Here is a 55,051-nt window from a genome sequence, read left to right on the forward strand (position 1 = left end):
CGATCTGGAGGCCCTGCAGGAGGCGTTCCTGGCGTCGGACTGGGCGGAACGGTCGCCGACGGACGTCGAGGTGTCGTTCACCTGCGACGTCGACGGCATGACGTTGCGCGGGCGGCTCGACGCGGTGTTCGCCGACACCGACGGCGGGTGGACCGTGGTCGACTGGAAGACCGGCGCGGTGCCGTCCGAGGAGGAGCTGCCCGCGTTGTCGGTGCAGCTCGCCGCGTACCGGCTGGCGTGGGCGAGCCTGTCCGGTGTGCCGGTGTCCCAGGTGCGTGCGGCGTTCCACTACGTGCGCTCCAACGTGACGTTGCGGCCGGTGGACCTGATGGACGCGCCCGCGCTGCGGACGTTGTTGCGGGGGATCCCGACCACCTGACCGCTTCCGGGGGCGACGAGTTCGCTCATGCCGCGCCATGTCGCGGTCGCGACGTAGATGGTCGTGCCGGTGACGACGCAGTCGAAGGCGCCGCGGTCGAGTGCTGTGCTGCTGAGGACCTCGCCGCCCTCGGCGACCTGCACGCAGGCTTGGTTGGGGACGTCGGCGTACCAGACCGTGCCGTTGTCCGCGCTGATGCCGTCCGGCGCGGCGTGGTCGTCGAGTTCGGCCCAGGTGCGTCTGTTGGTGAGGCCGTCGTCAGTGATGTCGAACGCGGTGAGGCGGTGGGCGTACGACTCGGCGACGATCAGGGTGCGGTCGACGACCGTCATGCCGTTGGGGAAGGCGAGGTCGTCGGCGACCTGTGTCGTCGTGCTGCCCCGGACGCGGTGGATCGTGCCTCCCGGACCGTTGACGTAGACGTCGCCGTCGGGGTCGACCGTGATGTCGTTCCACGTGCCGTCGCCGAGGACCGCCGCGGTGGTGAGGGTGCCGTCCGGGGCGCGGTGGAGCAGTTTCCCTTCCGTCGACTGGACGATCACCATGCCGTTGTCGGGGAGCCAGTCGAAGCAGAGGGGAAAGGAGCGGGTGGCGACCAGGGTTTCGTTCGCGGTCACGTCGAGGATCTCGCCCGAGGACCAGTCGGAGACGTAGAGGTGGTCGTCGTGCCAGCGGATGGACTCGAGCAGTCCTCGGCCGGAAAGCAGCAGTTCAGTCATGCCGCGTATACGAACAGACAGGTCCGACAGCGACAGGTCGGCGAGGACGAGTTGTCCACAGGTGCTTCGGTTGTCCACAGGTACGTGCGCGCGACCCGAATTCGTCGCCCCCCACCGGTAGACTGGCAAGGCGGGTGGCCCCCGGGATCGGGTGGGGCTTGAGGTTACGTTCTGGGCGCGGTGTTTTCGCAGCTCAGAGGGGATGCGGGCGGTTGGCGCCGGGTGTTGCGCCGGGCAGGCCGCCACGTCGATCGCGAGTCAGGCGGGCACTGCGCCAAGCCGTACCGCACCACGTTCGGGAAGACCAGCCACTGCGGCGGGAAGTGGCGGTCCATTGCCGGCAACGTCTGCGTCAACGAGGGCAACCACTTATTACTGAGGAATCGGCGGGCCGCCACGCGCGTGGCGGCCCCCACGGCTAATCTCCCCACCGTGACCAGCCCTGACGAGCCCGGACACCGGCGTCTGCGCAAGCTCCGCTTCGCCGACCGGCTCACCGACCGGCCGGACCACTCCCTGGTCGGCGTGATCCGCATGCCGGAAACCACGACCAGCCCGATCACGTCCATCGTGCGGCGGGTCATCTGGGCGTTCATCGCGCTGATGGCGGCGGTGTTGATCGTGTACCTCGACCGGGACGGCTACCGCGACGGCAACGGCGACGGGTTGTCGTTCCTCGACTGCGTCTACTACGCCACCGTCTCGCTGTCGACCACCGGCTACGGTGACATCACGCCGGTCAGCGCGTCGGCGCGCCTGATCAACGTCCTGGTCATCACCCCGCTGCGGGTCCTCTTCCTGATCGTCCTGGTCGGTACCACCCTGGCGGTGCTCACCGAGCGCTCCCGCCAGGCATTCAAGCTGCAACGATGGAGGTCGAAGGTGCGCGATCACGTGGTGGTCGTCGGATATGGCACCAAGGGCCGGTCCGCGGTGCGTTCCGTGCTGTCCGACGGTGTGGACCCCGAGCAGATCGTCGTGGTGGACACCGACCACACGATGCTGGAGGCCGCGTCCGCGCTCGGCCTCGTCACGGTGCACGGGTCCGGCACGCGTTCCGACGTGCTGCGGGTCGCCGGTGTGCCGAGGGCACGGGCCGTGGTCGTGGCCGCGAACCGCGACGACTCGGCCGTGCTGGTCACCCTCACCGCCCGCGAACTGGCGCCCAAGGCGCAGATCGTGGCCGCTGTGCGGGAGGCGGAGAACGTGCACCTGCTGCGCCAGTCCGGCGCCAACCAGGTCGTCGTGTCGAGTGAGACCGCGGGCCGGCTGCTCGGCATGGCCACCCACACGCCGACGGTCGTGGACATGGTCGAGGACCTGATCACTCCGGAGTCCGGGCTCGCGATCGCCGAGCGGGACGTCGAGGAGAGCGAGATCGGCGGGTCGCCCCGGCACCTGCCGGACATCGTGCTCGGCGTGGTGCGCAACGGAAAGCTGTACCGCGTGGACCACCCGGAGGCGGACGCGGTGGAGTCCGGTGACCGGCTGCTGTACGTCAAGAAGGTCACGCGCGCGGACGACGACTGACCTGTCGGATCGCCGCGGTCGTCTGACACGATCTGCGGGTGCGGATCTGGGGCGTGCTCATCCCGCGGGGCTACCTGCGGTGGGCGGCGGCGGGCACCGGGGTCGTGGTGCTCGGTGTGCTGATCGCCGTCCTCGTCAACACGGTCGGTCTGTTCGACGCGTCCCAGGAGGACCAGGGACAGAAGACGCGCGCATCCGTGGTGGCGGGCGTGCCCTGCGCTCGTGCCGGGGCGATGGAGACGGTGACGTTCACGGCGGGTGGGAAGGAACACCGGGCCCGGTTCGACGGCTGTGGCCACGCCAAGGGGGAGCCGGTCGAGGTCACCGTGCCCACCGGGCCGCTCGCCGGTGACCTGGTGGTGCACGCCGCCGACGCGGCGGTGGGCGACAGCAGGGACGGCGAAGGACTCGGCCTGTTGCTGATCGTGGTCAGCGGGATGGCAGGCGCGGCGTACGCGTTCCTCCTGCGCCGAGGCCCCCGGAACACCCCGCTACCCACCCCCCTCCGCCTGGCGTGAAACCTCGCGAGTCGCGCGCCCAGACAGCGCGAGTCGCGTTGTCGAACACATCGAGTTGTCGGTTTCGTGCACACACCCAATCCGCGGGGACATGCACGAAATCGACAACTCGATATGCCTGGGAACGCGACTCGCGGTGTTCTGGCGCGCGACTCGCGGTGTTTTGGGGCGCGACTCGCGGGGTTAGCTGACGTCTTCTGGTGGGGACAGCCAGGTGTTGCACTGGTAGGTGCGGTTCATTTGTGCGCCCTGTTCCCACCAGGCGATGGCGTGTGCGTCGCTGCCGTGGTCGCGGGGTGCGCCCGGGGTGTGGTCGCCGCGGTCCTGGGTGGTGCGGGCCTCGGTGAGGATGTTGTCGTCCACGGAGCCGCGGCCGTACGTGGCGGCCAGGAACATCCCGGAGAAGCACTGCGCCTGCAGTTCGAAGCGGCGGGACAGCTCCAGCCCGGGTTCGGTGTCGGCGCCCGCGTTGTACCTGGCGTCCCAGTAGGTGTCCATGACGCCGCTCATGGCCTGCACGTGGTGCCCGTACTCGTGCGCGAGCACCGCCAGGTACACGCCGGGACGCGCGCCGTACATCTCTGTCTGCAGACCGGCGAACGGCATGTACAACGTGTTGTCGGAGCTGCAGTAGAACGCCGCGACCGCGCCGTTGCCCGCGGACACGTCACCGCACGGGCTCGACCACTCCGTGCCCTCCGGGAATGCGATGCCCGGCGTGAAGAACGGCAGGCCCTGGTACTCCATGACCGGCTGCCACGCCGCGTCCAGGCACGGCAGCGCGCTCTTGAAGAACGCCTCCGCGCCCGCGGGGCTGGTCTCCCAGCGGGCCAGGGTGCACGTCACGGCCGGGGTGCCGACGTCGCCGGCGAACAGCGGGTTGTCCTCCAGCGCGTACACCGGTTGCGGCCCGGCCTGCGTGGTCTCCGTCGGCGTGTCCCGCGTGGTCTCCTCGGTCGTGGTCGTCGTCTCCGACGTGGTCGTGGTGGTCTCGTAGGTGGTGGTCGTCGTGGTCGTGGTCGACGTGGTGGCCGGGTCGTCGCCGTAGCCGGTGTCGGCGACGCTGTCCCCCTTGTCGTTCATGGAGATCACGCCGACCATGGCGACGACGCCGAGCAGCACGACCACGATCATCGTGCCGACAAGAGCGGCCGTGTTGGACTTCTTGCTGGGCTGCAGCAGATGCTGGTGACCCGGGTACTGCAGCCACGGCGGTGTCGTCGGCCGAGGCGGGTACATGCCGGGCGGTGGGTACTGCGGTGGTGGGTACTGTGGCGCGTACTGCCCGGTGGGGTACTGCGGTGGCACCGGGTACGGCCGGGTGGGCGGTGGGAGATAGCCGGGAGGCAACGGTCTCGCGTGCGGCGGCGGCAGCGGCCCGGTCGGTCGCCACGGACCCTGCGGCGGCTGCGTCATCCCCGTCTCCCCCTACTTGTCTCAGACAGCGGGTGAGCATATGGGCACTCGACTATCCTCCGCAGGCGTGTTGGCGAAGTGGGGGATTCCCGCGGCGGCGTTGGCCGCGTGTGCGCTGGTAGGACTGGCTCATCCGGCCGTGGCGGAGCAGCCGACCGTGCCGGTGGTGCCGTCGCCGCCGTCGACGGTGCCCACGCTGAAGTGGCCGGGACAGCCCTTGCCGAGCAACGACTTCGACGACCTGAACCCCACGAAGCCGTCCGGACCCGCCGACGAGGACACGCCACCGACCGGCCCGCGCCCGCTGCTCCCGGAGAGCGTCAACATCGCGCTGAAGGTGGAGCGCGACGGCAGCCTGTCGGTGACCGAACAGGTCTTCGTGCAGGCACGCAAGACGATGACGCGCCGCGCGCCGCTGCGCATCCAGGCCGGGGACGACCGCGACCGCGTGTTCACGATCCGGGACGTGCGGGTCACCGGCAACGGCAGGACCGAGGTCACCGGCGACCAGTTCGTCATGGCGCTCGGCGAGGGCGCCACCACGGTCTCGTACAAGGTGGACGGTGCGGTCACCGACGTCGCCGGGCACCAGGAGGTGCGGTGGCAGGTCGCGAGCGGCTGGGACACGAAGGTCCGGCTGCTGCGTGCCTCGTTCATCGCGCCCGCCCGGCCGGAGGCGGTCGTCTGCCTGGCCGGGGCGTTCGGCACCGACTCGCCGTGCGGGTCGGCACTGGCTGACTCGTCGCAGGTTCTGCGTGTGGTGCAAGAAGGTCTGCCCGCCGGGCAGCGGGTCGACCTGACCGTGAACCTGCCCGCGGGCACGGTCGGGGCCAACGCCAGGTTCGACGACGTCGGCACGGCGGGCGCGTTCGCGCTCACCGCGGCGAGCGGGGTCGGTCTCGGCGCGCTGGTACTGCTGCTGATCGGCGGGTTCCTGCTGTTGTGGCTGGCCAGGGGCCGGGACGCGCGTGCGCTCGCCGGTGACGTCGCGCCGGTGGAGTTGCTGATGACCGGCGACGGTGGCCGTGTCGCGTTCGCCTCGCCGGACGGGGTGCTGCCCGGGCAGGTCGGCACGGTCGTCGACGAGCGGGTGGACGTCGCGGACGTGACCGCCACCGTGGTCGACCTTGCCGTGCGCAACTACCTGTCGGTGCGCGAGACGGGGCCGAACACGTGGGCGCTGATGCGCCGCAACCCGCCGGACGCCTCGCTCACCGACTACGAACGGGCCGTCTACCGGCAGGTTCTCGGTGACGCCCCCGAGGTCTCCCTCGCGGCGCTCCGCGTCGACATCGGTGCGGTCCGTGAGGCGATGTACACCGACGTCGTGAAGCGGGAGTGGTTCGCGCGCAGGCCCGACCACGACCGGTCCCTGTGGTCGCTGGTCGGGGTGCTGCTCGCGGTGGTCGGCATCGCCGCGACCGTGGTGCTGGCACTGACCGCCGGGCACGCACTCCTGGGCCTGGTCCTCGTGGTCGGCGGGCTCGGCCTCGCCTTCGGCGCTCGGATGATGCCCGCGCGGACCAGGCGCGGTTCCGTGCTGGTGCAGCAGATCCGCGGTTTGCTGAACTACCTGCGCACCACGGAGGCCGGGACGATCCCCGCCGCCGACCGGGAGATGGTGCTGTCGCGGTCGTTGCCGTACGCCGTGGTGCTGGGCGAGGTGGAGGGGTGGGTGCGCCGGTTCGCCGACCTCGACGCGGCGGCGGACGGGACACCCGGGATCTACTGGTACGAGACGGACACACCCGCCGAGTTCCCCGCCCGGTTCGCCGCGTTCCTGCTCGCACTCGACGCGGCGCTGGGCCGGTGACGGACCCGGCGGAGACCGCGCTCGTCCACGCCCGCGTGACCGGCGAGTGGCTGCGGGGCGACGTCGTCCAGGCGCTCGTGGTCGCGACCGAGCTGGACCGCGAGGTGTACCGGGTGCGCGGGCTCGACGAGGACGGGCACCCCGCCGGCCGGGTGGAGAAGGCGCTCGACGCGTTGTTCTCCGAGTCGGCGGGCGAGTACGTGGCGGTCCGCGGCGACCACCCGGCGTGCGCGGCGGTCGGGCTGTACCAGGCCCTGTCGACCGAGCACACGTGGTTGGTGGTCACGTCGCACCGGGTCGCCGTGCTGCGGTTGCGCGACCTGGCGAAGGGCACGGCGGCCGAGGACGCGCTCGCCGCGGCGAAGGAGGAGAAGTCGTTCGGCGGTGTGCTGCGCGGGCTGGGGAAGATCGTGTCCGCGTCGGCCGCCGAGTTCGCCAGGAGCGTACGCCGCCCACCGCTCTCCGAGCGGCCGGACGACGCCGTGCTGGAGTGCCCGTTCGAGCTGCCGAGGCCCGCGCTCGCGCGGGTGGAGAAGTGGAAACAGCCTCTGGTCCCGCAGTTCCGCGGCGGTCCGCGCTGGCTGCAGGTGCACTTCACCGACGGTTCGTGGGCGCGGGTGAAGACCGACGAGGCGGGCCAGACGGCGCTCACCGGCTCCGCTGAGTGATCAACTCGGGACGGCTCGGACGCCGGGTGTCGGTGCTTGCACGTAGGCTGCGGGCATGCCAGGAAATGAGCTGACCCGGTTCACGCTTCCCAACGGACTGCGCGTGGTGCTCGCCCCGGACCCGACCGCGCCGGTGGTGGGTGTCAGCGTGCACTACGACGTGGGTTTCCGCTCCGAGCCGGAGGGCCGCACAGGCTTCGCGCACCTGTTCGAGCACCTCATGTTCCAGGGCAGCGAGAGTTTGGAGAAGCTCGCCCACTTCCGGCACGTCCAGTCCTCCGGCGGCTCGTTCAACGGCTCCACCCACCCGGACTACACGGACTACTTCGAGGTGTTGCCGTCCGCCGGGCTCGAGCGGGCGCTGTTCCTCGAGGCCGACCGCATGCGGGCGCCCAAGATCACCGAGGAGAACCTGCGCAACCAGGTCGACGTGGTCAAGGAAGAGATCCGCCTGAACGTGCTCAACCGGCCCTACGGCGGGTTCCCGTGGATCCTGCTGCCGCCGGTGCTGTACTCCACGTTCCCGAACGCCCACAACGGTTACGGCGACTTCACCGAGCTGGAGTCGGCGAACCTGGACGACTGCGCGCAGTTCTTCGACACCTACTACGCGCCCGCCAACGCGGTGCTCACGGTCGCCGGTGACCTCGAGATCGCGCGGGCCAGGGACCTGATCGAGAAGCACTTCGGCGACGTGCCCGCGCGCCCGGCACCGGACCGGCCGTCGTTCGGCGAGCCGCCGCCCGCGGGTCAGCTGGAGGCCGAGCACGTCGACCCGCACGCGCCGCTGCCCGCACTCGCCATCGGCTACCGCATGCCAGACCCGATCGCCGAGCTGGACGGCTACCTCGCCAACCTCGTGCTGGCCTCGGTGCTCGCGGAGGGCGACGGGTCCCGGCTGCAGCAGCGGCTGGTGCTGCGCGAGCCGCTGGTCACCGACATCAACGCGGCCTGCGGCCTGTTCGGCCCGTTCGAGGCACGCGACCCGGACACGTTCACCGTCACCGCGGTGCACTCGCCGGACGTCACGCAGGCCAGGGTGCTCGCCGCCGTCGACGAGGAGCTGGAGAAGCTCGCCACCACCGCGCCGTCCGACCAGGAGATGGCGAAGGTGACCGCCCGCTGGGTCGCGGGCCTGCACCGCGAGCACGACCGGCTGGTGTCGCGCACGCTGGCGCTCGGCTCGTTCGAGCTGCTCTACGGCGACCCCGAGCTCGTCTACCAGCTCACCGACCGGCTGTCGGCGGTCACACCGGACGCCGTGTCCTCGGCCGCCAAGGCGTTGCGCCCCGACTCGCGCGCGGTTCTCACCGTGTCGCCCGCAGGAGGAGAGAAGTGACCAGTATCGATGCCGCCTCCGCGGGAGGACGTACGCCGGCGGGTTTCCGCACGGCTGCCGAGATCGGCCGCACCGAGCTGGGACCCCGGCCGCTGCCGGCGCTCGGCGAGCAGCGTTCCGCGGCCGGGCTGACGTCCGTCGACACCGTGCTGGACAACGGTTTGCGGGTCATCGCGGTGCACCAGCCGACCGTGCCGATGGCGGAGGTGCGGCTGCGGATCCCGTTCGCGGGCACCGACCGGCGGCACGCGGCGATCGCCGAGGTGTTGTCGGCCACGATCCTCACCGGCACGCAGCGGCGCGACCGCGTCGCCATGGACACCGATCTCGCGCTCGTCGGCGGCGAGCTGGGCGCCGGGGTCGACCCGGAACGGCTCGCGATCGGCGGCAACGCGCTCGCGAGCGGGCTGGACACGTTGCTGGACGTGCTGGCCGACGCGCTGACCGGTGCCGCGTACCGCGACGAGGAGGTCGAGGGTGAGCGGGCCCGGCTGGTCGAGCGGATCGCCGTCGCGCGGTCGCAGCCCAGCGTGATCGCGCGGGAGGCGTTGCAGCGGCACCGCTACGGCGACCACCCGTTCACGCGGGAGACCCCGGAGGCGGCGGACGTCGAGACGGTCACCGCGGACGAGGTGCGCGCCATGCACCGCGCGTCGGTGCTGCCGCGCGGTTCCGTGCTGGTGTTCGTCGGTGACGTCGACCCGGACACGGTGATCGCGAAGATCGGTACGGCGCTTTCGGGCTGGTCGTCCGACCGCGGTGCCGTCGAGCTGCCGGCACTGCCGGACGTGGTGGGCGGCGACGTGCTGTTCGTGCCGCGGCCGGGTGCGGTGCAGTCGCAGCTGCGGCTGTCCGCCCAGGCAATCCCGCGCACCGATCCGCGCTACCCGGCGCTGCAGCTCGCGAACCTGGCCTACGGTGGGTTCTTCTCGTCGCGCCTGGTGGAGAACATCCGCGAGGACAAGGGCTACACCTACCACGCCCGGTCGTCGTTCGAGTTCACCGTGCGCGGCGCGACGCTGCTGATCGACGCGGACACGGCGAGCGAGGTCACCGCACCCGCGCTGCTCGAGATGCGGTACGAGCTGGGCAGGCTCGGTGTGGTGCCGCCGAGTGCCGAGGAGGTCGAGACGGTCCGGCAGTACGCGATCGGCTCGCTGTTGATCTCGACCGCGTCGCAGACCGGTCTGGCGTCGCAGCTCGCCGCGCTGGCGCCGCTCGGGCTCGGCGTCGAGTGGCTGGTCGCGCACCCGGAGCGCCTGGCCCAGGTCACCGCGGAGCAGATCGCGGAGGCGGCGCGCGAGTTCTTCGCGCCGGCCAGGTTCACCGGTGTGGTCGTCGGTGACGCGGCACAGTTCGCCGCGCTGCGTTCCCTGGGTGGCGTAGTCGAGTGACCGTTCCGTTCCAGCTGGCGGAGGTGCCCCGGCTCTCGCGGTCCACTGTGGACCGCAACGAGCCGGTGCGCACCGACCCGGAGCGCCTGGCGAAGCTGTGGGCCACCGGCCGGGTGATCGTCGTCGACCGCAAGGGCCGCACCCCGGTCCGTGCGGGCGCGACCGAACTGGCGCCCCGGCCGACCGTCGGTGCGTTGCCCGCGGACGCGATGCTGCTCGGCGAGGCGGACGGCGTCGGCTACTGGGCGATGCGGACCGACGAGGAACTGCAGGAGGGTGCGCCGTCGCCGGACTCGGCGTGGGGCGTGTGGACCGGCGCGTCGAAGGACGGCGAGGAGTGGCACGACTTACGCACGACCGGCGCGCTGTTGTCCGACACGGCGGCCGGTCTGTTCACGACCGCGGTCGCGCTGCTGAGCTGGCACGCGAAGGCGAAGTTCTGCGCGAACTGCGGCACCGCGGTGGAGCGGCGGAACGCGGGCTGGGCCACGCACTGCCCGAACTGCGGCCGTGAGGAGTACCCGCGCACGGATCCGGCGGTGATCTGCCTGGTGCACGACGGGGTGGGCGTCAACGGTTCGCACGTGCTGCTGGCGCGGCAGCCGATCTGGCCGCCGGGCCGGTTCTCGGTGCTCGCCGGGTTCGTGGAGGCAGGCGAGTCCCTGGAGGCGTGCGTCGCGCGGGAGATCGAGGAGGAGGTCGGCGTCGACGTGTCGGACATCCGGTACCTGGGCAGCCAGCCGTGGCCGTTCCCGCGTTCGATCATGGTCGGCTTCGCGGCGGTCGCCGACGGCACGGTCCCGCTGTTTCCGGCGGACGGCGAGATCGAGTCGGCGCAGTGGGTGTCGCGGGCGACCGTGCGCGAGGCGCTGACGACGGAGCTGCCGGACCTGAAGCTGCCCGGCCCGACGTCGATCGCCTACCAGATGATCAGAGGCTGGGCCCAGGCCAGCTAGAACCAGAGGATGAACCCGGCGTCGGTGATGATCACGACGTAGAAGGCGAACACCCGCAGGGGCAGCGGCAGGTCGTCGGGCAGGTCGGTCCGCGCGCCGAACACCGACAGGGTGAAGGTGCCGGCGACCTGCCCGTCCCGGTACAGCTCCCACCTGCGCCCGAACCGGCCAGCCCGCCGCAGGTACAGCTCGTGCGGGGTGGCGGACACGAGCACCTCGCCGCGTCCGGTCCGGTACGCGAAGGCGGCGGTCCCGGTCGGCCCTTCGAGCCAGAACCGGCCCCTGTCCTCGTGGGTGAGCCCGTAGCCGACGCCGTCGATCTCGCACGGTGTCCGGGAGAAGGTCGTGAACGAGGTGACTGGGCGGCCGTCTTCGGAGATCAGGTAGGTGACCCCGCCCTGCCGTTCCATGACGAGCACGGTCTACCCCGCCGCTGCCGCGTTGGCGGCACGCTCGAACTGCAGCAGGACGATGTAGAAGGCGAACACCCCGAGCGGCACCGGCACGTCCGCGGGCACCTCGGCGGCGAAGGCGCGGCCGAACATCCCTTCGTGGGCGACGGTGCCGCGTGCCGAGCCGCGCTGGTGGATCTCCCATCGCGACCGCCACAGCGAGGGCCGGACCAGTTTCATGTGCGCGTCCATGCCCTTGACCGTCCACTCGCGACCGGTGGCGCGGTCGGCCGTGGCGAGCCCGCGGTCCGGGCCGTGCAGCACGAACCGCCGCCGGGTGTCCCGCTCGACGCGGTACTCGACGCCGTCCACCGTGAACGTGCACCCTTCACGGCGTGCGCCGTCGATGGTGGTGACGGCGACGTCGTCCGAGGTGATCTCGTACGCGCGGCGGAAGAATCCCCGCCTGCGGGCTCGCAACATGCCCGACATTGAACCAGTGGGCGCTGCGCTACGGTGTCGTTCGCACGGGACAGGGGTGAATCGGTGTGGTCGGTGTTGCGCGCGCGGTGGGGCTTCTGCTGGGGGTGGCCGCGGACGGGGCGTTCGGCGACCCGCGCAGACGGCACCCGGTGGCGGGGTTCGGCAAGATCGCGGAACGGGTCGAGAAGACGCTCTACCGCGACGACAGGCTCGCGGGTGTCGCACACGCGGCCGTGCTGAGCGGCGGGGTCGTGGCGCTCGGCGTCGCGGCCGAGCGGGTGGGCAGGCGCAGCCCGGTACTGCGGGCACTCACCACGGCGGCGGCCACGTGGGTGGTGCTCGGCGGGCGCTCCCTGGCCGTGCAGGGCGCGGCGATCGGCCGTGAGCTGGACGCGGGCGACCTGGCCGCGGCCCGGGACCGGCTCCCGCACCTGTGCGGCCGCGACCCGAGCACGCTGGACGCGGAAGGTCTCGCCCGAGCGGCGGTCGAGTCGGTGGCGGAGAACACGTCGGACGCGGTGGTGGCGCCGCTGTTCTGGGGCGCGCTGGGTGGCGTGCCCGCCCTGCTGGGCTACCGCGCGGTCAACACCCTGGACGCGATGGTCGGTTACCGCTCGCCGAGGTACCGCAAGTTCGGCTGGGCGTCGGCGCGGCTGGACGACGTGCTGAACCTGGCCCCGGCCCGCCTGGCGGCGGCGCTGACGGTCGCGGGCGCCCCGGTGGTCGGCGGTTCGTGGCGGGGCGCGTGGCAGGCGTGGAACCGCGACGCGGCCGCGCACCCGAGCCCGAACGCGGGGCCCGTGGAGGCGGCGTTCGCGGGTGCGCTGGAGGTCCGCCTCGGCGGCCGGACGGTGTACCGCCACGGCGTGGAGGAACGGCCCATCCTGGGCGAAGGCCGCACCCCGGACTCGGGTCACGTCACCCGCGCGGTCGAACTGTCCCGGGTGGTGGGCGGCCTGACAGCGGCCATCGCGACGCTGATAGCCCTGATCCGCGGCCGCCGCTGAGTTGTCCACAGGTCACCGAGTTGTCCACAGTTCCGCGGCGCGCCCCGAAATTGTCGGTACCCACCGGTAGACTGGCATGGCGGGTGGCCCCCGGGATCGGGTGGGGGTTGAGGTTACGTACTGGGGGCGGGCCTTTCGCGGTTTTCGCTGGTCGGCGGGCCTTTGGTGCTGTGGTGTTGATGTGTCGAGCCGCGCACCTCAGTTGAGCGTGGCGCGTTCGCGGGCCTCTTCCTCCGCGATCTGCTGCGCCACCGACACGCGGCGAGGGCGGTCCGCCTTCGGGGCAGCCAGCACGCCGCCCGGCTTGATCTCGCGCCACGTGAAGTACAGCCACGCCAGCAGCGCCATCGTGCCGAAGGCGATCCACTGGAGCGCGTACGACAGGAACGGGCCCGCGTCGAGGTCCGGCAGCGGCAGCGCGCCCAGCACGCCTGGGGCGCCCTCTTCGACCTGCAGGTAGCCGGGCCGGATGTCCAGACCGGTGGCCCGCGCCACGACACCCGAACCCACCGCGTACACCTGCGGCCGCCCGGCCTCGGACTCCGCGCGCCGGTCTCGCGGATCGCGTTCGTCGGCGCGCACCCGGGCGGTCACGGTGACCGTGCCGGACGGCGGCGCCGCGTAGTCGGGCAGGGTGACCGACTTGCTGCCCTGTACCGGGCGCACGTAGCCGCGGTCGACCAGCACGATCGAGCCGTCGGTCAGGCGGAACGGGGTGAGCACCTCGAACGCGGGCTGGCCCAGCACCGTGCGGAGCCGGGCGACGACCTCCTCGTCCGCCAGGTACTCGCCGGTGACCCGGACCGTGCGCCACTCGGTTGTCGCGTCGGGGCGCTGACCTGCGGGAATCAGGGTGTTCAGGTCGGCCGGGGTGGCGTTCGCGGCGTTGGTGACGGCGTCGTTGGTCGTGGACCGTTCCTCGTGGCGGGCGAACTGCCACGGAGCGAGCAGCGTGAAGCAGACGCCGGCGAAGATGAGCACCAGCGCCGTCAGTGCCAACCATCCCGGGCGAAGCAGCAACCGCAACCGCACACACCCATGCTAGAGACCGGCCAGTGCCGCCCTGGCCGCCGCCACCGCCTGGGTCCCGTACCCGCCACCGAACAGCACGGTGTGCACCAGCAGCGGGAACAGCTGGTGCAGCGGGATCCGGGCCCGCCACCCGTCCGCGAGCGGGTCGGCCTCGTCGTACGCGGCGACGATCCGGTCCAGGTGGGGGCACCCGAACAGGTGCAGCATGGCGAGGTCGGTCTCGCGGTGGCCGCCGTGCGCCGCCGGGTCGATCAGCCACACGTGGCCGTCGGCACCCCACAGGACGTTGCCGCTCCACAGGTCGCCGTGCAGGCGGGCGGGTGGCTCGGCGGGGCCGGCCAGCTCGCCGACCCGTTCGCACACCGCCTCCACGGGACCGGGGTCGGGGAGCACGCCCTGGTCGACGGCGTCGCGCAGGTACGGCTGGACGCGGTGCGCCACGTACCACTCGGGCCAGCTCGGGCCCGGCACGTTCGGCATGGGCGCGAGGCCGATCCACGCGTCGCCGGGGCCGCCGGGTGGGGCCACGCCGAAGGCGGACGCGCCGGTGCGGTGCTGTGCGGCCAGCTCGCGGCCGAATGTCTCGGCTCCGGACCCGGTGGCCGAGCCGATCGTGACGGCCTCGATGACCAGCCATCGCTCGTCGTGGGCGAGCACCTGTGGGCACCGGACTCCGCCTGCGGCGAGCCACCGCAGGCCGGCGGCCTCGGCCGCCGCGCCGCGTGGGCGGTCGTGCCGCTTCGCGACCACCTCGGTGCCGTCGGCGAGACGGAGCCGGTACGCGCCGCCCAGCGGCATCGTCGCGGTGACCGGCTGACCGAGCAGCGCGCTCAGTCGAGGTTCGCGCGGATCCACTCGACCAGCCCCGGCATCGCGGCCTCCACCAGGCCGAGCACCTCGACGAAACCGGCGAAGTCGCCGTAGTACGGGTCCGGCACGTCCGACTCGGTGGCCTGCGGGTCGAACGAGCGGAACATCACGAGCCGTTCGTCGGTGTCGCCCTGGTGCTTGAGCAGGTCCCGCAGCGCGCCCTCGTGCCCGGCGTCCATGGCGAGCAGCAGGTCGGCGGACAGGTGGTCCTCGTTCACCTGCGTGGCCACGTGGTTCGTCGGGTAGCCGTGTTCGGCCAGCACCCGTTGTGCTCTGGGGTCGGCGGGCTCACCGACGTGCCACGGGCCGATGCCCGCGCTCGTCACCCGCACCCGGTCGGCGAGGCCGGCCCGGCGCAGGTGCTCGGTCAGGACCAGCGCCGCGATGGGCGAGCGGCAGATGTTGCCTGAGCAGACGAAGCAGACGGCCAAGCACATTTAGGCGGCTCCTAATGCATCTCGAAATCTACGCCAACACCCTGGCAGACCAGTTCGACGAACACCGAGACCGGTACCGCGAGTACGGCGACCGTCGAGACCACGGCATGGCTGCGGCCTACCGCGTCGCACTCGCGCAGCTGCACGCCTGCACTGGCGGGCAGTTCGGGGCGCCCCTGGAAGACCTGGAAGACCCGCACCAGGTCAAGCAGAGCGCATCGGCGCTGTGATGCCACGAAACGGCACCAACGCTCATCCCGACTCTTTCCGCAGGACCACCCCCACAGGAGACATGACCATGGAAATCGTCATCAAGATCAACCGCGAGACCGGCGAGTGGTCGATGACTACGCCAACCGAGATCGAGTCGGGTGAGGAATTCGCCGAGTACGGCAAGATCACCGGCGCCGTGAAGGCGTACGCCGAGTGGCTCAAAGCCAACTAGCGCTACGCACGCGACAGCCCCGGTCACCCACGGCCGGGGCTGTTTGCTGCGTCAGTCCTCTACGTCTCGTGGGATCGCGTTGATCTGGTCCCGGAGCCTGTCCACGTTCCAGCGGTAGCGCCCAGAGGGCAGCGTGAGGTCAGGTTTGATCAGGCCCGCGGCTACGTAGCGTTGCAACGTACGCGCCGAGATGCCCAGCCGCTTGGCAGCCACCGTCGTGGTCACCAGCTCCTCGTCACCTGCCATGACCAGCACCTTAAGGCGTCAGAGTACGCCAAACGGGTGGCTTGTCGTGACAGTCACGCATTGTCGTGCTAAGTCGCTTGTTGTCGCCTCTGTCGCCAAAGTCGTCTACAGTCGTCGTATGGCGCAGGCGACTCGTGAACCCAGACCTGGGGAGAAGTGCGTGTGCGGGCAGCCGGCCGTCGTCGTCTACATCCGGCAACTGGGGGACGTGCCGTCCTGCCAGAGGTCGTGGCCGCTGACCGGTGGTCAGCACGGCGTGCGCACTTCGCGCGGGCCTCGATGAGACCTGGGGGTTCCATGTCCACTGTCCGCACGACTCTGGTCGTGATCGTTGTCGCCGTGCTCGCGCTGCTTGGGCCTGCGTTCACGCCGATGCCCGCCACCGGTGCAGGTGCGGTCATGGCTGCCCGCGCCTACCAGTTCCCGGAGTCCGAGCAGAGCGCCGCGAGAGCCTGCTACCGCGCAGAGCGGGAGCGCCGTGGTATCCCCGGTGACCGGGCCGGGTACATCGTGTGGTGGAACGCGCACGCGGGCACCCAGGCACGCGCCGACTGGACTGCGGCCTACCAGCGGTGCCAGGACCGGCACCTGTGGACGCAGGGCAAATGGAACTGGGACGCGATGGTGCGGGTGCGCTGACGCAAGTCAGCTACGCGCGGAACAGTGCCCGCCAGTCCATGCCCACCCAGAGGAAGTGCTGACCGATCCATAGCCACAGCCCTAGCCCGATGAACCACACGGGCGGGGCTGACTGGATCACGGGCCGCAGGTGGGCAGTCAGTTCGTTGTGCGAGCGCGTCACGAGCGTGACGGTCTCCAGCACGAAGAACGCCACGATCCACACTGCCCATGCGACGGTCCAGCCGTCGACTCGCCACGCGTCCCAGCTGGGCATCTAGGACGCCCCCTTGGTGGCCGCGTAGAGCGCCACAGGCAGGCTCACGAGCGGCCCAAGCACTGCCAGCCAGACATGCCAGGTGCGGTCGGCGCGTGCCTCCACGTGCGTCAGGCGCACCTGCGCCTCGGCGGTGAACGCGGCCACCTCCCGGTCAAGCTTCACCAGCAGGTCATAGAATTCGTCGGTGCTTCTAGCCATGGCGATCTCCCCTTACGGGACCGGCTGGACGACCAGCTTCTTCCACTGGAACGTGGCGGTGGTCCCGGCGCTGGCCTTGAACAGCTGTTGGCAGTTGTAGGTCGCGCCTGCCGTGAGGCCTTCGACCATCACCGCCCGGCCGAACGAGGCATCGTCAGCGCCCAGCACCGAAACCGCGTTGTCGTCGACCGCGGCGACCACGTCGGTGCCCGAGCCGATGGTGCCGCCGGTGCGGATCCGGAACGTCATGTAGGAGCGACCTGAGGTGCTGTTGTCGACGAACGAACTGTTGTGGACGAGCACCGTTCCGGATGCCGGGGCGACGAACGCGACCCCGCACGCCGTCCCACCCGTGAGGGTCGCGGTGTACGTCGTCGAGGTGGTGGAGCCGGATGCGGTCTCGGCGCTCGACTCGGCTACGCCGAGCACGTTCGCGGTGAGCCTCTGGCCTGCGAAAGCCATCGGGGTTCCTCCTATCGAGCCAGGTAGACGGGATCGGCCAGCACGATCGGGGTGCCGGCCGGGATGGTCTTCACGACCCCGTTGACCGGGGCCGCGGTGATCGTGAACGTCTGCGTGATCCCGAACGCCGCCGAGCTGCCCGCGATCGCGGTGACCTCGAGGACCACCCCGGCCGCCCGGATCTCCAACGGGAACTCGGCAGGGTCGACCGTCCAGCGGGGACCGGTGGTGGTGACGGTCATGGCGGTGTCGGTGCCCGCGACGAACGCCACGTCCAGCGTCGAGGAGTCGCTGTCCAGCCGTGCGATCCCGTCGTCGAGGACCGCGATGTGCCACGGCTCCTCCGGGGCGCACGCGAACGTGATGGTGTGCTGGTAGGCGGTGTCGAGCTTCTCGGTGTAGCCGCGGGCCAGTAGCGAGGTGTCGTCGTAGATGCGGGCCGCGGTCATGCCGGTGATCACGATCCGGTCGTCGACGTCGGCGGCGAGCACGTCCGCCGCGACGAGTGTCGCGCCGAGCTGGCCGAGCGCCGCGAGGTCCACGGTGACTGACGGGAACCGGTAGGCGTCGTTGGTGCCCAGGTGCACCAGCCACCCGGCCACGTCGGTGAGGTGCCCGTCCGCCTCGACGTTGACCGTGACGGCCTTCTGGTACAGGCCGACTCCGTTCGGGTCGGTGGCGGGGTCGTTGACGTTCAGCGGCCCGGAGGTCTGGGTGACGCGGGCTTCGCCGCCGTCGACGCGTTTGGCGGTCACGTCGTTGACGGTGTTCTTGTCGTCGGCCACCGGCGCCAGCGGCGGCGCGACGTGCCCAGCCGCGTAGTCGAGGGTGACCGTCGGGTCCTGGCTGTAGGACAGGTAGCGGGGCTTGTAGACGAGCGTGAGGCTGTCGCGGGCCTCGTAGAGGGTGCCGCCGTCCACCTCGGCGCATTCCTTCACCAGGTCCAGCGCCGGGGACAGGCCCTGCGGGCCCATGCGCGCGGTCCACAGGTGCGGGTCGATGCCCTCAACGGTGACCGGCAGGGCCTCCTCGTCGGCGATCCGCTGGATGCGGGTGCTGGCCGCTTCGCCGGTGAACGCCTGCAACGCGTCGGTGATCTGGACGTTCATGGACACGTTGGTGTGCCACACCGCGAGGTGTCCCACCGAGCAGCCGTCGAGGCCCTGGTTGACGATGCCGATTTGCAGCATGTCCAGGGTGCCGACTGTCAGGCCGGTGGCGGTGCCGCTGATGAACCCGGCCGCGCCCGTGTCGACGTCGTAGGTGGTCATGGCCCAGTCGACGTCGGCGCCGTTCTGGTCCAGTTCCAGCACCAGGTAGAAGCGGCGGCCGGCAGTGTTGAACCCGATCTGCCCGGAGTCGAACAGCAGCGTGCCGCCGCCGGCCTCGGACAGCGCGAACAGCTGCAGGGTGCCGTTGATGTCCTGCTGGATCAGCCACGACCCCACGGAGCCGCCGACGCCCTCGACGTAGATGGGGGTGCCGTTGTCGGCCGCGATCGGGTCGGGCACGTCGACGAACACGGCGATCTTGTAGTGGCCGGTCGAGGTGTGCGCGGGGATGCGGGTGCGCAGGATGCCCGCGTTCGTGATGGTCGGGATGGGCTCCGACGACGCAAGGTCAGCGTAGGCCGCCGAGTCGGTCTCGCCCTGCAACTGCACCAGCGGCGCGACGTCCGTGCCCACCACGGAGGTGTAGGCGACCGCGTCCTTGCCCTCTTCCATCGGCCAGTACGCGATCGGGGTATCCACGCTTGGGCCGGACAGGTAGCGGCGCAGCGGCGACTTGAGCGGCGCCACGCTCTGCTCCAGCCGGCGCAGCACCCCCGCGGCGTCGACCGGGATGGTCCAGATGCTGTGCGTGAGGTCCCACACCGGCTCCAACCGGGCGGCTTCCATCACGCACCGCACGTTGCCGTCCACCGTGACCCGCACCGGCTGGTTGCGGCCGATCAGCCCGAAGTACGGGCCCAGCGGGTTCAGCGGGTTGAAGTCGCCGTCACCGCCGTCAGGGCCGTCGTCGATGGTGAACCGCAGCTGCCCGGGCTGGATCTTCGCGCCCTCGCCGGACGCGCCACGCTTGATGGTGATCGGGGAGGTCTGCCGGACGCTGGTGGTCACGTCGACCCACACTCCGTCGATCTGGAGTTCGACGGTGACGTTGCGCGGCACGGTCGGGAAGGTCATGTGCCCAGCACCACCTGGACGTTGCCGCCCTGCCGCTGGATCGCCGCACGCAGCACCTCAACCAACGCATCGTCGAGCGCGGTGCCACCCGAGTTGATGGTGATGTCAGCGCCACCGCTCGCCCCGGCGGGCAGCACCCGTTCGCCGGCCTGAAGGATGGCCATCTGCTCGGTGCCCGGCGCACCCGGCACCACACCGCCGGTGTGCATGCGCGGGATGTGCGGGATCGGCGGGATGTCGCTGAACGGGTTCACCAGGTTGATGCCGTAGATCAGGTCGTTCGCGCGGTCGATAAACCAGTTCAGCCGGTCGATCACCCAGTTGATGGCGGACTTGAATGCGCCGGAGATGGCGTCGCCGATGCCGCCGAAGATCCGGCCGAACCAGTCCGGGATCCCGCCGAACCAGGACATGAGGCCGTTCCACCGGTCGCGGATCCAGCCGATGACGTTGCCGACGACTTCCTTCACGGTGTCCCAGTGCTTCACCAGCAGCACGATGATCGCGATCAGCGCGGCGATGCCAAGCACGACCCACGTGATCGGGTTGGCGAGCAGCGCCGACGTGAAGGCCCAGATCGAGGGGATCACGCTCGTGGTCAGGGTCGTCCACATCGTCTTCAGGGCAGGCACCAGGAACCCGGTGAGGCCACCGGCGAGGTCAGCGCCCGCCATGCCCAGCGCCTGCAGCCGCTCCGTGGTGGACAGCGACTCGTCATTCCACGCCATCAGCCCCTCGGTGACACCGCCGATGGTGTCGGAGAACCCGGTGAACCGGGTCTCGGCGGTGTCGGTGGACTCGGCGAGGGAATCGAACCGGTCGCCCGCCGACCGCATATCCGACGAAGCAGAGTCAACCTTGTCGGCCATGGACTTCGATGCCGCACCGACCTTGTCGAACGCGTCGGTCAGCTTCGACTCGTCACCAGCGAGGGTCATGGTGACTGTCGGCTTGCTTGCCATTAGTCACCCCCAGCGAAGCGTGAGGGTGACCCCGCGATGCCATCTCCGATGAATCGCATTAGTCCACCCCGATCCCTGCTTGACGAGCTACTTCGATCAACTTCTGTTCCAGGAGGACAACGAACTTGTCGTAGTTCGCGCCCAGGGCCGGGTATAGGTAGCGGCCCTGCTTGATGAATGGCCGGCGCACCGAACGGCTCCGGCCGACACGGCCACCGAAGTCCAGCCACGGGTAGTAGGGCGCCCGCTTGGAACCGCCCTGTACGCGCGTCTCCGTGCGCGTCGAGCGGGTCTTGATGGTGCCCGCAGCACGCCCGGTCCTGCGGGGTACGCGAGGCTTGGCGTAGTCAACGATTAGCTGTCCAGCCTCGTTGTGCGCCAGCCGCAACGCCTTCGGCAGTTCCGAGTCCAGCTTGCGGAGGTTCCGGCTGAACTCGGCAAGCCCCTTGATCTTGACTGGCTCGATCACCGGTTCACCTCCTCCGCACCTTCTTCGCCTTCTTCGCTTCGATCTCCTGCCGCTGCGCCTTCCGTGCGAAGTAGACGCCCCACCGCACGAACTCCTCGTTCGTCATGCCGTCCAACTCGGCGACCGTGCGGCCCAGCTTCTCCGCCAGGAAGAACGTGAACTCAGCGTCGGGATCGCTTTCGAGCTCCAGATACGCCGCTTTTCTGGGCACCCTCCGCGAGCCCGGACAGCTGCTGGATCGCGGTCAGCACAGCGACGCTGTCACCGGCCGGCGCGCTCTCCAGCCACTCAGCTACCTCCGCCACGGTCATCTCCGGCTCAACCAGCCCAGCCGCGATGAAGTGGTTGTCCAGCGTCGTAACCTGGTCGGCCTTGTCGGCACGCGAGGCTGCGGCACGCGCACGGGTGATCTCGCCCCGCGTCAGGCCGCGCACAGTCACGGTGCCGTCGCCAAGGTCGACTTCATCGGTGCGGTCGGTGCGCTTCCGCGCGAGCAGTGCCGCCTTGTCCAGTGTGGCCACAACGTCCCCTTACACCTGGCTCGTGACGACGCAGTCGCCCGTGTACTGAAGTTCGGCCGACCACCGGATCATGTCGCCCACCGGCGCCGACTCGGTGTAGCCGGTGATCACCACCGACACCGTCTTCATCGGCTTGCCCGTGCCGGTGCCCTCCGGCCGGTACACGAACACCACGGTCTCGCCGAGCTGGTCCTCGATCACGATCCGCGGCGTGTCCACCGTGCCCGACTCGTAGACCCCGCCGACCGTGCAGGTGCCGTCCTTCAGGCCACCCGAGTACCGCTTGGAGTTGAGACCGTAGGTGGTGGTCTCGTGCGAGTCCGCCGTCCGCTCCGGGTCGGTCGCGTCGCCGTACGCGGCCAGCTCAACCCCGTCCAGGGACCATGTGACGCCCTTGCCGTGTACTTGTGCCATGGGTCAGGCACCTCCTCGTCCTGCGATGTCCACTGTGAACTCTGCGCCGTACACGTCTTTGTTGTTGTAGGTGTAGGACCCGGTTACGGCCCTGGTCACCGTCACTTCGTCGCACGACGTGTAGGTGTTGCTGTCGGTGGAGTCCACCGCAGCCTTGATTGACTTGGCGCCGGAACCGCTGAGGTAGGCGGCCAACGCGTCGGCCGCAACACGATCGGGACTGCGTGGCACGAACACGAACAGCGGCACAGTCATCCTGTCGCTACCACGGCCATATGTCTGGTCGTAGGTAACCTCATCCGGCAGAACCACCACCGCGCACGGCAACGGCGGGTGGTCGATTGGGTAGCCGAATGCCCGCAGTCCGTCGATAGCATCGGCTTTGCCAGCGATCTCTTCCGCCACTGCTTGCACGTCCATCAGACCGCACCCCACTGTCGGACGTAGGGCCCGAGGACCACGGCGGCATCCGGATCCACCTTCGCCAAGATCCGCATCTCGCTGCCCTGGTCAGGGGATCCTGCGATGCCGAACGGAGCGTCCCGCCGTTCGAGGATCCGGTTGGCCTGCAACAGCGTTGCCTGCTTGACCGGGTCCGGAACTGTCGTCCAACCCCAGCGCCCTGAGACCTCCACCGCGTCGGTGTCGGCCGGAGCCGAGTCCAGGTAGAGCCGAGTCCACGGGCGCCCCTTCTGGGCCGCGTTGCGCGGGTGCATCGTGTACGTGGTCTCCACCACCAACCCCGTCTCGGTCATCAGGTCATCGATCTGGACCGCCCACTTGCACACGTTCCGGTCCCAGTACGCCGTGTAGGTCCGCGCTTCCGGTGCTGCCACAAGACCGAACTGGCGGTTGGCGTACCGGTCCACGGACCTGGAAGCGGCAGAGATGGCAAGGGCGATCTGCGCGTCGTCGATGGTGTCTCCAACGCGCAGGTACGCCTTCAGGTCTGCACTTGCGCAGTAGTCGGGTGCCCAAGCCATCTCCGCCCGCCTCCGCCTAGACCGCGTTCTTCAGCAGCGAGAACGACCACGGGTTCTGAACCACGCCGTCAGCGCGAGCCCACATCGTGTACTCGACCTGCCCTTCGTTCGCCCGGCTGTACGGGTTCACGATCAGCGTCACGTCCTGGACGCGACGGATCACGTAGCCCTCACGCAGGTCACCGAACGCGCCCCACGTCTGCGCCACACCATCGGTGTAGGTGGGGAACGCCTGGTCGATCACGATCGGGTGACCCAGCAGCATGAACTGGGGTGCACCCTCGATGCCGTCCGTCGACTGCTGGAGCAGCGGCCGGCCGTTGCCATCAACGAGGCCCTCCAGCAGCGCCATCGTGGCATCGTTGAACAGCCACTTGGCGCCGGTGCGGTAGTCCGGATCCACCGTGTGCTTCGCCGTCACTAGCTCCGCATAGGTCAGCGACGCGCCGGTGAACGTGGACGACGCGCCCGACGAGGTGGTGATACCGAACGGCTCGGTGGTGCCAGCGCCGTTCACCCAGTCCACGGCCTGGACACGCGCGATGCGCTCGCCCAGCTTGCGCCGAACCAGGCCCTCCACGTCGAACGCGCTGTCCTGCAACAGCTCGTAGCTCACACGCAGCGGAAGCTGCGACGCGCCCGGCGCCACGTACTTGTACGCGTTGAGTTCCTTCTCACCGAACACGAGGTCCGCGCCACCGGAAGCCGGGGCCGTGTTCTCGGCCGCGATCACACCAGTGTTGGCGGTGTCGTCGAGCGTCGGCCACGGCAGCCGCTCACCCTTCGAGGTGGTGATGGTCTCCGCCTCGTTCGCGAGACCACCGAACGCCTTCAGCCGCTCGGTGAGCTTCTGCCGGAAGCCCTCCGGGACGGTGTAGCCGCCAGCCGAATCGGTGCCCACGCTCTGCGCACGAAGCTCCGCGATGTCCTGGTTGGCCTGCCCGGTACGCAGGTACGCGTCGAACGCACGCTCCAGGGTGTCATCCTTCTTGGCCGCGCCGGTGTGCAGGCTGGTGGCCTGGACGGAGGTGTACGCCTTGTGGCGCTTCAGAACCTCGTCCTTCTGGCGGGCACGCTCCAGCTTGCCCTCAAGCTCCTCGTAGCGCTCAACCTGCTCTTCGGTCAGGTCCCCACCAGCAGCGTCCGCCTCATCGATGATCGCCTGGAGTGCGGCGAGGATTTCCTCAATCGTCATTTCACGCCCTCCCAAGGCGTACACGCGCGCGAGCGCGAATGAGTTGTTCCCTCTGCCGGGAGGTCCCGGAGAAGTCGTAGGACCGCAGCGACACGCCCGCACCCTCGTAGGCGGGGAAGGTCACGACGGACACGTCCAGCAGTTGGCTGACGCTGGTGTGGGTGCGGAGCTGACGGCCGTCGGGAGCGCGGTCCCAACGGTCCTTGCCGGGCAGGAACGCGAACGAGGCGCCGTTGATATCGCCTCGCTCCAGCAACTCCCGCAGGTCGTTGGCGTAGCTGGTGTTCGGCAAGTCCAGGTCGAACGGAAGCCCTTCGCTGTCCTGACTGATGCGCAGGGTGCCGGCCGACTGGCGAGCCAGCAGAAGATTCGCGTCATGGTTCACCAGCGCCCGGACGTCCGTGTCCGGGTTCTTCAGCACGTCGGTGAACGCGCCACGCTCCAGGGCCTCGTAGTGGCCTGGAACGGTCGCGATCTGACCGAAGACCGCCGCGTGACCCTCAACCTTGTTGCCGGTGATCTGGGCCCGCAGCTGGACATGGAAGCGGCTAAACGTCGCCGTTGCCATTGGGCTCCCCTTCCTGGGTTGGCTCTGGGGTGGCCGTAGGCGCAACCGAGCCAGGCGGGACGCGCGGGAGATCGGCCGAAGGGTCGGAGAGCGGAGGCATGTTGCGGATGCGCCTGGCCTCGTTCAGCGTGAGCAGGCCCGCGTTCACCTGAGCGATGAGCAGGTTGATTTCGTCCTCAGGAGACGGGCGCTCCAGAGAGGCAAAGTCGAACTCCGCGATCTGTCCGCCAGGAAGCAGGCGAGACAACCGCTGCTCAATCCGCCGAGTCCAGCCAAGGAGAGTGAACTGACGCAACCCTCGGTTCTGCTCTCCGATTCCGGTACCCCAGCTAGTGGCCTTTTCAGTCTGCATGAGGAGATGCGGCGGAACACCTGTCCAGCGGCTGATCTCCTCAATCTGAAACTGGCGGGACTCCAGGAACTGAGCGTCCACGGCCGACAGCGACCACTTCTCGAACTTCAGCTTGCGGTTGATGAATGCAATGGTGCCCGCATTCTCGGCACCCAAGACCTTGACCTGAAGGTCATCCTTCATCTCCTGGGCCTCGTCAGGCGTGACATCCTCATCGGGAGTCACCAGGCCCGAAATCAGCGCACCGTCCCGGAACATCCGGGCCGCAGACTCGTCACCGGCCAGGCCGGTCCCGATACCATTCCGGGCCCGCTCGACAAGCGACATTCCGCGCAGTCCGTCAAGCGACGGACCCATGATCTGAGTCATGGTGCTGGCGTCGTATTCGCGCGTGGAACCGTCGTCCAGGGTGACGGTGAACTTCTTACCTCCGGGTCGCTCCTCGTCCCATTCGACCGTGACCGCATTCGGATGCACCGGGAATGCGCCGGCAAGCGCACCGGCACCGTTGTAGAGGTGCAGAAGGAAGGCGTTGCCCTGGAGCACGAGATGCCAGACGACGGTTTCGACCCATTCGAACTGGGTCATTCCCTCCGGCCCGTTAGGCGTGTCCAGCCACGACTTGACCTGCTCACGCATGTCGTCGGAGGTGGTCCGCAGCGAGCGTAGGGAGAGGCTGGCGACGGTGCCCGCGATGAGTGAGCATGCCCGATACAACGCAGAAAGGGTGAGGGCAGTGTTCTCATTGACGGGCACACCAGCAGCCGACCTGACAAGGCCGAGGTACTCAGCCAGTCGCGGGTCGGAAATCGAGTACTGAGGGGCTGACCGCTTTTGCGAGCGGCGCCAGAAAGACCATCCCATCAGTTACAGCATATAGCACGGGTTAGACCCTATCGCGACGTGCGATGATTCCTCAGCGTAATGTCATGACTACAAGTTCTGGACGGGGTTTCGGCGGAGGCGGAAGGGTGCGCGCCAAATGCGTGGCGCCAGCCATCGAGTACGCCCCATCGATCGGGTTAGCGCCCTTGCGGGCAAACCGCCACGTGTCACCCATTCGCAGCTTCTGCGCTGCCTTCCCGTGGGCGTTCAGGATCTCGTCATCCGAATGCGCGATCAATTCATCCGTCACCAGCGCGGAGAACCCCATACACACCGCGGGCACGTCCGCCCGGATCTCCTGCACCTCGACACCTTCCGGCGCCGTGATATCCACAGCCACGGCCGCAGCCGGACCACTCGGGAACCAGCCGAACACCTTCGGCTTGACCCTCTCCACATGCCCAGGAAGCTCCAGGCGGAGCCTCTCCGTGCAGTCCTTCCCAGACCATGCCGCCACCGTCTCGACACGCACACGGCCATCTGGGAGGCAGGCAGCCGCCACCAACGTGGCGTGCTTGCCGTCCGGCGACAAGTCCAGGCACAAGGCCACCCGGTCCCGGTAGTCGGTCAGGGTGCCGGGGTTCTTGCACGCGTCCCAGCGGTCAGGGTCGATCGCCGGATCCAGCATCGGGACGGCCATGCACATGGCCTCTGTCTTGAAGCCTGCCAGTTCCTCGCCGCCGTTCTCCTCCGCCCGGACAGCGGCACCCAACAGGTTGTCCAGCTCCAGGCGCCGGCCAAGGTTCGGGTTGGCCTTCGCCAGCTGGCGCACGTCGGTTGGGCTGGCGCCGTCCTCAGCCGAGTACTCGAAGATGCCCAGACGCGGATCCCCCTCGCCCGTCTCCAGGTACTTGATGGCCGCCTCCCGCAGCGACTTCAGCACCACCGCCCGCGTGTCGCCCTGGTTGCTGATCAGGAAGGCTTGCGCGTCCGGCACCGCGTTCATGGCAGGGATAGCCGCGTTGTACGCATCCCACGAGTCGTGCTCACGCAACTCGTCCATCACCAGGCGGTGCACCGTCAGGGACCGGCCGCCACGGCGGTTCGAGGCAGCGATGCGGTACCGGCACTTGTCGGTGGTCGTGATCGTCTGCTCACCGTTCACCCGGCGCACACCGCCCTTGGCGGGGATGCGGTCGCCCAGCTCCGGCGTGTCCTCTGCCAGGGCTAGCGCCTTCTCCCAAGACTCCAGCGCATACGACACGTTGGTGGACGTGCCGAGCACCAGCGGACGCATCTCCTCGAACAGCCAGAACAGCGTCAGCACCACGAGTAGTTCAGTTTTTCCGTTCTGTCTCGCTACTAGGACAAGAACTATCCGGAACCGTGGACGACCATCCGGCAACAGCTCGCCAGCGTGAATGGTCAACCATTCCTGCCACGGATCCAACGGGCGCCCGATGCGCTTAGCGAACTCGCAGGCACGGAAACCGTACGAAGTTTCCGGGGTTAACTCCACCAGCGGCGGAGTCCAAATCCGCGGCTCGACAGAACCGAGAATGCCCAGGTCAGGAGCAGGATCGAGGGCAGCCGACACGGCAGGCTCCAAGCGGGGGAGAAAAAACGGACAGGTACAAGCGGGTGTCCAGTGGGCGGGGGTTTTCAACTTTTGACCCGCCCGCGGGTCACCAGTCGGTCATGACTCGCGGTTGCGGTTTGTGTTTGGTTGGGTCACCGATGTGCAGGTTGCAGGCAGCGCAGGATGCGACCAGATATCTGGGGTCGTCGCCTGTGGCTTTTCTGCCCAACGTGTGGTGCACGTGGGTAGCGTGCTGGGTGCACACCCCCGGCACCCGCACCCTGCACCGGTACCCGTCCCGGGCCAGTACCGCCGCTCTGATGCGGCGCCATCGGCGGGTGGACCCGCCCCGCCAAGACTGGCTCATGCGGGCTTCCTGAACGGCAGCACGTTGTCCACGTGCTCGACGGGCACCAGCCAACCTCTGTGGTCCAGCTCTGCCGGCACCTCAGTCGAGTGCAGGCAGTAACCCAGCCTCGCTGGGTCTCCGGTACAGGGGCAGTCCTGAGGGCTGCCACACACCCACGTGGTCCACTGGTGCGAGGCTTCAGCGGTTGCCTCGCACACAGGTGAGGTCCGGGACGGAAGGGGAGTGGAGTCCGGCACCGAACGCTGGGCAAGGCGGGCCGCTTCCGGCCCCGCCCAGTCAGGTATCTGGTCAGGCGACGAATCCGCATACGGCGGGTATTCGTCGATCTGCTCCCAGGTGAGTCCTCCGATGGTGTCGGACTCACACTGTGTGTCGCCGATGAGCGAAGGCGACACCTGGTCGTCGTGGCCAGCAATCTGGTCGGAGGCCAGATTCTGGCTTCTAGTAGGAGTATGGGTATTAGTGTCTCGTTTCGAGACGTCTGGATTCTGGCTATCCCAGTCTCGGACCCGTGAGAGTGCCCGCAGGGCCTCCACGTTCAACGACATCAGGTTTGAGTCGTTGTAGCGCTGCGTCTTGCTGAGTAGGCCGCGCTCTGCGGCCGTCGCGGTGTGCTTCTTGACCGTCGACTGGCCTTGCCCCGTGAGGGCGGCCAGGGTCGGTACCGTCACCCAGGTCTGCGGCTTGTCGCCCTGAATGTGGGCGATCTCCAGGAGGACATGCTTCAACCCGGAGGGCTTGATTTCCGCGTGTCGGACAAGGTCCCTCAGAGCCCAGGCGCTCATGTGTACGGCCCCACAATGTGCCTGGCGTACTCACGCGCCAGGGTCGTCACCTTCACCATGCGGCCAGCTTTGGCCCCACGCCGAGCCAGCAAGCCTTCAACGGCGCATCGGTCAATCTGGCCCTGACACGTGCGCTCTTGGAGGTCGGAGGCTGCCAGCATCACGGCTACCACGTCCGACCGCGTGTGCCACTGGTCATCGGCCAGGAGGTCCATTGCTGCCCGCCAGGCCGGCGCGATGCGCTCTCCCACGAGCGGATTCCAGACATCGCTCATGCCGCACCTGTCTCGGTGACTGGAGCAAGCAGGGCCGCGATCTTGGCGCGCTGTTCCTCGGTGAGCGGCGGGGCTTTCGCCACGATCGCCGACACGTACTCGTCAAGCGCCATGTATGCCCAGTCCTGGGCAGCCTTCTGGGTGTCCGGGTGGTCCGCGCCAAGGTGGCGGGTGAGGATGGCTTTGCGTCTAGCCGCGCTGGTCTTCTGCTGAGACATCTGCAACCTGCGTTCCGTATGTGCTCGCGTTACGTGCGTTGCTGGTTCCGATCACGGCCAGATAACAACCGCGATGTGAGAGAAGATAAGAACCGACCCCATATGGTGCGAGTTGACACGCGCCCGCACCGGTACATAACCAGAGTACCCAGCGCCTTTTGCCTACCCTGACCTGCGCAAACAGAAAGCCCCGGATGCTCCGGGGCTCTGGTAGTAGGTGTGGTTGGCCGTGCACGGTTACCCCGGCGGATGGCACCGGAGGCATCCGCATTCCCCGCCCTCAGCCTTCCAGCCGAAATGCACCGTCCGATGGTCGAAGTAGCCGCCACCCGACTTGCGACCGTGAGGAGCCTCCAGAATCTCAACCGTCAACAGCGCGTCCAGGATCGCGCGCTGACGATCCATGTCTGCATCCCGGAACGCCTCGCCGGGGTCCTCGGCATCGGCCACACCGGCCAAGGCGCTACCCGCCTGCACGTGGCCAAGTTGCGCCTTCACTTCGCTCATAGCGTCCTGGATTGGCTTGTTGGAAGCCTTGAACTGCTCGGCCGTCATGCCGCTGTCCGGGTCGCCGAAAGCTGCCGCGACCTGTTCGGCGCGTGCCTGGAGCACGTTCAGCCGCTTCAGCAGCGGTCCCGCGTCATCGCGCGGCGTGAGCAGACCTGTCCCGTGCTCGCGCAAGTAGCTCTCGACGATTGCGAGTATGAAGCTGTCGATGGGTTCCGCCACGCGCCACTGGCACCTGTCCGTCTTGCACCGGTAGCGCGCCTTACCAGCCGCGGATTGCCCCCCGCCCTGCATCAGGGCGCCGCACTTGCCGCACCGGTACAGGTGCGTACCCAGCAGCACCTTGGACACGCCACGGTGTGTCAGGCGTGCCGGATCACGCAGCTTCGCTGCCAAGGCCCGCCATGTCTCTTCCGGAACGATCGGTTCCCAGTTCGCCTTGCCGACGATCCGGTCACCGTTGCCGATCAGGCCCGCGTTGCGGGGACGCAACAGCATCTGGCGGACCTTCGAGCCGTTCCACTCCGTCCCGGTAGAGGTGGTCAACCCGCGCTCGTTCCACGCCTGGAATACGGACCGGATGGAGTCGCCAGCGAGGATGCGTGTCGCAGCGTCCCGGATGGCGTCGGCTTCGCTCGCCCGATGGGTCACGCCGTCAGGCTCGAAACCGAACGGCCGGGGCCCGCCGATCCAGCGCCCGTCAGCTTGTGCCTGCGCCCGCTGTCGTCGCAACCGTTCGCCCTTCTGCTCTGACTCGTGCCGCGCCACGGCCCCGATGATCCTCGCCGTCATCCTGCCGGATGCGGTGGTCAAGTCCAGTTCCCCCGCGCGCACCGTGTGTGTCGGCACGTCGCGCGGCTCGCACAGAGTGATGTAGCGCTCCAGTTCGGCTTGTGAACGGTGCAGCCGGTCCGCGTGCCAGGCGACCACGGCCGTGATCCTGCCCGCTCCGATATCGGCTAGGAGCCGCTCGTAGCTAGGTCTCTTGCGCCCGCTGTATGCGGACACGTCGTTGTCGGAATACATGGACACGACTGGCCAGCCCAAGCGTTTCGCCAGGTCGCGGCAGTCCTGCTCCTGTCGGTCGACTCCCAGGCCGGCGCCCACCCGGTCACGGCTGATGCGGACGTAGATACCCACCTTGCGAACGGTCATGGATAGAGTCTACAGTGGTGTTCCGTTCAGACGAAGCAGACGTGCACGATCCGAGTCTGCCCGATCGCCGCCACGCGCTGAGTGCCACGTCCGCCACGGCGACCAGCTCCGCCTCCGTGGCGCCGTCGCGGGCCTGGACCGACATGCCCTGGATGATCGCGCCGAAGAAGCGGGCCAGCGTGGGGGGGTTGCGCCGAGCCCGCGCGGCGCAGGTAGTCCTCGATCAGCGACAACGTCCTGGTGCGGTGGGCGGCCGTCGCCTTCTCGATCGAGCTCAGGTCGGGGGAGAGCCTGCCCGGCTGTGTGAACTCGCGTGCCGCCGCCACCAGGAACGCGTGGACGGCGTCCTTCGACGCGGGTTCGGTCAGCTCGCCCACCGCGCGTGCGCCGGGGCCCGCCCGGTAGCGGTCGAGGCAGGCCTCGTACAGGCCCTCCTTGGAGCCGAACGCGTTGTAGATGCTCGGCGGTGTCAGCCCGGTCGCCGCCTGCAGCCTGCCCGGGCTTGCGCCTTCGTAGCCGTGCCGCCAGAACACGGTCATCGCCTTGTCGAGCACCTCTCCCAGCTCGAGACGGGGATGAAGGCGCTGGTCACCGGGGCTTCGCGGGGTATCGGACGGGCGATCGCGGTCGGGCTCGCGGAGGACGGGGCGGAGGTCGTCGGCGTCCACTACGCCGCGAACCGCGCCGCCGCGTCGGAGACCGCCGCGCTCGTCGCCGCGGCGGGCGCCAAGGCGGTGCTGGTCGAGGCGTCGCTGAACGTCGACGGGGTGGTCGGGGCGCGCCGCATCGCCGCCGAGTGGGAGGGCGACCTCGACGTGCTCGTCAACAACGCGGGCATCGACGCCAGGCAGCCGTTCGGGGAGGTCGACGAGGAGAAGTACCGGCGGATCATCGAGATCAACCTGACCGCGCCGCTGTTCCTCACGCAGGAGCTGGCACCCCGGCTGCGGGACGGCGGCCGGATCGTCAACATCACCACCGGCTACACGCGGATCGCCGCGCCGACGCACCCCGCGTACGCCGCCGCGAAGGCCGGGGTGAACAACCTCGGGCTCGCGCTCGCGCCGGTGTTCGGGCCGCGCGGGATCACGGTCAACGCGGTCATGCCCGGGATCATCGACACCGACATGAACGCGGACTGGCTGCCGGAAGGGCGTGCGGAAGCCGCCGCGTACTCGGTGTTCAACCGGGTCGGCACACCGGCGGACGTCGCGCTGGTCGTGCGGTACCTCGCCTCCGACGCGGGCCGCTGGGTGACCGGTCAGGTGATCGACGCGACCGGCGGCTCGGCACTGTGAACGGGCAGCACGCTAAGGGTGCATGCGCGCGCCCCTGACCACCTTGTCGACGGCGTTGCGTGGCCCGTGCACGGCCAGCCCCACGAGGTCGAGCCGGTCCCGTGGGACGGCCCGCACGGCCGCCCGGTTGTCCTCGTCGTTGCCGGTCGCGAACAGTTCCGCCGTGAACACCGACGTCGGCAACCCGCGGGACACCGCCCGGCCGTGCGCGGCGGTCAGCACCTGCGCCGACGCCTCGAACACGAGCACGGGCTGGCCGAACATCGCGAGGTACTTGGTGCCGTCGGCGTCTTCGTAGGGCTCGCCGATCAGCTCCGGCACGGCGGCCGCGACGCCGCTGACCAGGAACGCGCACACGTTCAGCCGCTGCCAGGTCGGCAGGTCGTCGCGCACGACCACGGCGATCTTGGTGGGGAAGCTCATCGCGTCACGATCCGCCGCCGAGGCCTGCGCGGTCTTGTACGTTCCTAACCATGGGCCCCGAGATCACGGCGTGGCGCCCGAACGTGGCCGGCATCCACGAGGTGTTCCACGCGCGGTTCACCGACCACGCGTACCCCTCGCACACGCACGACGCCTGGACGTTGCTGATCGTCGACGACGGGATGGTGCGCTACGACCTGGACCGCCACGAGCACGGCGCGCTCCGCGACCAGGTCACGCTCCTGCCGCCCGGGGTCCCGCACGACGGCCGGTCGGTGCGGCCGGAGGGCTTCCGCAAACGGGTCCTGTACCTGGCGAGCGACACGTTGACCGGGGTCGGCGCGGCCGTGGACCACCCGTCGCTCGCCGACCCGCTGCTGCGGACGCGGATACACCAGCTGCACCGGTCGCTGCGGACCGAGGACCTGGAGGCGCAGAGCCGGTTCGCGCTGATCCGCGACCGGCTGCGGCAGCACCTGAACGGCACCGACGCGCCGCAGCCGGTCATGGCGACGACCGCGCACCGCTTGCGTGAGCTGCTGGACGCGCACCTGCCCGACACCCCGTCACTGGACGAGGCCGCCGCGGTCCTGGAAGTGCACCCGGTGTCGCTGGTGCGCGCGTTCAGCCGCGAGTTCGGCATCCCGCCGCACCGGTACGTCACGGGCCGTCGGCTGGAGCTGGCGCGCCGTCACCTGCTGGCCGGGCACCCGGCCGCGGAGGCGGCGACCATGTCGGGCTTCTACGACCAGGCGCACCTGACGCGCCACTTCACGAAGCTCCTCGGCGTGAGCCCGGCCCGCTACGCGCGAACGCCCTGAAGGACGCTTTCGGGGCACTGAGCGTCCCGAAAGCGTCTTTCCTGGCATCGCCTAGGATCGCGGGGTGGTTGACCTGCGGCATCACGGGGATGTGGACGCGGAGCCGGGCCTGCGGGACTTCGCGGTGAACGTCCGGGGCACGGCCCCGCCCGGGTGGCTGCGTGAGCGCCTCGTCGCCGCACTGGACCGGCTCGGCACCTACCCGTCCGCGGCCGACGACCGCCGGGCCCGCGAGGCCGTGGCGAGACGCCACCGCCGCCACCCCGACGAGGTGCTGGTCCTGAGCGGCGCCGCGGAGGGTTTCGCGCTGCTCCCGGTACTGCGCCCGAAACTGGCCGCCCTGCTGCACCCGTCGTTCACCGAGCCCGAGGTGGCGCTGCGGGACGCGGACGTGCCGGTCCGCCACGTCTTCGACGGGCAGGTGCCGGACGACGCGGACCTGGTCGTCGTCGGCAACCCCAACAACCCGACGTCGCGGCTGCGGCCCGCCGACGAACTCGCGCTGCTCGCCCGGCCCGGCCGGGTGCTGGTCGTCGACGAGGCGTTCATGGACGCGGTGCCCGGCGAAACCGAGTCCCTCGCGGGCACCGACCTCCCGGGCCTGCTGGTACTCCGCAGCCTCACCAAGACGTGGGCGCTGCCCGGCCTGCGTGCCGGGTACGCCCTCGGTGCCCCGGACCTGTTGGCGCGGCTGGGGAAGCACCGCCCGCACTGGCCCGTCGGCACCCTCGCGCTCGAAGCCGTCACCGCGTGCTCGGAGCCGCACGCGGTCGCCGAGGCCGAACGGGCCGCCCACGAACTCGCCGAGCACCGCGTGTGGCTCACGGCCGAGTTGAACCGGCTGCCCGGGGTGCACGTGTACGAACCGGCTGCCGCGCCATTCCTGCTGCTACGGGTGCGTGACGGCGAACGGGTCCGCGCCGGGCTGCGGGATCGGGGGATCGCGGTCCGGCGCGGCGACACCTTTCCCGGGCTGACCGCCGACCACCTGCGCGTCGCGGTGCGCGAACCAGCCCGGTGCCGCGACCTGTTGACCGCGCTCGCGGAACTCACCACGGAGGTGTTGACGAAGTGACGACCGTCGGTGACGTCGTCGAGGTGCTCGAAGCGGCCTACCCGCCCGCGCTGGCCGAGTCGTGGGACGCGGTCGGGCTGGTGTGCGGCGACCCGGCGGAGCGGGTGGACCGCGTGCTGGTCTGCGTCGACCCCGTTGAGTCCACAGTGGACGAAGCGCTGGCGGTGGAGGCGGGGCTGGTGGTCGCGCACCACCCGTTGCTGCTGCGCGGCGTGCACGGGGTGCCCGCCAGCACGCCGAAGGGCAGCCTCGTGCACCGGCTGATCCGCGGCGGCGCCGGGCTGTACTGCGCGCACACGAACGCGGACTCGGCGAGCCCCGGTGTGTCCGACGCGCTCGCCGAGGCGCTGGGCCTCACCGTCGTCGGGCCGATGGACCCGACGGAAGACGGCGTGACCGGCATCGGCCGGATCTGTGAGCTGCCCGAGACGGAACCGTTCAGCGCGTTCGTCGAGCGGGTCGCGGCCGCGCTCCCCGCCACCGCGGCGGGGGTCCGCGGTGCGGGCGACCCGAACCGTCCCATCAGGACAGTCGCGGTGTCCGGCGGTGCGGGCGACTCCTACCTCGGGGCGGTCGCGCGGCTGGGGGTCGACGCCTACGTGACCGCTGACCTGCGACATCACCCGGCGAGCGAACACGCGGCCGTCGCCGGCGCGCCCGCGCTCGTCGACGTGGCGCACTGGGCCAGCGAGTGGCCGTGGTGTGAACAGGCGGCGGCGATCCTGCGCGACGCCTTCGGCGGTAACGTCGACATCCACGTGTCCACTCTTCGCACCGACCCCTGGACCGTCGCGGCGGCCAGGTAGTACCCGGAGGTTCCAGGGTGAAAGCCGATCCCGCAGTGCAGCGCCGACTTCTCGAGCTGGCCGACGTCGACGCCGAGCTGGCCAGGATCGACCACCGGCGCAGGACGCTGCCCGAGCTCGCGGAGATCGCCGAGGCCGAGCAGACCGTGCAGGCGCGCAAGGACGCGAAGGTCGCGAACGAGACCACCCTCGGCGACCTCGACCGCGAGGTGAAGCGGCAGGAGAAGGAGATCGACGCGGTGCGGGCCCGTGAGGACCGCGACCGCGCGCTGCTGGCGGGCGGGACCGTGAACGCCAAGCAGATGACCGACCTCGAGCACGAGCTGAACACGTTGGAGCGCAGGCAGGCCACGCTCGAGGACGAGCTGCTCGAGCTGATGGAGCGGCGCGAGGCGGTCGAGGCGGACGGGCAGCACGCCGCGGTCGAGCTGGCGAAGGCCGAGGAGGTGCTCGCCGACGCGGCGGGCAGGCGGGACCAGGCGTTCGCCGACCTGGAGACCGCGTGGGCGCGGCGGTCGGAGGACCGGTCGAAGCTGGCGCCGGAGTTCCCGGAGCCGCTGCTCGCGATGTACGAGCGGGTGCGGTCGAACAAGGGGATCGGCGCGGCGCTGCTGCGCGCCCGGCGGTGTGGCGCGTGCCGGATCGAGCTGGACCGCAGCGCGATCTCCCGCATCTCCGGCACGGCCGCCGAGGAGGTCGTGACGTGCGACGAGTGCGGCGCGATCATGGTCCGCACGGCGGAAAGCGGCCTGTGAAGGTCACTGTCGAGGCTGACGGCGGCTCGCGTGGCAACCCGGGCCCGGCCGGTTACGGCGCCGTGGTGTTCTCCGAGGGCGGGGACGTGCTCGCCGAACGGGCCGAGAGCATCGGGATCGCGACCAACAACGTCGCCGAGTACCAGGGCCTGATCGCCGGGCTGTCCGCCGCGCGGGAGCTGGCGGCGACCGAGGTCGCCGTCCGTATGGACTCGAAGCTGGTCGTCGAGCAGATGTCCGGCAACTGGCAGATCAAGAACGCGGCGCTCAAGCCGCTCGCGGCGGCCGCGCACGAGGTGGCGGCGTCGTTCGACGCGGTGACGTACACGTGGATCCCGCGTGCCGAGAACGCGCACGCGGACCGGCTCGCGAACGAGGCCATGGACGGTAAGCCGTCCCGGTCCGAGCAGCCCGCGCCGATGGACACCACCGCGCCCGCGCGCTGGACCGGTGCGACCGGGACGCCGACCCGGTTCCTCCTGCTGCGGCACGGGCAGACCGAGCTGTCGGGGGAACGCCGCTACTCGGGCCGGGGTGACGTGGCGCTGACCGACGTGGGTCAGCGGCAGGCGAAGGCGGCGGCCGCCCGTCTCGCGCACATGGACTTCGCCGCGGTCGTGTCGTCGCCGTTGACCAGGGCGCGGCAGACGGCGGAGGCGATCGGCCGCCCCGTGGCGGTCCACGAGGGCCTGGTCGAGGCCGACTTCGGCGCGTGGGAACGCCTGACGTTCGCCGAGGCGGCGGCCAGGGACCCGGAGCTGCACCGCCGCTGGCTGGGCGACCCGGGCGTGGCGCCGCCGGACGGGGAGAGCTTCGACTCCGTACTCACCCGTGTGAGGGAAACTCGCGACGAACTCGTCCAGCGGTACGCGGGCGAGACCATCGTGGTGGTCAGCCACGTCACGCCCATCAAGTCCCTGCTGCGGCTCGGGCTGGACGTCGGGCCGTCGCTGCTGTTCCGGCTGCACCTGGACCTGGCGTCGCTCTCGGTCGTGGAGTGGTATCCGGACGGTAACGCTTCGGTACGCCTGGTGAACGACACTGCTCATCTGTCCGTGTGACCGGTGCCGGACCTCCGGCGGTCAAGATCCACTTCGGGGTTACCCTGGTGGGGCGGACGAGTCGGCAGGGCGGTCGCGGCGGGTGAAAGCCCGTCGAGGAAAGTCCGGACTCCGAAGGGCAGGGTGGTTGCTAACGGCAACCCGGGGTGACCCGCGGGACAGTGCCACAGAAAGCAAACCGCCTGGTACGACCAGGTAAGGGTGAAAGGGTGGTGTAAGAGACCACCAGCACCCCGGGTGACCGGGGTGGCTAGGTAAACCCCACCCGGAGCAAGGCCAAGAGGGAGCCTCCGGGCTCCTGCGCAGGCGTTCGAGGGCGGCCCGCCCGAGCCTGCGGGTAGGCCGCTAGAGCCTGCCGGCGACGGCAGGCCCAGATGGATGACCGCCCACCGGCCGCGAGGCCGGGGACAGGATCCGGCTTACATGCCGGCTCGTCCGCCCGCCGAGGAGCAGCACGCCGTGTGCGGCTTTTCGATCACGATCGCCCACCCCGCGAAGGATGGCCGATTGTGCATGAGTCACAGGGATTGCGCCGAACGGGGCAACGGTGCGGGGCCGGTGTGGCGAACACGCCTCTCCTTGTTCCGCTAGGCCAAACGAGTTAACGCAGTTCAGTGGGAGCGGGTTGACCCCGCCGTCTCCACACCTACAGTTATGTGTCGCCGCCGCAGGCGGGTGAAGATCCGCGCAGTTTGGTCCGGATGAGTGGTCGATGCGACTTACCGGCCATTCCAGCCGCATCATGTGTGTGGTCAGATGGCACGTCCGAAGCGCCGAGGAGAATACGAGTGCACCAGATGTGGATCTACGGAGCGCCGCCCCGTCACTACCCATCGTGATGCGGGCGTGCTCTACTCGTCTACGAACGCACAACAGCGGGACGCTCCGCGCACACGGGAGTCAACAACATGATCGCCATGACCACCTTCGAGCTCGCCCAGGAAACCGGTGGTTTGGGCACGACAAACGTCCGCGACTGGATCCTCAACAACATCATCCCGTTGCTGCTGCTCGTGGTGGCCCTGCTCCTGCTGTGGCTCGGCGGCGGCAAGGGTGACAACGCGGGTGTCATGCGCCGCCTGGGCGGAGTGATCGTCGCACTGGCCATCATCGGGTTGGCGGTGACCACGGACGCCGGCAAGAACATCGGCACGTGGATCGCCGGCCTCTTCACGGGCTGAGCAGAGGGCAGCAGTGCGTATACGTACCGACGACGAGGTTTACCGCGTCGACGCCGTCTGGCTCGGGCCCCCGCGGGCGACGATGCCGTGGCGGGCCCGCTATGTGGCGTGGGGCGTCGGTGTCTTCGTCTTCCTGATCGTGCTCACCGTGGAGCGGCGCCTCGGAATCGATCTGTTCTGGTCGATCGCGTGGGGCATCGTCATCACGATCCTCGTCACCAGGATGATCACCTCGAAGATCAGCCACGAACGGCCGCTGTCCGCGGTCGCCGCCATGTGGCTGCGTGAGCTGACCGCCCCGCGTGAGGCAACCGCGGGGGAGGGCGGCGCCGTCAGCGCCACGAGGGTGCGGGTGAACACGACGCGGCCGCGTAAGCGGGCGAAGGCGTCGAAGGCGGCGAGGTCGGCGAAGCCCGCGAAACCCTCGAAGGCCGCGCGCAACCGGGCGCGGGCGGACCGCGCCCGTGCGAAGGCGAGGCAGCGGCGCGGGCCCAGGCAGCAGCAGACGAAACGCGGGAGGGGTGGCGGTGTTCGCACGCCGACGCAAGCGGGCGCCTGAGGCGCACGTTCCGTACCCGCCGGCGGCACCGGCCACGGGGATGCCCCACGCCCGGCGCCAGCAACCACAGCAGCAACAACTCCACCGGGGCCGGCACGCGGCACCGGAGTACGACCTGCCCGACCCACCCATGGCGAGACAGGCGAGACAACAGCCGGCGCAGTACCGACCAGCCGCCGACAGCAAGCGCAACCGACGTCTCCCAGGGGAGCAGTCCATTCCGACGTACACCCCGTCGATCGCCGCACGGAGCATCGACGGCCACCTCCTCCGCAACGGCACCGACGTGTTCGCGTGGTACCGGCTCGCGCCCCAGCGCTGGTCGTTCCGCTCGGACTCGCAGCGCCAGGACCTCATCGCGGCCATCGCGGGCCAGTACGCCGAGCTGCACGGCCGGTGGCTGCACCTGCGCGTCACCACCCGGCCGTACCCGATCCGCATGTGGGCCGAGGCGCACGTGCACAACGCGGTCAACCGGCTGCCCGACGCGGCGGGCGCGCTGTCCTTCGACGACTACCTGATCGGTGAGCAGCAGCAGCTGCTCGGCCGGTCGATGGCGGAGAAGGAGGTGTACCTGGGCGTCCAGGTGCAGACCCGCAATATGGTGGACCGCGCGGTCGAGCGCGCCGCGCCGCTGCTGCGCCGGATCTTCCCGGCCGCGGTGGACGCCGAGCTGCTCGCCATCGACTCCGAGGTCGAGCACCTGGACCAGGTGATCGCCTCCGCCGGGCTCGAGGGCCGGCCGGTGACGGCCGAGGAGATGTCCTGGCTGATGCACCGCTCGTGCTCGCTGGGTCTGCCCGCGCCCCGCAACCTCCCGGCCGTGCCGGGCGCGGCGTGGGAGCCGGAGGACCTGGCGTCGTTCACCGACGCGGCGGACTTCCACCAGGAGCCGTACTCGCCGACCGTCACCGTGCGCGGCCGCACCGGCTCGAACGCGGGCATGACCCGGCACGTGGCGGTGCTGACCGTGGGCCAGATGCACGGGCTGCAGATCCCCGAGATCGACGACCCGTGGGTGCAGCACTCGGACCGGCTCGCCGCCTCGGTGGAGTGGTCCGCGCGCATCTACGTGCGGCGGCCCGAGGAGGTGTCGGGTGAGCTGCAGCGGCAGATGAACAAGGTCCGCTCGCAGGTCCGGCACTACACCGACGAGCACGAGCTGGAGCCGCCGCAGTCGCTGGCCCGGCAGGCGTCGCGGGTGCTGGAGATCGACGACGAGATGACGTCGGGCTTCACCGCGCTGGCCACCCGGGTGCGGTCGTGGTGGCGCTGCGCGGTGTCCGGCCCGACCGAGCGCGACGCGCTCCGGCTCGCGCAGCAGCTGCTGGAGCTGTACAAGCCGAAGGTGGCCATCGAGCACCCCGAGGCGCAGTACGCGCTGGCCCGCGAGTTCATCCCGGGCGAGCCGCTGGCGTCGTCGGCGTACATGCGCCGCGGCTCGGTGGTGTGGGCCGCGGCGTCGGTGCCGACCGCGACCGCCGAGGTGGGCGACCGCCGCGGCATCCTCCTCGGCGAGACCGTCACGGCGACCCGGCGCCCGGTGGCGTGGGACCCGTGGATGGCGCAGGAGATCCGTGACGGGTCCGGGCTGACCGCCATGGTCGCCGGGCTCGGTGGTGGTAAGTCGTTCCTCGGCGGTGGGGTCGTCTACAAGACGCTCCGTGCCGGTGCGCACTGGACGATCCTGGACCCGTCCGGTCCGTTGACGAAGCTGTGCGACCTGCCGGAGCTGCGGCCGTACGCGCGGCCGATCAACCTGCTGAACGCGCAGCCCGGCATCCTCAACCCGTACCGGGTGGTGGCGGAGCCGCAGTTCGAGCACTTCGTCGAGGAGGACGACCCGGAGCGGGCGTGGCGCCGGGAGAAGGCGCTCGCCGCCGCGACCCGCCGTCGTCTCGCACTGGACGTGCTGACCGGGCTCCTGCCGTACGACATCGCCCGCATGCCGCAGACCAGGATCGTGCTGCTGCGTGCGGTCCGCGTGGTCGGCGGCCGCCCGGACGCGGACCCGAGCCAGGTGTTCGAGGCGCTGCGGCGGGACGCGTCGGAGCACCACGAGCACGCGGTCGTGGTCGCGGACTTCCTCGACGAGATGCGGGAGCGGATGTCGCTGCTCATCCCGGAGAAGGACGCCGACCCGTACACCGAGCAGCGCGACGACCGGCTCACCGTCATGACGATGGCCGGGCTGACGCTGCCGAAGGACGGCGTGGGCCGCGAGCACTGGACCGACGCCGAGTCGCTCGGCGTGGAGATGCTGAACCTGGCGGCGTGGCTGACGCAGCGGTCGATCTACGAACGGCCGAAGGACACCCGCAAGGGCGTGTGGATCGACGAGGCGTTCTTCCTGTCGGAGGTGCCGACCGGTCGCGTGCTGATGAACCGGTTCGCGCGTGACTCGCGGAAGTGGAACGTCCGGGTGCTGCTGTCGTCGCAGATCCCGGCGGACTTCCTGCGCATCCAGGGTTTCGTGGCGCTGCTGGACTCGGTGTTCGTCGGCCGTCTCGACGACGACCAGGCGCAGGAGGACGCGCTGCGGCTGCTGAAGGTGCCGGTCGGCGCCGGGTACGAGCAGGTCGTGGCGTCGCTGGGCCGCCGCCCGGGCGGCCACCGCGACACGGTCCGCGACACCGCACCCCGCCAGTTCATCTTCGCCGACGGTGCCGGTGGCGTGGAACGGATCCGCATCGACCTGTCCGGCCCGCACCTGGACCACCTGCGCGCGGCCATGGACACCACCCCGGACGCGCTGCGCGACGCGGGCCCGGGCGCGGTCCTGCCCCCCGACTCGCACGCCCCGGAGATCCCCGGCGACGAGGAAGCACCCCCACGCGACGGCGCGGTCGACGACGAGGGCCGCTACGACGACGAGGAGTTCGAACTCGAGGCGGAGTTCGAACTGGGCCTCACCGAGGACGACCCCAACACGGATGTGGACCCGTCCGGCCCCCCGGACGGGTCAGGCAACGGCAAGAAAGCAGGTAAACGCGGACGGGTCGATGCCGCATGACTGAAGACGGCGGCCATCGACGCGCGAGCATTCACCCTCCCCGGGGCTCGGCCGGGGCCGGCGAAGGCGGCGCAGCATGATCACGTTCCTGGTGGCGATCGCCGCCGTGCTGTTCTTCACGGCGCGGCGGCGAAAAAGACGCGGTACAGCGAAACCGGCCGGGCGTAGGGGCCGGTTCGCTTCGCTCGCGGTCGTGGCGGGCATCCTCGGCGTGCAGGCGATCTTCGGTTCGCCCGCGATGGCACAGCAGCAGGAAACGAGCTGTGCCCCATCCCCGGAGCGTCCCGGGGCGGGCATGGTCGGCGCCATCGACCCGTCTCAGGGCAACGGCGAGGCGGGTGGCCCGTACACCAACGAGAAGTTCCCGAACAGCCCGTACCTGGACCACGGCTACGCCGGCATGGTCTGGCACACCTACGACCCGAACTGCAACCAGCCGGTCTCGATCTCGGACCCCAGCGTCACGATCGACACCTGGCTGGGCAACGAGCTGTTCAACCTGGGCAAGAACATCGTCGGCGCCACCAACTCGCTGCACTACACGCTCTACAACGGCGGTGTGCTGGGCGGGTTGAACCAGCAGATCGGCGCGGCCGCGAACGCCATCTTCGACAACATCTACATGCAGCTGTTCAGCGTCTTCATGCTGGTGCTGGCGGTGATGATGTTCCGGCAGATCTGGCGTGGCGACCTGGCCACGGTGTCGAAACGCGGTCTGTTCGCCCTCGGTGGCATGTGGCTGGCGGCGTCCACACTCGTGCTGGTCAACAACTACGACGCCATCGACCGGTTGATCGTGGAGGCCACCACCGGCATCCAGAACGGGTTCCAGAACCCGGAGGACGACCGGATCCAGCGGGACGTGCTGCCCACGGAGCTGCACACCAGGATCGTCTACGAGAACTGGCTGCGCGGTGAGTTCGGGCAGCCGAACGCCCCGCAGGCGGAGGAGTTCGGCCGTCGCCTCCTCGACGCGCAGGCGTGGAAGTGGGAGGACCTCGCGAGCGGCAACGACGCGAACGACCAGGCCGAGGCCGCGAAACAGGCCGAGTACGAGAAGATCTACAACGAGCTGGGTTCGGCGCAGGGCTACTTCGACGGCTCCGAGGGCAGCCGGGCGGGGTCGGGTTTCCTCGCGTTCTTCCAGTCGCTCGTGTACTCGTTCTTCCAGTTCCTCGCGAAGCTCGCCGTGCTGCTCGCGCAGCTGCTGCTCCGGGTGTTCACGCTCGCCGCGCCGGTGATCGGTCTGGTGGCGCTCGTCCACCACGACATCCTGCGCAAGGTGGGCCGGGCGGTCGGCGCGGTCGTGCTGAACGTGCTGATCCTGGCCATGCTGGCCGGCATCCACTTCAAGTTCCTGCAGCTGATCTTCGGGCCGGACGTCGAGCTGTCGATGCTGGTGCAGATGCTGCTCGCGGGCATCGTGACGGTGGTGTTCCTGCTGGTCGGCCGGCCGATGAAGCGGATGTGGCAGATGGTGGAGCTGTCCGTCGGCGCGGTCGGGGCCTCCGTGCCGACCGCGAGCCGGGGCGGCATCTTCTCCCGGTTCCGCCGTCGCAAGGGCGACGCGGAGCGCGGGCCGCAGGACGAGTTCTGGGACAACCTGCGTGACGAGGAGCTGGCCGGGGACACGGTGGCCACCACGCGTCCGGCCGGGCGCAGGCCGCGGCCGGAGGCGGCGGGCCCGGTCATGGCGACCGCCGAGCGGCTGGACACGCGGCGGCAGCCGATCGGGACCAGCGCGCTCGGGTTGCCTGCGGCACGTGGGGACGGCGACGCCGTGCTCATGCCCGGCGGCCCCGGCGGGCGGAACGACCCGGCCGGTGTGTTGCCGCCGCGACGCAGCAGGGTCGTCGACACCACCCCCGTGTACGACCGGGACTACGGCGAGGACGCGATGGTCGTCCCGTCGCAGGTCACGACCCCGCGGCGCGAGGGGCGGTTCGAGTCGGCGCCGACCGCGGCGCCCAGGAACAACCCGAGGGCCGCGGACGTCGAGATGGTCGCCGGGCGCCCGGTGCACGTCGTGTACCGGCCGTCGCGGGGGCTCGAGGTGCGGGAACCGGCACCACGGCGGGAACCACGGCGCATGCCGTTGCGTGAGGGACCGCGGGACACCGACGCGGCGGTGAGGTGACATGCCGATCCGCACCAACCGCGGGCGCGCCGCGGTCTACCGACGCCTGTGGGGCTGGCCCATGCGCTCGCCCCGCCACCTCACCGTCGTGGTGTTCGTGGTCGCGGTGCTGGTCATCGCGACCGGCATCCTCGTCCCGCAGCTGACCGGCGGCGACAAGCCCGGCGGTCCGGCGGCGGCCGCGTCGTCGGACAACGAGAACCCGACCACCGCACCCAGCACGCCCGGCACCACGAACACGCCGGGCGTGACCGGGTCGGCGAGCGACCTGCCGACGCGCATCACCTCGGTGCCGTCCGCGCCGACGTCCGCGCCGCCGGACCCGGCCGCGCTGGACGTCGCCGACTCGTGGGGACGGGCCTGGGTGAACCACCCGGAGGGCATCAGCAACGAGGACTGGCTGGCCGACCTGCGGCCGTTCACGACCGAGGAACAGCTCACGGAGATGGCCACGGTGGAGCCGGGCAACATCGGCGCCACGAAGGTGACCGGCGAACCGAAGGCGGTCGAGTCCTTCACGAGCTCCGTCCAGGTCGAGCTGCCGACCGACGACGGCAACCTACTCATCACGGTGATCGACACCCCCGACGGCTGGCGGGTGGCCTTCTACGAGCAGGTGAGCTGACGCATGAAAAGTGCCATCGTCGTCGGAGGGCTGGTGGTCGTCGTGACGGTCGCCGTCGCCGGGGTCAGCGCGGTCACCCAGGTGGTGTCGCAGGACCAGGCGGTGGACCAGGCACGCGCGATGAGCGGGTCGCTGACCTGCAACGCGAGCCTCGGCCCGATCACGTCCGGCCCACCCGGCAGCGGTGCGTCGGCGGCGGCGAAGCTGACCGAGGAGCAGCGCGGCACCGTCGCGAAGATCATCGAGATCGGCAAGGAACGCGAGCTGCCGCCGCTGGCGTGGCAGATCGCGATCCAGGCGGGCATGACCGAGTCGGGGCTGCGCAGCCTCAACTACGGCGACCGCGACTCGCTCGGCATCTTCCAGATGCGGCCGTCGATGGGCTGGGGCACTCCCGCCCAGGTCACCGACCCCGTCTACGCGATCAACAAGTTCTACGACGTCCTGGAAGAGGTGCCCGACTGGGAGAAGCAGCGCCCCGGCGAGTCCGCCCAGGACGTGGAGCGGTCGGCGTTCCCGGACCGCTACCACCAGTGGGAGCCGATGGCGGCCCACCTGATCGGCAACGTCGGCCTGGTCCCGGACCCGACGGGCTGCGGCGAGGGCACGGGCCTGCTGGTGCCTGCGCCGACCAAGCAGGCCGGTCAGGCGATCCAGTGGGCGCTCAAGCAGCAGGGCAAGCCGTACCAGTGGGGTGCGGCGACCACACACCAGAACTCGTTCGACTGCTCCAGCCTGATGCTGCAGGCGTACCGGGCGGTCGGCGTCACTCTCCCGAGGGTTTCTCGCCAGCAGTACCGGGCGGGCGCGATGCTGCCCGTGGAGCAGGCGCAGCCCGGTGACCTGCTGTTCTGGGGCTACGACACGAGCGATCCGAACACCATCCACCACGTTGCGATGTACATCGGGGACGGCAAGATCGTGGAGGCGCAGCAGACCGGGGTGCCCGTGCACATCCGCCCGGTCCGCTGGGGTGAGCCGGAGCTGATGGGCCAGGCCGTGCGGCCGGGCGTATGACCGAGGGGGCGCGATGACCATGTACACGCCAGAGCCGATCCCGCCGCACATGGGCAGGCCCGCGTCGAGCACCCCGGTGCGCGACTACCTCGCCACCCCGCACCCCGGCACCCCCGAGAACTACGTGGTGATGCCGAAGTCGCTGGTGGAGGCCATGCCGCTGCCGTGGCAGAACGCGATGGTGCAGATCATGGCCGAGTTCCACCAGGCGTTCGGGCACCTCGACTGGCCGGAGTACCGGGTCGTCCCGTCCCGGCGGGAGAAGCTCGTGAACCTCGACGAGGACCAGCTGGCCGAGGCGGGTTACCTCGTCGAGATCGACGTGGACGGTGAGCTGGTCTACCGGGAGCGCAGCGGCAGGCGGATCGACAACCCGGAGGACACCGAGGTGCTGGTGTCGGTGATGGACCCGATCCCCGGCGACTACCGCAACGCCAACGAGGACACGCCGCCGCGTGGTTTCCCCACGCAGAACGTGGGGCCCTGGGCCCCGACACAGCATTAGGCTCTTTTCATGGCCGACAACAACCCGGACCCGGGCTGGTACTTCTGCACGAAGCACAACCGGGTCGAGCACGGCGAGGTGTGCCCGGCGATCGACCGGATGGGTCCGTACCCGGATCGCGAGACCGCGGAACGCGCCCTGGACATCGCGAAACAACGCACGGAAGCCTGGGACAAGTCCGAACGCGACTGGGACGATGACTAACGCCCGGTAGGGTGCCGCTCGTGGTAATCCGTGCGAACAGCGACCGGATCGGGTTCGGCAAGGTCCGGGAGGAGTTCGCGCTGTCGCCGAACTTCCCCTCGGCCGTGCTGGAGGAGGCGGAGCGGGCGGCGAACCGGCCCCATGACGGGCACAAGGACGCCACCGACCTACCGCTGGTGACCATCGACCCGCCCGGAGCGAAGGACCTCGACCAGGCGATGGCGGTGGAGCGGCGCGGCAGCGGTTTCCGCGTCCACTACGCCATCGCGGACCTGGGTGCGTTCGTCACCCCGGGTGGCGCGCTGGACCGGGAGGTCCGTGGTCGCGGCCAGACGATCTACCTGCCGGACGGCAACATCCCGCTGCACCCGCCGGTGCTGAGCGAGGGCGTCGCGAGCCTCCTGCCGGGACAGATCACGCCCGCCGCGCTGTGGACGCTGGACTGCGACGCCGACGGCGCGCTCGAGTCGGCGCACGTGCACCGCGCGCTGGTCCGGTCCCAGGCCCGGTTCGACTACGACACGGTCGACGCCGAGCTGAAGAACGGCACGGCCCACCCGTCGCTGGCCGTGCTGCCGGACATCGGCCGCCTGCGCCGCGAACGCGCGGTCGAACGCGGCGCGGTCGAGCTGCAGCTGCCGGACCAGGAGGTGGAGGCCGACGGCGACGGCTGGCGCCTCACGTTGCGCCCGCGCGTCGAGGTCGACGCGTGGAACGCCGAGATCTCCCTGCTCACGGGCATGGCCGCGGCGAAGCTCATGCTCGACGCGGGCGTCGGCATCCTCCGCACGCTGCCCGACCCGGAGAACGGCGCGGTGAAGTGGCTGCGCCGCTCCGCCCGTTCGCTGGGCATCAACTGGCCGAGGAACATGGACGCCGCCGAGCTGCTCGCCGGCCTGGACCCGGAGCGCCCGGAGGCGCTGGCGTTGTTCATGGACGCCACCCGCCTGCTGCGTGGCGCCGGTTACACGGTCTTCGACGGCGACCACCCCGAACTGGCCACGCACGCCGGCATCGCCGCCCCGTACGCGCACGTCACCGCGCCGCTGCGCAGGCTGGTCGACCGGTTCGGCACCGAGATCTGCCTCGCGCTCGTCGCCGGTGACGAGGTGGCGGACTGGGTGCGGGAGGCGCTGCCCGCGCTGCCGGACGTGATGGCCGGTTCGGACGCGCTCGCGAACAAGGTCGACCGGGCGTGCCTCGACCAGGTGGAGGCGTGGGTGCTGGGCAACCGCGTGGGGAGCGAGTTCGACGCGATCGTGTTGCGGTCGGAGGGCAACAACTCGGACGTGTTCCTGCCCGATCCGCCGGTGATCGCCAAGTGTGTGAATGGCGACCTTCGGGAAGGTGAAACGATTCGGGTGCGGTTGACTCAGGCGGACGCGGAGGCACGCAAGGTCGTCTTCGAGCGGGCGTAGGTGGGACGGAGCGACCGATCAGACAAGGAGTGGCATTGACCGACGTGACAGGCCTGACCGTTGGGGTGCTCGGCGGCACCGGGCCGCAGGGCAAGGGCCTCGCGCTGCGCTGGGCGAAGGCGGGCATCAAGGTGATCATCGGGTCGCGCAGCGCCGAGCGCGCCGAGGCGGCCGCGACCGAGCTGGGTGACGGGGTGACCGGCGCCGACAACACGACGACGGCCGCCGCAGCGGACGTCGTGCTGGTCGCGGTGCCGTGGGAGGGCCACGGTGACCTGCTGGCGTCCCTGCGTGAGCAGCTGCGCGGCAAGATCGTGATCGACTGCGTGAACCCGCTGGGGTTCGACAAGCAGGGACCGTTCGCGCTGCCCGTCGAGGAGGGCAGCGCGGCGCAGCAGGCCGAGCAGCTCCTGCCGGAGTCGCGGGTGACGGCCGCGTTCCACCACGTGTCGGCGGTGCACCTGGCCGACCTGTCGATCGCGGAGATGGACACCGACGTGCTGGTGCTGGGCGACGACCGCGAGGCCACCGACCTGGTCCGCGGGCTCGCGGACGCGATCCCCGGCATGCGCGGCGTCTACGGCGGCCGCCTGCGCAACGCGCACCAGGTGGAGGCGTTCACCGCGAACCTGATCGCCATCAACCGGCGCTACAAGGCGCACGCCGGGATCCGCGTCACGGACGTGTAGATGCAGGCGCTGCCACCGGGAGCCGAGAGGTGGACCGCGGCCGAGCGGGAGCTCGCGCTCGCGGTCCTCTCCGGCGGGACGGTGGTGGTGAACGTCCGCAAGAGCGGCCCCCACAAGCATGTGGTGCCGTGGCTGGTCGAGGAAGGTCTGCTCACCTACGTCGGCCACGCGGGCAACCGGCACACCTGGCCGGAGTCACCGTTCGCGAACCCGTTCGTCGGGCTGCGTGACACCGATCGGGCGACGATGGTGTCGAGGTACCGCGAGTGGCTGCACGAGCACCCGTCGCTGCTGCGCCGGATCCCGTCGGAACTGGCGGGCAGGGCACTGGGCTGCTGGTGCGCACCCGCGGCGTGTCACGCGGATGTGCTCGCGGAGGAGGCACGACGTGCTGGTCGATGACCTGGGGGAGCCGGTCCCGCTGGCGTCGCCGCCGAAGCGGGTGGTCAGCCTGGTCCCGTCGCTGACGGACGCGATCGAGGCGACCAGCCCGGGCCTGGTCGCGGGCGCGACCGATTACTGCACGCACCCGCCGTCACTCGACGTCCCCCGCGTGGGCGGCTCGAAGTACCCGGACGTGGACAAGGTCCTGGACGTGCGCCCGGACCTGGTGGTGGCGAACGCGGAGGAGAACCGCCCGGACGACGTGGCCCGCATCCGCGCGGACGGCGTCCCGGTGTGGGTGACGGCCGCGGCGGCGACGGTCCCGGAGGGTCTCGGCTCGGTGCGCAGGCTGCTCACGCAGGGCCTGGACCTGGCGGAACCGGACTGGCTGGTCGCGGCGGAGGAGGCGTGGCGCACCCCGGAACCGGTGTGGGCGCGGGCGATCATCCCGGTGTGGCGGCGCCCGTGGATCGTGGTCGGCCGCGACACGTTCGCGGGTGACGTGCTGCTGCGGCTCGGGGTGGCGAACGTGTACGCCGACCACCCGGACCGCTACCCGCGCCCGTCGCTGGAGGAGCTGAACGCGGCGGCCGCCGACCTGGTGGTCCTGCCGGACGAGCCGTACGCGTTCACCGCCGACGACGGCCCGGAGGCGTTCCCTGGCCTGCCGTACGCGCTGGTCAACGGCCGCCACCTGACGTGGTGCGGGCCCTCGCTGGCCGAGGCGCACGAAGCTCTCAGTGCCGGAATTCGTCGGTCGCGTCGATGAGGGCGTCGAGGACGCCCAGGTCCGTGACGGCGTGCCCGGCACGCGGCACGATCGTCAGCTTCGAGTCCGGCCACGCGCGGTGCAGCTCCCACGCGGTGACCGGCGGGCACACCACGTCGTAGCGGCCCTGCACGATCCGGCCCGGGATGCCCGCGAGCTTGCCCGCGTCCCGCAGCAGCTGGTCCTGCGCGAACCAGCCGCCGTTGGCGAAGTAGTGCAGCGCGAGCTTGGTGAACGCGATCGCGAACCTCGGCTCGGCGTAGGTGGCGGCGAGGCCCGGGTTGGGGGTGATCGACACGATCGCGCCCTCCCAGTTGCTCCACGCGGCGACCGCCTCGGCGGCACGGGCGGGGTCGTCGAGCAGTTCTCGGTAGCCATCGAGAACGTCGCCTTCGGGGACCAGTGCCGCGAACGTCTCCCACGCCTCCGGGAACAGCGCGCCCGCGCCGCCGCGGTAGAGCCAGTCCAGCTCGGACTGTCGCAGCATGAACACCCCGCGCAGCACCATCTCGGTCACCCGATCGGGGTGTGTTTGCGCGTAGGCGAGCGCGAGGGTGGCGCCCCAGGAACCGCCGAACAGCTGCCACCGTTCGATGCCGAGGTGCTCGCGGAGCTTCTCCATGTCGGCGACGAGGTGCCACGTCGTGTTGTTCTCGTCGGGCGCGGCGGTGGCGACGTGCGGGGTGCTGCGGCCGCAGCCGCGCTGGTCGAACAGCACGATCCGGTAGGCGGCCGGGTCGAACAGCCTGCGCTGCAGCGGGGAGGTGGCGCCGCCTGGGCCGCCGTGCAGGAACACGACCGGCTTGCCGTCGGGGTTGCCGCTGACCTCCCAGTACACCTGGTGCCCGTCGCCGACGTCGAGCATGCCCTGTTCGAGCGCGGACAGCGGCGGGTAGAAGAAGCGCACGCGCGAAGCCTAGGCTCGGGGGCGTGGCTACGGTGCAGTTCGGTGCGGAAACTTCGAAGCGCGGCGAGTTCGTGCGGCAGAAGAACCGGTTCACGGACCGGATCACGGCGGACGGGTCGTCCGGCTGGCAGGCCGAACCGGGCCGGTACCGGCTGGTCGTGAGCCTGGCGTGCCCGTGGGCGCACCGGGCGCTGATCGTGCGTGGCCTGCTCGGGCTCGAGGACGCGATCTCGCTCGCGGTGGTCGACCCGGTCCGCGACGAACGCGGCTGGCGCTTCACGCTCGATGACGGCGACCGCGACCCGGTGCTGGGCATCGGGTTCCTGTCCGAGGCGTACCTGAAGACCGACCCGTCGTTCGAGGGCCGGTTCACGGTGCCGTCGATCGTCGACGTCGAGTCGGGCCGGGTGGTCACGAACGACTACCCGCGGATCACGCTGGACTTCTCGACGCAGTGGCGTGCCTTCCACAAGCCCGGCGCCCCGGACCTGTACCCCGAGCACCTGCGCGCGGAGATCGACGAGGTCATCGAACCGATCTTCCACAACGTCAACAACGGCGTGTACCGGTGCGGGTTCGCGAGCAGCCAGGAGGCGTACGAGGACGCCTACGACGCCCTGTTCGCCGAGCTCGACCGGCTGTCGGCGCGCCTCGAGAACCAGCGCTACCTGGTCGGTGACCAGCTCACCGAGGCCGACATCCGCCTGTTCACGACGCTGGTCCGGTTCGACGCCGTCTACCACGGGCACTTCAAGTGCAACCGGAACAAGCTGACCGAGATGCCGGTGCTGTGGGCGTACGCCCGCGACCTGTTCCAGACCCCGGGCTTCGGCGAGACGGTCGACTTCGACCACATCAAGCGCCACTACTACTACACGCACGACGCGATCAACCCGACGCGGATCGTGCCGAAGGGCCCGGTCACGGACTGGACCGAGCCCCACGGCCGAGGCTGATCACAGCGAGAACGACCCGTACTCCGGCTTGCCCGTCGGCTGGTACACGGCCGCGACGACCCCGCCGTCGGTGGTCCGCGCCGACACCAGCTTCAACCCGCTGGGCACCGCGCCGTCGCCGAAGAGCCGCTTGCCGGTACCCAGCACGACCGGGAACACGGTCAGCCGGTACTCGTCGACGAGCCCGTGCCGGATCAGCGTCTGCGCCAGGTCGAGGCTGCCGATCACCTGGATCTCGCCGAGGTCCTTGGCCTTCAGCTCGGTGACGGCCGCGACCACGTCGTCGCCGATGACGGTCGTGTTCGTCCAGTCCGCCGAGGTCAGCGTGCGGGACGCCACGTACTTCGGCGCCTCGTTGAGGATCTTGGCCATGGGGTAGTCGCGGTGGTCGGGCCCGATGTGGGGCCAGTACCCGGCGAAGATCTCGTAGGTCCTGCGGCCGAGCAGCAGCGCGCCGGGGTTCGCGTGCCACGGCCCGACGATCTCGTCGCCGAGCTGCTCGGTGAAGTGCGGGACCTGCCAGCCGCCGTGCTCGAACCCGGCGTCGCGGTCCTCGTCCGGTGCGCCGGGCGCCTGCGCGACGCCGTCGAGGGTCAGGAACATGTTGATGGCGAGAGTGCTCATGCCCACGCGTCGGACGGGCCCGGCCCGGATCGACAGTGCCCGCGGCCGGATTTTCCGGCCGCGGGCATCGATGTCAGTGGAAGACGTGCTCGGGTGCCGGGAACTCACGTCCCCGCACCTCGGACGCGAACTGCTCGACCGCGCCCTTCATGACACCGGCCACGTCGGCGTACCGCTTCACGAACCGCGGCGCCTTGCCCCGCCGCAGGCCCATCATGTCCTGCCACACGAGCACCTGTGCGTCGCAGTCCGGGCCGGCGCCGATGCCGATCGTCGGGATCGCCAGCTCGTGGGTGATCCGCTTCGCGGCCTCGGCGGGCACCATCTCCATCACGACGGAGAAGGCGCCGGCTTCCTGCAGGGCGATGGCGTCCTCGAGCAGGTCGTCGGCCGCGTCACCGCGGCCCTGCACCCGGTAGCCACCGAGGTTGTGCTCGCTCTGCGGGGTGAACCCGATGTGACCCATGACCGGCACGCCCGCGGTGGTGATCGCCTTGACGTGCGGTGCGAACGCCCGCCCACCCTCGAGTTTGACCGCGTGCGCGCGGCCCTCCTTCATCATCCGCACCGACGTGGCCAGGGCCTGTTCGGGTGACAGCTGATAGGAGCCGAACGGCAGGTCCGCCACGACCAGTGCCCGCTTCACCGACCGCGTCACCGCACGTACGAGTGGAATCATCTCGTCGACGGTCACCGGCAGTGAGGACTCGTAGCCGTAGACGTTGTTGGACGCGGAGTCGCCGACCAGAAGGACCGGGATCCCGGCCTCGTCGAACAGCTCGGCGGTGTACATGTCGTACGCGGTGAGCATCGGCCACGGCTCGCCGCGGTCCTTCAGCTCCTTGAGGTGGTGGATGCGGACGCGCTTCGCCGGCTTGGCGGGCGTGCTCGGGCCCGTGCCGTACGGCGCCGCCACCTCAGGGTTCGATGCTGACGTCATTGTCGACCGTCCTTCCCTCGAAGCCCACGTGGTGTGGGTCCCCGGGTGTTAGTGGATGGCTTACGAAACCAGCGTGACACCTGGCGGGCGGTCGCACACCGGCGTGCGATGAGCTTCACACCGCGGTGCGAGCGCGCTGTCCGTCATGGCGTGCCCGGCCTCGTTTGGCTGTCTCGAACTAGGCTCTTCCCGTGGACAAGGTGCCGGTGGAGAGTCGGCTTGTGCGGGTTGAGTGGTTGAACACGCCGGACAAGTACCAAGGGCCGAAGTTGTTCGACGATCTGGAGAAGGCCCGCGCCTACTCGTCGAGCGGCGTCGTCAGCGCCGAGTTGGAGGTGGAGGCCCCCGGCGGGCGGCACCTGTCCCTGTCCGGCGGAGTGCCGTCCGCGGACAGCATCTGGCGGCGTTCCACCAACCAGGACGCCGGCGTGCTGCCCGCGACCGGCGCGAGGGTGACCACCGTCGAGGCCGGTGAGGTCGTGTTCACCAACCCCGACGGTGGCCGCTGGGTGTTGATCCGCTGACGGGGCTACTTGCCCTCGCGCCACGCGTTGGTCATCGGCAGCCTGCGGTCGCGTCCGAACGCCTTGAAGGTGATCTTCGTGCCCGGCGGGTACTGGCGGCGCTTGTACTCGGCCCTGTCGACCATGCGGAGCACCTTGTCGATCAGCTCCGGCGCGAAACCGGCCGCGATCAGGTCCGCATAGCCGCGGTCGCCCTCGATGTAGTCGTCCAGCACGCGGTCCAGCAGCTCGTAGTCGGGCAACGAATCAGTGTCCATCTGGCCCGGTCGTAGCTCCGCCGACGGCGGTTTGGTGATCGAGTTGGGCGGGATCGGCTGGGTCTCGCCGCGGGCCTCCGCGTACTCGTTGCGCCAGCGCGCCAGTTCCCACACCAGCGTCTTCGGCACGTCCTTGATCGGCGCGAAGCCGCCTACCGCGTCGCCGTAGATGGTGGAGTAGCCGACGGCCAGTTCGGTCTTGTTGCCCGTCGCCAGCACCAGGTGGCCGTGCTGGTTGGACAACGCCATCAGCGTGACGCCACGACACCGCGCCTGCACGTTCTCCTCGGCCAGGTCCGTCAGCCCCAGCTGGTTGACGAACACCTGGACCATGTTCGCGATCGGCTGTTCCTCGTAGTGGCAGCCGGTGCGTTCCGCCAGGTCAGCGGCATCGGACTTGGAGTGGTCCGACGAGTACACCGACGGCATCGACACGCCGTACACGTTCTCGGCCCCCAACGCGTCGACCGCCAGGGACGCGGTGACCGCCGAGTCGATGCCGCCCGACAACCCCAGCACGACCGAGCTGAAGTCGTTCTTGCGCACGTAGTCGCACAGGCCGAGCGTCAGCGCGCGCCACATCTCCTCCAGCTCCGACAACGGCTCGAACGCGTCGGGCAGCGGCCGCGCCTCGTACGGGGCCAGGGGTGCGTCCGACAGCGTCACCCTCCGTACCGCGAAGCCCTCGATGTCACCGTCACGGGTGGGCGCGCCCCCCGGTAGGTCGAGGTCCATCACGGTCAGGTGCTCGACGAACTGGGGCAGGCGCGTGAGCAGCTCACCCGATTCGGAGACCACCATCGAGTCGCCGTCGAACACCAGGTCGTCCTGGCCGCCGACCATGTTCACGTACACCAGGGGAGCGCCCGCCTCGGCCGCCCGCCGGGCCACCAAGGGCTCGCGCTGGTCGTCCTTGTGCCGCTCGTACGGAGACGCGTTCGGCGACACCACCAGGTCGACCCCCGCGGCCCCGAGCGCGGAGATCGGTCCGCCTTCCTGCCAGATGTCCTCGCAGATGACCATGCCGATCTCGAGCCCGTGCAGCCGCACGATGTCGAGGGTGTCCCCGGACTTGAACAGCCGCCGCTCGTCGAACACCCCGTAGTTGGGCAGGTGGTGCTTGAACTGGGCGGCGACGACCCGGCCCTCGTACAGCACGGCGACCGCGTCACGCGCGCCGACGGCGTCCCGGTCCAGGTAGCTCACCACGGCGGCCACGGACCCGAGCCCGTCGGCGTCGAGGCGCGCGGCCAGCTCGGTCAGCGCCGCCTTCGACGCGGACGCGAACGACTCCCGCAGCGCCAGGTCCTCGACGGGGTACCCGGTCAGCACCATCTCCGGGAACACGACCAGGTGCGCGCCTTCCGCCGCCGCGCGGGCGGTCCACGACGCGATCAGACCCGCGTTCCCGTCCAGGTCGCCGACCGTGGCGTTGACCTGCGCGAGCGCGATGCGAAGTTGTGGCATGGCCCTATCCTCTCATGTTTTCGCCTCTTGGGCGAAAACATCAGCGGCGTGATCCGCCCTTCACCTTCTT

General features: G+C 70.0%; 64 protein-coding genes and 1 other RNA gene (2 of these 65 running past the window's edge). 33 read left to right on the forward strand and 32 right to left on the reverse strand.

Annotated elements, in window-relative coordinates:
• On the forward strand, positions 1–379 hold the 3' end of the coding sequence (locus ACIBVP_RS29430) for an ATP-dependent helicase (protein WP_396109585.1). Its footprint begins 2,867 nt before the window's first position; 379 of the gene's 3,246 nt are visible here — the last part of the coding sequence; its start codon lies beyond the left edge, outside the window; its stop codon occupies positions 377–379.
• Here the strand turns inward: ACIBVP_RS29430 and ACIBVP_RS29435 are convergent.
• Positions 289–1,098 (reverse strand): SMP-30/gluconolactonase/LRE family protein, encoded by an 810-nt coding sequence (locus tag ACIBVP_RS29435; protein ID WP_396109586.1) that lies wholly within the window; start codon positions 1,096–1,098, stop codon positions 289–291. The two genes, ACIBVP_RS29430 and ACIBVP_RS29435, sit on opposite strands and share 91 nt — an antisense overlap.
• Positions 1,099–1,563: 465 nt before the next feature.
• Between ACIBVP_RS29435 and ACIBVP_RS29440 the strand changes: the two genes are divergently transcribed.
• On the forward strand, positions 1,564–2,628 hold the full coding sequence (locus ACIBVP_RS29440) for a potassium channel family protein (RefSeq protein WP_396109678.1): 1,065 nt from the start codon (positions 1,564–1,566) through the stop codon (positions 2,626–2,628).
• A 38-nt stretch (positions 2,629–2,666) separates the two neighbouring features.
• Positions 2,667–3,146: a hypothetical protein gene (locus tag ACIBVP_RS29445; protein WP_396109587.1), complete on the forward strand. Its 480-nt coding sequence runs from the start codon at positions 2,667–2,669 to the stop codon at positions 3,144–3,146.
• Positions 3,147–3,329: 183 nt separating this feature from the next.
• Here ACIBVP_RS29445 and ACIBVP_RS29450 read toward each other — a convergent pair whose 3' ends face one another.
• Positions 3,330–4,562 carry a neutral zinc metallopeptidase gene (locus tag ACIBVP_RS29450; protein WP_396109588.1) on the reverse strand — a complete coding sequence of 411 codons (1,233 nt, stop codon included), beginning with the start codon at positions 4,560–4,562 and terminating at the stop codon, positions 3,330–3,332.
• 67 nt (positions 4,563–4,629) lie between these two features.
• Between ACIBVP_RS29450 and ACIBVP_RS29455 the strand changes: the two genes are divergently transcribed.
• The 5 genes from ACIBVP_RS29455 to nudC are packed head-to-tail and all read left to right on the forward strand — an operon-like array spanning position 4,630 to position 10,732.
• Positions 4,630–6,375, forward strand: coding sequence for a DUF2207 domain-containing protein (locus ACIBVP_RS29455; RefSeq protein WP_396109589.1), 1,746 nt, complete (start codon positions 4,630–4,632; stop codon positions 6,373–6,375).
• Positions 6,372–7,043, forward strand: coding sequence for a hypothetical protein (locus tag ACIBVP_RS29460; RefSeq protein WP_396109590.1), 672 nt, complete (start codon positions 6,372–6,374; stop codon positions 7,041–7,043). The genes ACIBVP_RS29455 and ACIBVP_RS29460 overlap by 4 nt, the downstream gene beginning before the upstream one ends.
• Positions 7,044–7,098: 55 nt before the next feature.
• A complete protein-coding gene (locus ACIBVP_RS29465; RefSeq protein WP_396109591.1) occupies positions 7,099–8,382 on the forward strand; it encodes a M16 family metallopeptidase in 1,284 nt (427 codons plus the stop codon).
• Positions 8,379–9,776, forward strand: a complete 1,398-nt coding sequence (locus tag ACIBVP_RS29470; RefSeq protein WP_396109592.1) for a M16 family metallopeptidase — start codon at positions 8,379–8,381, stop codon at positions 9,774–9,776. Before ACIBVP_RS29465 ends, ACIBVP_RS29470 begins: the two co-directional genes overlap by 4 nt.
• The gene (gene nudC / locus ACIBVP_RS29475; RefSeq protein ID WP_396109593.1) at positions 9,773–10,732 is read left to right on the forward strand and encodes an NAD(+) diphosphatase; all 960 of its coding nucleotides are present in this window, start codon (positions 9,773–9,775) and stop codon (positions 10,730–10,732) included. Before ACIBVP_RS29470 ends, nudC begins: the two co-directional genes overlap by 4 nt.
• Here the strand turns inward: nudC and ACIBVP_RS29480 are convergent.
• Positions 10,729–11,142, reverse strand: a complete 414-nt coding sequence (locus ACIBVP_RS29480; protein ID WP_396109594.1) for a hypothetical protein — start codon at positions 11,140–11,142, stop codon at positions 10,729–10,731. The two genes, nudC and ACIBVP_RS29480, sit on opposite strands and share 4 nt — an antisense overlap.
• Before the next feature lie 12 nt (positions 11,143–11,154).
• A complete protein-coding gene (locus tag ACIBVP_RS29485; RefSeq protein ID WP_396109595.1) occupies positions 11,155–11,607 on the reverse strand; it encodes a hypothetical protein in 453 nt (150 codons plus the stop codon).
• Positions 11,608–11,672: 65 nt separating this feature from the next.
• Between ACIBVP_RS29485 and ACIBVP_RS29490 the strand changes: the two genes are divergently transcribed.
• Entirely contained in the window at positions 11,673–12,614 is a 942-nt protein-coding gene (locus ACIBVP_RS29490) for a cobalamin biosynthesis protein (RefSeq protein WP_396109596.1), read from the forward strand.
• A gap of 198 nt (positions 12,615–12,812) precedes the next feature.
• Here the strand turns inward: ACIBVP_RS29490 and ACIBVP_RS29495 are convergent, their stop codons facing one another.
• From ACIBVP_RS29495 to ACIBVP_RS29505, 3 genes are read right to left on the reverse strand one after another with little or no spacing between them, the layout of a single operon-like run.
• Positions 12,813–13,646 carry an SURF1 family protein gene (locus tag ACIBVP_RS29495; protein ID WP_396109597.1) on the reverse strand — a complete coding sequence of 278 codons (834 nt, stop codon included), beginning with the start codon at positions 13,644–13,646 and terminating at the stop codon, positions 12,813–12,815.
• A gap of 9 nt (positions 13,647–13,655) precedes the next feature.
• A complete protein-coding gene (locus ACIBVP_RS29500; protein ID WP_396109679.1) occupies positions 13,656–14,444 on the reverse strand; it encodes a fructosamine kinase family protein in 789 nt (262 codons plus the stop codon).
• Positions 14,445–14,476: 32 nt separating this feature from the next.
• Positions 14,477–14,953 (reverse strand): low molecular weight protein-tyrosine-phosphatase, encoded by a 477-nt coding sequence (locus ACIBVP_RS29505; RefSeq protein ID WP_396109598.1) that lies wholly within the window; start codon positions 14,951–14,953, stop codon positions 14,477–14,479.
• 14 nt (positions 14,954–14,967) lie between these two features.
• On the opposite strand from ACIBVP_RS29505, the gene ACIBVP_RS29510 reads away from it, so the two are divergent.
• On the forward strand, positions 14,968–15,183 hold the full coding sequence (locus ACIBVP_RS29510; RefSeq protein ID WP_396109599.1) for a hypothetical protein: 216 nt from the start codon (positions 14,968–14,970) through the stop codon (positions 15,181–15,183).
• 62 nt (positions 15,184–15,245) lie between these two features.
• Positions 15,246–15,398, forward strand: coding sequence for a hypothetical protein (locus ACIBVP_RS29515; RefSeq protein WP_396109600.1), 153 nt, complete (start codon positions 15,246–15,248; stop codon positions 15,396–15,398).
• A 51-nt stretch (positions 15,399–15,449) separates the two neighbouring features.
• On the opposite strand, the gene ACIBVP_RS29520 is transcribed toward ACIBVP_RS29515, so the two are convergent.
• Positions 15,450–15,644: a MerR family DNA-binding transcriptional regulator gene (locus tag ACIBVP_RS29520; protein ID WP_396109601.1), complete on the reverse strand. Its 195-nt coding sequence runs from the start codon at positions 15,642–15,644 to the stop codon at positions 15,450–15,452.
• Between the two features lie 297 nt (positions 15,645–15,941).
• Here ACIBVP_RS29520 and ACIBVP_RS29525 point away from each other — a divergent pair, with 297 nt between their 5' ends.
• The gene (locus ACIBVP_RS29525) at positions 15,942–16,283 is read left to right on the forward strand and encodes a hypothetical protein (protein WP_396109602.1); all 342 of its coding nucleotides are present in this window, start codon (positions 15,942–15,944) and stop codon (positions 16,281–16,283) included.
• 10 nt (positions 16,284–16,293) lie between these two features.
• Here ACIBVP_RS29525 and ACIBVP_RS29530 read toward each other — a convergent pair whose 3' ends face one another.
• The 18 genes from ACIBVP_RS29530 to ACIBVP_RS29615 form a co-directional block, all read right to left on the reverse strand.
• Positions 16,294–16,539: a hypothetical protein gene (locus tag ACIBVP_RS29530; RefSeq protein WP_396109603.1), complete on the reverse strand. Its 246-nt coding sequence runs from the start codon at positions 16,537–16,539 to the stop codon at positions 16,294–16,296.
• Positions 16,540–16,740, reverse strand: coding sequence for a hypothetical protein (locus tag ACIBVP_RS29535; protein ID WP_396109604.1), 201 nt, complete (start codon positions 16,738–16,740; stop codon positions 16,540–16,542).
• Positions 16,741–16,752: 12 nt separating this feature from the next.
• Positions 16,753–17,202 (reverse strand): hypothetical protein, encoded by a 450-nt coding sequence (locus ACIBVP_RS29540; RefSeq protein WP_396109605.1) that lies wholly within the window; start codon positions 17,200–17,202, stop codon positions 16,753–16,755.
• Positions 17,203–17,213: 11 nt separating this feature from the next.
• On the reverse strand, positions 17,214–19,388 hold the full coding sequence (locus ACIBVP_RS29545) for a hypothetical protein (RefSeq protein ID WP_396109606.1): 2,175 nt from the start codon (positions 19,386–19,388) through the stop codon (positions 17,214–17,216).
• The gene (locus ACIBVP_RS29550) at positions 19,385–20,326 is read right to left on the reverse strand and encodes a hypothetical protein (protein ID WP_396109607.1); all 942 of its coding nucleotides are present in this window, start codon (positions 20,324–20,326) and stop codon (positions 19,385–19,387) included. Before ACIBVP_RS29550 ends, ACIBVP_RS29545 begins: the two co-directional genes overlap by 4 nt.
• Before the next feature lie 82 nt (positions 20,327–20,408).
• Positions 20,409–20,819, reverse strand: a complete 411-nt coding sequence (locus tag ACIBVP_RS29555; protein ID WP_396109608.1) for a hypothetical protein — start codon at positions 20,817–20,819, stop codon at positions 20,409–20,411.
• Positions 20,820–20,980: 161 nt separating this feature from the next.
• Positions 20,981–21,340: a hypothetical protein gene (locus tag ACIBVP_RS29560; RefSeq protein ID WP_396109609.1), complete on the reverse strand. Its 360-nt coding sequence runs from the start codon at positions 21,338–21,340 to the stop codon at positions 20,981–20,983.
• A 9-nt stretch (positions 21,341–21,349) separates the two neighbouring features.
• Positions 21,350–21,754 (reverse strand): hypothetical protein, encoded by a 405-nt coding sequence (locus ACIBVP_RS29565; protein ID WP_396109610.1) that lies wholly within the window; start codon positions 21,752–21,754, stop codon positions 21,350–21,352.
• Positions 21,755–21,757: 3 nt separating this feature from the next.
• Complete coding sequence (locus tag ACIBVP_RS29570) at positions 21,758–22,174, reverse strand: hypothetical protein (protein ID WP_396109611.1); 417 nt, start codon at positions 22,172–22,174, stop codon at positions 21,758–21,760.
• Positions 22,174–22,737, reverse strand: a complete 564-nt coding sequence (locus ACIBVP_RS29575) for a head-tail connector protein (RefSeq protein ID WP_396109612.1) — start codon at positions 22,735–22,737, stop codon at positions 22,174–22,176. The genes ACIBVP_RS29570 and ACIBVP_RS29575 overlap by 1 nt, the downstream gene beginning before the upstream one ends.
• A gap of 16 nt (positions 22,738–22,753) precedes the next feature.
• The gene (locus ACIBVP_RS29580) at positions 22,754–23,932 is read right to left on the reverse strand and encodes a phage major capsid protein (RefSeq protein ID WP_396109613.1); all 1,179 of its coding nucleotides are present in this window, start codon (positions 23,930–23,932) and stop codon (positions 22,754–22,756) included.
• A gap of 1 nt (position 23,933) precedes the next feature.
• The gene (locus ACIBVP_RS29585; RefSeq protein WP_396109614.1) at positions 23,934–24,500 is read right to left on the reverse strand and encodes an HK97 family phage prohead protease; all 567 of its coding nucleotides are present in this window, start codon (positions 24,498–24,500) and stop codon (positions 23,934–23,936) included.
• A complete protein-coding gene (locus ACIBVP_RS29590) occupies positions 24,481–25,716 on the reverse strand; it encodes a phage portal protein (protein WP_396109615.1) in 1,236 nt (411 codons plus the stop codon). The genes ACIBVP_RS29585 and ACIBVP_RS29590 overlap by 20 nt, the downstream gene beginning before the upstream one ends.
• A gap of 52 nt (positions 25,717–25,768) precedes the next feature.
• A complete protein-coding gene (locus ACIBVP_RS29595) occupies positions 25,769–27,274 on the reverse strand; it encodes a terminase (RefSeq protein WP_396109616.1) in 1,506 nt (501 codons plus the stop codon).
• Positions 27,275–27,619: 345 nt separating this feature from the next.
• Positions 27,620–28,411, reverse strand: coding sequence for a hypothetical protein (locus tag ACIBVP_RS29600; protein WP_396109618.1), 792 nt, complete (start codon positions 28,409–28,411; stop codon positions 27,620–27,622).
• A 271-nt stretch (positions 28,412–28,682) separates the two neighbouring features.
• Positions 28,683–28,904: a hypothetical protein gene (locus tag ACIBVP_RS29605; protein ID WP_396109619.1), complete on the reverse strand. Its 222-nt coding sequence runs from the start codon at positions 28,902–28,904 to the stop codon at positions 28,683–28,685.
• 237 nt (positions 28,905–29,141) lie between these two features.
• Entirely contained in the window at positions 29,142–30,566 is a 1,425-nt protein-coding gene (locus tag ACIBVP_RS29610; protein ID WP_396109621.1) for a recombinase family protein, read from the reverse strand.
• Between the two features lie 26 nt (positions 30,567–30,592).
• Entirely contained in the window at positions 30,593–31,120 is a 528-nt protein-coding gene (locus ACIBVP_RS29615) for a TetR/AcrR family transcriptional regulator (protein ID WP_396109622.1), read from the reverse strand.
• Positions 31,121–31,141: 21 nt separating this feature from the next.
• Between ACIBVP_RS29615 and ACIBVP_RS29620 the strand changes: the two genes are divergently transcribed.
• The gene (locus ACIBVP_RS29620) at positions 31,142–31,864 is read left to right on the forward strand and encodes an SDR family oxidoreductase (protein ID WP_396109623.1); all 723 of its coding nucleotides are present in this window, start codon (positions 31,142–31,144) and stop codon (positions 31,862–31,864) included.
• Positions 31,865–31,876: 12 nt separating this feature from the next.
• Here ACIBVP_RS29620 and ACIBVP_RS29625 read toward each other — a convergent pair whose 3' ends face one another.
• A complete protein-coding gene (locus ACIBVP_RS29625) occupies positions 31,877–32,287 on the reverse strand; it encodes a DUF2000 family protein (protein WP_396109624.1) in 411 nt (136 codons plus the stop codon).
• A 50-nt stretch (positions 32,288–32,337) separates the two neighbouring features.
• On the opposite strand from ACIBVP_RS29625, the gene ACIBVP_RS29630 reads away from it, so the two are divergent.
• From ACIBVP_RS29630 to ACIBVP_RS29715, 18 genes are all read left to right on the forward strand, one after another.
• Positions 32,338–33,108 carry an AraC family transcriptional regulator gene (locus tag ACIBVP_RS29630; protein WP_396109625.1) on the forward strand — a complete coding sequence of 257 codons (771 nt, stop codon included), beginning with the start codon at positions 32,338–32,340 and terminating at the stop codon, positions 33,106–33,108.
• 64 nt (positions 33,109–33,172) lie between these two features.
• Positions 33,173–34,183 carry an Rv2231c family pyridoxal phosphate-dependent protein CobC gene (gene cobC, locus ACIBVP_RS29635; RefSeq protein WP_396109626.1) on the forward strand — a complete coding sequence of 337 codons (1,011 nt, stop codon included), beginning with the start codon at positions 33,173–33,175 and terminating at the stop codon, positions 34,181–34,183.
• Entirely contained in the window at positions 34,180–34,989 is an 810-nt protein-coding gene (locus ACIBVP_RS29640; protein ID WP_396109627.1) for a Nif3-like dinuclear metal center hexameric protein, read from the forward strand. Before cobC ends, ACIBVP_RS29640 begins: the two co-directional genes overlap by 4 nt.
• A 17-nt stretch (positions 34,990–35,006) precedes the next feature.
• Positions 35,007–35,744: a zinc ribbon domain-containing protein gene (locus ACIBVP_RS29645; RefSeq protein ID WP_396109628.1), complete on the forward strand. Its 738-nt coding sequence runs from the start codon at positions 35,007–35,009 to the stop codon at positions 35,742–35,744.
• Positions 35,741–36,805 carry a bifunctional RNase H/acid phosphatase gene (locus ACIBVP_RS29650; protein ID WP_396109629.1) on the forward strand — a complete coding sequence of 355 codons (1,065 nt, stop codon included), beginning with the start codon at positions 35,741–35,743 and terminating at the stop codon, positions 36,803–36,805. The genes ACIBVP_RS29645 and ACIBVP_RS29650 overlap by 4 nt, the downstream gene beginning before the upstream one ends.
• Before the next feature lie 57 nt (positions 36,806–36,862).
• Positions 36,863–37,243: RNase P RNA component class A (gene rnpB, locus ACIBVP_RS29655), an RNA gene on the forward strand.
• Between the two features lie 470 nt (positions 37,244–37,713).
• Positions 37,714–37,986 carry a hypothetical protein gene (locus tag ACIBVP_RS29660; protein WP_396109630.1) on the forward strand — a complete coding sequence of 91 codons (273 nt, stop codon included), beginning with the start codon at positions 37,714–37,716 and terminating at the stop codon, positions 37,984–37,986.
• 13 nt (positions 37,987–37,999) lie between these two features.
• The gene (locus ACIBVP_RS29665) at positions 38,000–38,545 is read left to right on the forward strand and encodes a hypothetical protein (RefSeq protein ID WP_396109631.1); all 546 of its coding nucleotides are present in this window, start codon (positions 38,000–38,002) and stop codon (positions 38,543–38,545) included.
• 130 nt (positions 38,546–38,675) lie between these two features.
• Entirely contained in the window at positions 38,676–41,558 is a 2,883-nt protein-coding gene (locus ACIBVP_RS29670) for an ATP-binding protein (protein ID WP_396109680.1), read from the forward strand.
• A gap of 76 nt (positions 41,559–41,634) precedes the next feature.
• A complete protein-coding gene (locus ACIBVP_RS29675; RefSeq protein WP_396109632.1) occupies positions 41,635–43,695 on the forward strand; it encodes a magnesium transporter in 2,061 nt (686 codons plus the stop codon).
• 1 nt (position 43,696) lies between these two features.
• Positions 43,697–44,320 (forward strand): hypothetical protein, encoded by a 624-nt coding sequence (locus ACIBVP_RS29680; RefSeq protein WP_396109634.1) that lies wholly within the window; start codon positions 43,697–43,699, stop codon positions 44,318–44,320.
• A 3-nt stretch (positions 44,321–44,323) separates the two neighbouring features.
• On the forward strand, positions 44,324–45,337 hold the full coding sequence (locus tag ACIBVP_RS29685) for a C40 family peptidase (protein WP_396109635.1): 1,014 nt from the start codon (positions 44,324–44,326) through the stop codon (positions 45,335–45,337).
• A gap of 13 nt (positions 45,338–45,350) precedes the next feature.
• A complete protein-coding gene (locus tag ACIBVP_RS29690; RefSeq protein ID WP_396109636.1) occupies positions 45,351–45,842 on the forward strand; it encodes a hypothetical protein in 492 nt (163 codons plus the stop codon).
• A 9-nt stretch (positions 45,843–45,851) separates the two neighbouring features.
• A complete protein-coding gene (locus tag ACIBVP_RS29695; protein WP_396109637.1) occupies positions 45,852–46,046 on the forward strand; it encodes a hypothetical protein in 195 nt (64 codons plus the stop codon).
• A gap of 11 nt (positions 46,047–46,057) precedes the next feature.
• On the forward strand, positions 46,058–47,464 hold the full coding sequence (locus ACIBVP_RS29700) for an RNB domain-containing ribonuclease (protein ID WP_396109638.1): 1,407 nt from the start codon (positions 46,058–46,060) through the stop codon (positions 47,462–47,464).
• A gap of 35 nt (positions 47,465–47,499) precedes the next feature.
• Positions 47,500–48,153: an NADPH-dependent F420 reductase gene (gene npdG / locus ACIBVP_RS29705; RefSeq protein ID WP_396109639.1), complete on the forward strand. Its 654-nt coding sequence runs from the start codon at positions 47,500–47,502 to the stop codon at positions 48,151–48,153.
• Entirely contained in the window at positions 48,154–48,555 is a 402-nt protein-coding gene (locus ACIBVP_RS29710; protein ID WP_396109640.1) for a DUF4326 domain-containing protein, read from the forward strand.
• Positions 48,518–49,306 (forward strand): helical backbone metal receptor, encoded by a 789-nt coding sequence (locus ACIBVP_RS29715; RefSeq protein ID WP_396109641.1) that lies wholly within the window; start codon positions 48,518–48,520, stop codon positions 49,304–49,306. Before ACIBVP_RS29710 ends, ACIBVP_RS29715 begins: the two co-directional genes overlap by 38 nt.
• Here the strand turns inward: ACIBVP_RS29715 and pip are convergent.
• Entirely contained in the window at positions 49,275–50,213 is a 939-nt protein-coding gene (gene pip / locus ACIBVP_RS29720) for a prolyl aminopeptidase (RefSeq protein WP_396109642.1), read from the reverse strand. The genes ACIBVP_RS29715 and pip overlap by 32 nt on opposite strands.
• A 23-nt stretch (positions 50,214–50,236) precedes the next feature.
• Between pip and ACIBVP_RS29725 the strand changes: the two genes are divergently transcribed.
• Positions 50,237–51,169, forward strand: a complete 933-nt coding sequence (locus ACIBVP_RS29725; protein ID WP_396109643.1) for a glutathione S-transferase family protein — start codon at positions 50,237–50,239, stop codon at positions 51,167–51,169.
• On the opposite strand, the gene ACIBVP_RS29730 is transcribed toward ACIBVP_RS29725, so the two are convergent.
• Both ACIBVP_RS29730 and panB read right to left on the reverse strand, forming a co-directional pair.
• Positions 51,170–51,793, reverse strand: coding sequence for a dihydrofolate reductase family protein (locus ACIBVP_RS29730; RefSeq protein ID WP_396109644.1), 624 nt, complete (start codon positions 51,791–51,793; stop codon positions 51,170–51,172).
• Between the two features lie 73 nt (positions 51,794–51,866).
• A complete protein-coding gene (gene panB / locus ACIBVP_RS29735; RefSeq protein ID WP_396109645.1) occupies positions 51,867–52,733 on the reverse strand; it encodes a 3-methyl-2-oxobutanoate hydroxymethyltransferase in 867 nt (288 codons plus the stop codon).
• A 221-nt stretch (positions 52,734–52,954) separates the two neighbouring features.
• On the opposite strand from panB, the gene ACIBVP_RS29740 reads away from it, so the two are divergent.
• Positions 52,955–53,257, forward strand: coding sequence for a hypothetical protein (locus ACIBVP_RS29740; RefSeq protein WP_396109646.1), 303 nt, complete (start codon positions 52,955–52,957; stop codon positions 53,255–53,257).
• A gap of 5 nt (positions 53,258–53,262) precedes the next feature.
• On the opposite strand, the gene ACIBVP_RS29745 is transcribed toward ACIBVP_RS29740, so the two are convergent.
• Together ACIBVP_RS29745 and secA2 are read right to left on the reverse strand one after the other, a co-directional pair.
• Positions 53,263–54,981 (reverse strand): NAD+ synthase, encoded by a 1,719-nt coding sequence (locus tag ACIBVP_RS29745; RefSeq protein ID WP_396109647.1) that lies wholly within the window; start codon positions 54,979–54,981, stop codon positions 53,263–53,265.
• Between the two features lie 40 nt (positions 54,982–55,021).
• A protein-coding gene (secA2, locus tag ACIBVP_RS29750; RefSeq protein WP_396109681.1) for an accessory Sec system translocase SecA2 crosses the window boundary here: on the reverse strand, positions 55,022–55,051 show its 3' end. The gene runs 2,322 nt beyond the window's last position; the window shows 30 of its 2,352 coding nt (coding positions 2,323–2,352); its start codon lies off the right edge, out of view — the gene reads right to left on this strand; the stop codon is at positions 55,022–55,024.

Source organism: Actinophytocola sp. NPDC049390 (assembly GCF_044466355.1).
Classification (GTDB): Bacteria; Actinomycetota; Actinomycetes; order Mycobacteriales; family Pseudonocardiaceae; genus Actinophytocola.

Bases quoted from the DNA above. Each gene is read 5' to 3' on its own strand.
- ACIBVP_RS29435 (WP_396109586.1), bottom strand. From the start codon at position 1,098: ATGACTGAACTGCTGCTTTCCGGCCGAGGACTGCTCGAGTCCATCCGC.
- ACIBVP_RS29450 (WP_396109588.1), bottom strand. From the start codon at position 4,562: ATGACGCAGCCGCCGCAGGGTCCGTGGCGACCGACCGGGCCGCTGCCG.
- ACIBVP_RS29465 (WP_396109591.1), top strand. From the start codon at position 7,099: ATGCCAGGAAATGAGCTGACCCGGTTCACGCTTCCCAACGGACTGCGC.
- ACIBVP_RS29480 (WP_396109594.1), bottom strand. From the start codon at position 11,142: ATGGAACGGCAGGGCGGGGTCACCTACCTGATCTCCGAAGACGGCCGC.
- ACIBVP_RS29485 (WP_396109595.1), bottom strand. From the start codon at position 11,607: ATGTTGCGAGCCCGCAGGCGGGGATTCTTCCGCCGCGCGTACGAGATC.
- ACIBVP_RS29500 (WP_396109679.1), bottom strand. From the start codon at position 14,444: ATGCCGCTGGGCGGCGCGTACCGGCTCCGTCTCGCCGACGGCACCGAG.
- ACIBVP_RS29505 (WP_396109598.1), bottom strand. From the start codon at position 14,953: ATGTGCTTGGCCGTCTGCTTCGTCTGCTCAGGCAACATCTGCCGCTCG.
- ACIBVP_RS29510 (WP_396109599.1), top strand. From the start codon at position 14,968: ATGCATCTCGAAATCTACGCCAACACCCTGGCAGACCAGTTCGACGAA.
- ACIBVP_RS29515 (WP_396109600.1), top strand. From the start codon at position 15,246: ATGACCATGGAAATCGTCATCAAGATCAACCGCGAGACCGGCGAGTGG.
- ACIBVP_RS29520 (WP_396109601.1), bottom strand. From the start codon at position 15,644: ATGGCAGGTGACGAGGAGCTGGTGACCACGACGGTGGCTGCCAAGCGG.
- ACIBVP_RS29525 (WP_396109602.1), top strand. From the start codon at position 15,942: ATGTCCACTGTCCGCACGACTCTGGTCGTGATCGTTGTCGCCGTGCTC.
- ACIBVP_RS29530 (WP_396109603.1), bottom strand. From the start codon at position 16,539: ATGCCCAGCTGGGACGCGTGGCGAGTCGACGGCTGGACCGTCGCATGG.
- ACIBVP_RS29535 (WP_396109604.1), bottom strand. From the start codon at position 16,740: ATGGCTAGAAGCACCGACGAATTCTATGACCTGCTGGTGAAGCTTGAC.
- ACIBVP_RS29540 (WP_396109605.1), bottom strand. From the start codon at position 17,202: ATGGCTTTCGCAGGCCAGAGGCTCACCGCGAACGTGCTCGGCGTAGCC.
- ACIBVP_RS29545 (WP_396109606.1), bottom strand. From the start codon at position 19,388: ATGACCTTCCCGACCGTGCCGCGCAACGTCACCGTCGAACTCCAGATC.
- ACIBVP_RS29550 (WP_396109607.1), bottom strand. From the start codon at position 20,326: ATGACCCTCGCTGGTGACGAGTCGAAGCTGACCGACGCGTTCGACAAG.
- ACIBVP_RS29565 (WP_396109610.1), bottom strand. From the start codon at position 21,754: ATGGCACAAGTACACGGCAAGGGCGTCACATGGTCCCTGGACGGGGTT.
- ACIBVP_RS29570 (WP_396109611.1), bottom strand. From the start codon at position 22,174: ATGGACGTGCAAGCAGTGGCGGAAGAGATCGCTGGCAAAGCCGATGCT.
- ACIBVP_RS29575 (WP_396109612.1), bottom strand. From the start codon at position 22,737: ATGGCTTGGGCACCCGACTACTGCGCAAGTGCAGACCTGAAGGCGTAC.
- ACIBVP_RS29580 (WP_396109613.1), bottom strand. From the start codon at position 23,932: ATGACGATTGAGGAAATCCTCGCCGCACTCCAGGCGATCATCGATGAG.
- ACIBVP_RS29585 (WP_396109614.1), bottom strand. From the start codon at position 24,500: ATGGCAACGGCGACGTTTAGCCGCTTCCATGTCCAGCTGCGGGCCCAG.
- ACIBVP_RS29590 (WP_396109615.1), bottom strand. From the start codon at position 25,716: ATGGGATGGTCTTTCTGGCGCCGCTCGCAAAAGCGGTCAGCCCCTCAG.
- ACIBVP_RS29600 (WP_396109618.1), bottom strand. From the start codon at position 28,411: ATGAGCGCCTGGGCTCTGAGGGACCTTGTCCGACACGCGGAAATCAAG.
- ACIBVP_RS29605 (WP_396109619.1), bottom strand. From the start codon at position 28,904: ATGTCTCAGCAGAAGACCAGCGCGGCTAGACGCAAAGCCATCCTCACC.
- ACIBVP_RS29610 (WP_396109621.1), bottom strand. From the start codon at position 30,566: ATGACCGTTCGCAAGGTGGGTATCTACGTCCGCATCAGCCGTGACCGG.
- ACIBVP_RS29620 (WP_396109623.1), top strand. From the start codon at position 31,142: ATGAAGGCGCTGGTCACCGGGGCTTCGCGGGGTATCGGACGGGCGATC.
- ACIBVP_RS29625 (WP_396109624.1), bottom strand. From the start codon at position 32,287: ATGAGCTTCCCCACCAAGATCGCCGTGGTCGTGCGCGACGACCTGCCG.
- ACIBVP_RS29630 (WP_396109625.1), top strand. From the start codon at position 32,338: ATGGGCCCCGAGATCACGGCGTGGCGCCCGAACGTGGCCGGCATCCAC.
- ACIBVP_RS29660 (WP_396109630.1), top strand. From the start codon at position 37,714: ATGATCGCCATGACCACCTTCGAGCTCGCCCAGGAAACCGGTGGTTTG.
- ACIBVP_RS29670 (WP_396109680.1), top strand. From the start codon at position 38,676: ATGGCGAGACAGGCGAGACAACAGCCGGCGCAGTACCGACCAGCCGCC.
- ACIBVP_RS29675 (WP_396109632.1), top strand. From the start codon at position 41,635: ATGATCACGTTCCTGGTGGCGATCGCCGCCGTGCTGTTCTTCACGGCG.
- ACIBVP_RS29680 (WP_396109634.1), top strand. From the start codon at position 43,697: ATGCCGATCCGCACCAACCGCGGGCGCGCCGCGGTCTACCGACGCCTG.
- ACIBVP_RS29685 (WP_396109635.1), top strand. From the start codon at position 44,324: ATGAAAAGTGCCATCGTCGTCGGAGGGCTGGTGGTCGTCGTGACGGTC.
- ACIBVP_RS29690 (WP_396109636.1), top strand. From the start codon at position 45,351: ATGACCATGTACACGCCAGAGCCGATCCCGCCGCACATGGGCAGGCCC.
- ACIBVP_RS29695 (WP_396109637.1), top strand. From the start codon at position 45,852: ATGGCCGACAACAACCCGGACCCGGGCTGGTACTTCTGCACGAAGCAC.
- ACIBVP_RS29710 (WP_396109640.1), top strand. From the start codon at position 48,154: ATGCAGGCGCTGCCACCGGGAGCCGAGAGGTGGACCGCGGCCGAGCGG.
- ACIBVP_RS29715 (WP_396109641.1), top strand. From the start codon at position 48,518: ATGTGCTCGCGGAGGAGGCACGACGTGCTGGTCGATGACCTGGGGGAG.
- ACIBVP_RS29730 (WP_396109644.1), bottom strand. From the start codon at position 51,793: ATGAGCACTCTCGCCATCAACATGTTCCTGACCCTCGACGGCGTCGCG.
- panB (WP_396109645.1), bottom strand. From the start codon at position 52,733: ATGACGTCAGCATCGAACCCTGAGGTGGCGGCGCCGTACGGCACGGGC.
- ACIBVP_RS29745 (WP_396109647.1), bottom strand. From the start codon at position 54,981: ATGCCACAACTTCGCATCGCGCTCGCGCAGGTCAACGCCACGGTCGGC.